Below are 57,671 nucleotides of genomic sequence, written 5' to 3' on the forward strand. Positions count from 1 at the left end.
TCTTGCAATACTTGTTCGTAGGCACGGCGCATTTGAGCTTCGTCAGTAATATCCATTGCCACTGAGATATGTCGATCTGGATTTAAAATACTGACGCGCACATTTTCGAGTTCTTCTAAACGTCGCGCACTGAGAATCACTTGTGCCCCTTGCAGAGCACATTCTGCCACTAATGCCTTGCCAATCCCAGAAGATGCACCAGTAATCCAAACGACTTTTCCCTCTAAGCTTTCCATGTCACTCTGCCCATTGTTATCGAAAATTATTGATCAAGATTAGTGCATAGAAATCAGCAACGCAATTGCGCTTTCAAGCAATTAAGCAACAATCAAAAACTTTTTAAAATGCTGTGCATAATGCTGCGCTTTTTCAACATTGGCAGGGTCATATTCTTCACCCGCTTTTTCTAAACGCTTATACCCTGTACTGGTGATCATATTGATCACACCATTCAAGGTTTTATCAACCACAAAATTGAATTTCAATAATGTTTTAGGATCACGAATAAACTCAGAAACACCTAAATCAATCACTTTCACGAGATCTTTCAACGCTGCTGGTAAAGCATGCACATCACCGTCAATAACTTTTTGAATATTGGCATTGGCTTGCTCACCTAAATTACGGTCAAGTTGATAATACATCACCACTTCATTGGCATTGGAATCTTCAAACTTTTTCAGAATATGGTTTGCAACTGGTTTTAAACGGTCATTACTAAAAAATGAAATCGACCACGGCATGTATTTCTTCAATGCACCTTCAATCTGGTCAAAAATTTGTTCCGCTTCTTTAAGCTTTTTCTTGCCGTTAGCATCCAAGTCACTGCGTGAGCGTTGCTCATTTAACAAAGAACCAAAGACTTGATCTAGAACTTGGCAAGACATTTCAGTAAATGCTGTACCCAATTGTTTGGCTAAATCTTTCTTTTCACCATTATTCAAACTTTGGGTAATGTTTTTTAATTCTTGATAAGTCTGCTGTTTGATCAATAAATCGATTTTATATTGCATCCTACTTTTCCCTATTGTTGTTTTAACGAGATTGAATTGATATTAGCAAAACTCGAAAATGGATGCATTGTCTTTTAATGACTCCAAATGATTATTTATAATTAATAAATACTTAATTTAAAACAAATGCTTAAAATCATTGATTCGCATTTCAAACTGAATAATATGACTTAAATCCAACATTTGTTTTATTTTTCTGAAATTCTCATTTCCCAAACAGAAAATGAAGCTGTTGAGCAAGATCAAATAAATTAAAACAACACCAATACTCCACTACAGGAATCAACATTCCTGATAAATATTTTGCTACAATAGATCTAATTTTTACTCACTTTTGATCTGTTTTTACTATGACTGATTCAGCGCAAAATATTGCTACGACCTACGATCCGACTGAGATCGAGAAAAAATGGTATAAGACTTGGGAAGAGAATGGCTACTTCAAACCATCTCGTGAGGGCGAATCATTCTGTATCATGATTCCGCCACCGAACGTCACAGGTAGCTTGCACATGGGTCATGGTTTTAACAATGCCATCATGGATGCCCTAACTCGCTACAACCGTATGTCAGGTAAAAATACCTTATGGCAACCGGGGACTGACCATGCGGGTATTGCAACGCAAATGGTGGTTGAACGCCAACTTGGTGCGCAAGGTGTAAGCCGTCATGACTTGGGTCGTGAAAAATTCATCGAAAAAATCTGGGAATGGAAAGAACAATCTGGTGGCAACATTACCAACCAAATCCGCCGTTTGGGTTCTTCTGTAGACTGGTCACGTGAACGCTTCACCATGGATGAAGGTTTATCAAATGCCGTTAAAGAAGTTTTCGTTAAATTACACGAAGACGGCTTGATCTACCGTGGTAAACGCCTTGTAAACTGGGATCCGAAATTACAGACTGCCCTTTCTGACTTAGAAGTTGAGTCAGATAAAGAAGAACAAGGTTCATTGTGGCACTTCAAATATTTCTTTGAAGATAAATCACTACGCACACACGATGGTAAAGATTACATCGTTGTTGCAACAACTCGTCCTGAAACTTTACTCGGTGATACTGCCGTTGCTGTTGCACCTGATGATGAACGCTATGCACCATTGGTGGGTAAAAACATTATCCTGCCAATCACAGGTCGTGCGGTTGCGATTGTAAAAGATGAATATGTAGACAAAGAATTCGGTACAGGCTGTGTAAAAATCACCCCTGCACATGACTTCAATGACTATGAAGTGGGTAAACGCTGTGAATTGCCAATTATCAACATTTTCAACAAAAATGCTGAAATTCTGGCTGAGTTTGAATACATCGCGAAAGCAGGCGAACAGATTTCTAAAACGATTGCTGCACCTGCAGAATATGTAGGCTTAGAGCGTTTTGCTGCACGTAAAAAACTGGTTGAACAAGCTGAAGCTGAAGGTTGGTTAGATCAAATCCAACCGTACACCTTGAAGCCACCTCGTGGTGACCGTTCAGGTGTGATCGTTGAGCCTTTATTGACAGACCAATGGTATGTGAAAATTGCACCACTTGCTGAACCTGCGATCAAAGCGGTGAAAGACGGCGAGATCAAATTTGTCCCTGAGCAATACAGCAACATGTACATGGCTTGGATGAACAACATTCAGGACTGGTGTATTTCACGTCAATTGTGGTGGGGTCACCGTATCCCTGCTTGGTATGATGCTGAAGGCAATATCTATGTCGGTCGTAACGAAGAAGAAGTTCGTGCGAAAAATAACATCGCTGCTGATGTTGAACTTAAACAAGACGAAGACGTTCTGGATACATGGTTCTCATCTGCACTGTGGACATTCTCAACTTTAGGATGGACTGGCGACAAAGCGAAAGATAAAGAAAACTATTTCTTAAATACTTTCCACCCGACTGACGTCCTTGTGACTGGTTTTGACATCATTTTCTTCTGGGTTGCCCGTATGATTATGATGACGCTTCATTTTATGAAAAATGAAGATGGTACTTCACAAGTTCCGTTCAAAACTGTGTATGTACATGGTTTAGTCCGTGATGGCGAAGGTCAGAAAATGTCTAAATCTAAAGGGAACGTCCTTGACCCATTAGATTTGATTGACGGTGTTGATCTTGAAACTTTGGTACAGAAGCGTACCACTGGTTTGATGAACCCGAAGACTGCACCAAAAATTGAAAAAGCGACGCGTAAAGAATTCCCTGAAGGTATTCAGGCTTATGGTACAGATGCGGTTCGTTTCACATTCTGTGCGCTTGCAAATACGGGGCGTGACATCAAATTCGACATGAAACGTGTTGAAGGTTATCGTAACTTTGCCAATAAAATCTGGAATGGTACACGTTTCGTTCTGATGAATGTTGAAGGTCAGACTGTTGGTCAGACTGCACGTCCTGATCTTTGGGAATTACCTGAACAATGGATCGTGAGCCGTTTACAAAAAGCGGAAGCTGCGGTTCAAACTGCATTTGCAACTTATCGTTTAGACCTGGCTGCACAAGCGATTTATGAATTCATCTGGAATGAATACTGTGACTGGTATGTAGAGCTGACTAAGCCTGTTCTGAATGATGAAAATGTCGCTGAAGAACGTAAAGCTGAAGTTCGTCGTGTGCTTCTATCTGTAATGGAAGCTGCGTTGCGTCTTGCGCATCCGTTGATGCCGTATTTAACTGAAGAAATCTGGCAGACACTTGCGCCAATGATCGGAATCAAAGGCGATACTATCATGTTGGCGCAATACCCTGTTGCCAATCCTGAACGTATTAATGAGCAAGCGGAAGCTGATATGCAATGGCTTCAAGGTTTAATTGGTGCGGTTCGTAACATCCGTGGTGAAATGGGCTTAGGTAATGCACGTTTGTTGCCTGTTCTACTTCAAAATACCACTGATGCTGAAAAAGCGCAGATTGCACGTATTGAGCCGTTGTTTAAAGCTTTGGCGAAAGTTGAAAGTATTACTTTCCTTGCAGATGCTGAGCAACCACCATTGTCATCGTCTTCTGTAGTCGGTCATGTATCTGTATTTGTTCCGATGAAAGGTTTGATTGATCCTAAAGCTGAATTGGGTCGTCTACAAAAAGACTTTGATAAGGTTCAAAAGCAACATGACCAGATTGCCACTAAACTGGGCAATGAAGGTTTTGTGGCGAAAGCTCCTGCTGCTGTGGTTGAAGGTGAGAAAGTGAAACTCGCTGAGTTTGCTGATCAGTTAGCGAAGATTAAGGCGAATATGGAACAGATTGCGGCGCTGTAAGGTGTTGAAATTTGTTAAATTAGATGTAAGATAAAAGGCTGATTAATCAGCCTTTTTTAATATTCTCTTGATATAATTTTGGTATTCAATAAACTCTTCATTTTCAGGCTCAACAGTAAGTACAAAATTCAATCTTCCCATTAGGCTATAAACATAATTAGGATCTCTAATATTAGTAGTAGCAATATGTGATAAAAGACCAAATTTTTTGATATAGAACATTTCCTGCCTTAACTTTCTTTTGTATTTTTTAGGAACAAAAATAGTATCCTTAACTAAAATTCCTGTGATGATATTTTGACCTGCATTAACTTTCAAACTAGTTTTCTTAGAGTTTATTTGAAAACCATATTTTCTTATTAAAAAAATTACGAAATTTCTAAATTTTAAAGATATATACTTGCCTGAAAATACAAGATCATCAGCATAACGAGTATAAGTTAAAGCATTTTTCTTAGAAAACTTATACAAAACTTTATCTAAATTATAAAAAATTATATTAGACAAAATTGGACTAGTAGGAGCACCTTGAGGTAGTGAATCTTTCAATGTACATAATGATGCTAAATAAAATGATATTTTAGGTGGATAACCCTGCTGCTTAAAATAATTGACAATCCAACCTATAGGAATCGACGGGAAAAAATCTTTTAAATCAATTTTTAAAAAAGCTTTATTACCTACATGCATTTTAGCATTAGTAATAATTGATCTATTAAAATTAAACCCATGGGCTGAATAATGTATTTTTTTATTAATTAAAATATAATTATAAATCCATTTTTGAACTAACATGAGCGAGGGAGATGGCACAGTAATAGTACGTTCTCCACCCTTTTTTTTGGGAATCTTAAATTGTCTATAAAATTTTTCTTTAGAAAAAATCATACTTAATAATACTGTTACTTCTACACCAACCAATTTAGAAAAATGTTCAATTTCAAAAATAATTGGATTTTTCTTTCTATATAACTCTTCAATAATTTGAAGATAAATTTCAATATATTCTTCTTTAAGACCTATATTATCAAAGTATGTTCTCCATTCTTGTGGAGATTTTACAGGTTCAATAGAATACAACATAAAATAATTACCTATTAGGGATTACTCAAAATACTTGCTATTTCTATCAACAAAACCAAGGGTTTTGTTGATAGGACGGAGCCAAGCAAAGCTTGATCGGTACCTATATTAATTTTGAAAAAATTAATATAGGTACAAGGTCAATGAACCCTAAACACGAGAAGCGACATCACTTCAATATACTAATCCCTAACAGGTAATATATTGATACCAAAAACTTTCTAAAAAATCAATTTTTTCTTAGGTGTATAGAAAGAATTAATTTTAACTCTATATGGATTCTTAAACTCTTCTGGTATCTCAGCTTTAATTTTTTTCATATATTGATGTTCCATCAAAGTTTCTATTCCTAATTCATTTATTTCTACATAGATTTCATGAAAATTAATCATATTTTTGGTTTGTAAACGACCAATAGTACTAAAAAATACATTCTCATCCAGCGCCAATCTAGTCATTAAAGTATAGGATTGGAGTCTTTTTTGAGATGATGAAAACAGCTCACCAAGTAAAAGTTGTTCAGTGTAATCCAAAGCTTTCATTAAGCATCCTCCATATCCCTAAGCAATAATACTTCTCTTTCCTTTGTATTATTAGAATACTGCCACCAGAAAATTGGGAATACATTATTAGGTGTATTCATTGTTTCAATTGACAATGCAACTTGAGCTTTACCGTAACCTAGAGATGGCAATAACTTTGTAATATTTTTCTTAGTTTTATACACAGTTAGTAATTTACTCTCTAGATACTGCATCATTTCAATATAATGATCTTTATTGGAAGAAAATAAATTCTCAATAAGTTTATCGTTAATAATTTTAGAAGCATAAACATCTACGCCTTCACTTTTTAGAAAGTCAAATCCACTTTTAGTACATAAAGCAACTTTTACACTAATATTGGGAGTTTTATAATTTTTTATTTTGAAAGTTTCCTTTACCCAATTAATTCGTGTCTGTACCGTTCGACCACTGCCAATAAAGTTATCAACCAGAATCAAATCAGTATCTTGTTGTCCATTATCTTTAAAAATCTTGTGAGATTCATTATATTTATTAACAGCTGTATAACCTGTCCATTTGTAATATCTCAAAAAATACTTAAGCTCATATAGAACATGTTGTCCACTATCAGCGGAACGATCTCCTGTCATAGATACAATTAAAGTTGTGGAAGACGTGAGATGTGTATTTTTAATATTTTCAGCTACACTTTTAATTAACTCTTTGTAAGAATACATATCCACATGGACTAGTTCAGAAATTATGGCTGTTATTAAGTGTCTATGCTCATCAGTTTCGCATTCACTAAATAAAAGATTTCTAATTTCTTTTGATTTATCACTTAGCCATGGATGTTGAGCAATTATCTTTGATAGTTCAATATGTTCTTTTCTACTCATAAACTACTGTAAAGTATTGTATAAAAAATTAAACTATCAAAATAATAATTTCAATACAAGTTTACAAGTACCCATTCCCCAACAACATCTCCAACCCTTTCACTTTTCCTATATATTTCAGCCGTTCTTTTTCCCACTTCACCTGTCGCTTCAACGCAGAAGTATCTTCATCAATCTGCCCATACAGATCAGAAATCTGTAGTTTTCCCTGTGCTTTTTGTACCTTTATTTTAGCCTTTTCAGACCAGACCAAAGTGTCAATCAGTTCAGCCAGTTGATCTGCTAGTTTCTGGCTTTGACTGTCCAATGCCATTTTATAAAACTTAAGCTGTTCATCACCTAAGCCCTTTTTATTTGAGCCATTACCCTGCTCAATCTGTATTTGTAATTTTAGTAAAGCAAACAAATCCTGCTGTTCATAGGCAGCGTTTACATGTTGAAAAATTTCAGTCTTTTCCAGCTTTTTAGTTTCATCAGGTTCACGGTCAGGGTGAATAGTTGAAGCTAATTTTAAATAGACTGTTTTTAAAGACTGCTCTGCCATTTTTTCAGCTTGCTGTCTTTTATCCTGCTGTCTTTGGAGTCTGGCTTGCTCACGAAGTTGCTGATATTGTTCCTGATCCCAGTTCTCAGTTTCAACAAATGCTTCAGGATCATTTTGAATGTTCAGATCAACAGCTTTAGTTTGATCTGCTGATGCTTTCTTTTTTTTAGATTTTTCATATTCAAATGATTGCTGATAGTACTGATATAATCCATTCACTTTATCTAGCTGTTCACTGGAAAGTGATTGTGAACTTTTTAAATACTGTGCAAGTGACTGAATTTTATTATCCAGTAACAGAGCATCTGCTTTGGAAAAATCACCATGACTGATATGTTCCCAAAGCTGTTGTAACTGACTAAATAAAATGTTGTGTAATTCCTGATAAACTGGAATTAAATGCTTACGGGTATATTGTAAAACTTCATCTTTTGCCTGTTGCCACTTTGCCAGTTCAAGCTTTTGCTGTTCAATTTTTTCAATCAGGCGATACAGTTTTTTCTGCTGTGGAGTGGACACTGTATCTGGCTGAAGAATGGGTTTTAACTCGAAAGACATAGCTCAATATTTTTAAAAGACAACGGTCCTATTCTACTCATATTCAGATAAAAAAACGCTTTACGATTCAATTCAAATACACTGAAATATTCATTTTCTTTGAGTCTCTAATATGGATACGATTCGATGAAGCACATGCTCTAACTCACAACGAAAATAAAGCATCATTTCAAATACGATAAAAACTTACATTCAACTCACAAATGGCCTTTCAGGAAAGACCATGCTTAAATGAACATTCAGTTATTGGCGAGTCACACCCAATTTATTCCAGATATCAGGCGTTAAAAAAGTCGTCACAAGTTTGCCCATATCCACATAGCGAATCACACCTTGTAACTGCTTTTTCACGTCTGGATTCTTTAAAATATCCTCACCTGTACTGCGCCCCAAAGCTTGAAAACTTTCACCTACAGCTTGAATCCCATCTGCTTGAATCACAGCCTTGGTCTGAGCTGAACATTGCTCAACAATCACACGCTGAACCACTTGTGCAAACTTCTGATCCAAAGCCGTTCTTTGCTCATCTGTGACATTACTCAGTGCTTTTAAATCAGGATGCGCAGACAAAGCTGCAAACGTCCATTGCAATACTGTGGTTTTATCCGTTGCAGTCGTAGCTTTGACCAAACAATCGCTGAGCTGGTCGCCTGCTTGACTGGCTTGGGCAAATTGAGTCGCCCCCAATAAACTTACAGCAATTAATGCAGAGCGGCTAAATCGTGAAAAATAACGTGGGATAGATAAAAAAACTTGGCGAGACATAACAATCGTACTCTTTCGAAATTAAATCCTTTTTAGCACAAATTAACCTCCATCACTTTTATGTCTCTGTAAAGCAAATACATCTTTAAATATGGCAATTTGAAATTTATGCTATGCTTCAGTCACCCATAATGAAAAATAAAAGTAATGACAACAACTGCAATACTATTCACATGTTTAGCGATTTTTTTAGTTATCGTTTTTTATAAATTATTCTTTTCACAAACAGATGAAATACCAACACATACAGAACTAAAATCCTTACCACCACTGAAAAAGACATTTCACTCACCCGAAATAAATCCGAATACCGCCTCTGCTGATGAAGTGAAATCGAATCAAAAGCATATTTTCGATATGCAATGGGATGAACTTACTCCAAAATCGATCTGGGGTTTTTCTATTGCAGAGCCATTGAGAATATTAATCAGTATAATCATTTACCCATTTGCGTTATTATTCCGATTAATTCGTCTGCTTTTACGCTATGCCGTTAAAATACTTAAATTTATTCTAGAAGTAATTGCAGAAATTTTCGTTGAACTTATTTTCAATATCATCATTCGTGGTATTTTCTTCTTGATTAAAGGCTTTTTTCTTTTAATTTTTCGTCTATTTGATGGCATCTAGCAAGATACCATCAACAGAATAAGATCAAGTTAAACTACTTCATTTGATTCAACATATGCTTTGCCACTGCATGATTCTGATTAGTCGCTAAGTTTTGTAAAATACGTTTAGCACGATCATTCGGATTGGAAAAACGACGGCTATAACTCGGAACTGAAGTCAAACACTTTGCTACCAAAATACCTGATTCCGCATAAGCATTAACACTGCTTGTACCGCGTAAACGTCCATAATTATATGCGCGCTCGGCAGTATTACAGGCGTTGATTTGATTCTGACCTCGTCCTAAATCTTTTCGTGCAGAGGTATACAACTGCATCTGTTGAGTTTGTGGTGTAGATACCACCGTATTGGTCGTTTGCTGAACTTTTGTGTCTTCGACCACAGGCTGAGTCACTTTTTTCTCTTCGATTGCCTTCGCTGTGGTGGTCTTAGACGTTACATTATTTAGAGTTTTACTATTCACAATATTTTGTTTCTTTTCAGCAAGCGTAGTCGTCGTATGCGCTTTACTATAAAACGCTTTAACCTCATCCAAGTTCATGATTTTGGTCTGTAAATTGACCACGCGACTTGCATTATCCATCCTACGCTCAGACAAAGGTTCAATCGAAACATACCATTGCTGACCATCACTTTGCTTACAATAATATGTGCCAATACCTTGTTTCACACTACTATAAGTGTTGAGTATTTTTTTTGAGCCTGTATCTTTCACCAAATGCATTGAACTTTTTTGGAACAATGAAAATCGTCCACCATGAGAAATACAGTAATTGCTCAGTGAACTTCGAGGGATTAAAGACTCAACCTGACGCTCAGGATAATTTTTGCCCCAATCATAAACATATTCTTTAGCAGAACTATTGTTTTCATTAATATTTTTCTTATCAATAACATCCTGTGGAGATGTAAAACTTTTCAAACTATCTGATGTCAGTGCATTCATACTGCTACAGCCATGCAATACAAAGCCCATCCCACCTAGCAATAAGAATATTTTTAAGTTCACGACACATTTCTCAATGATATTTTTCAAATGAAAATATATGAAATTACTTAAAATAACAAACTTATTGCATTGAATTTACTCACTATTTATCTAAATAAAATGATAAGAAAATCACATAAAAACATACGAGTGACAGCCAATCAATTGAAACTGCAAATAGCTGTATTTAGTCGTGATTATTTTTTCACTTATTTGTCTAGAAAATTAACTTTGAAGGCTTGATTAAAGAATACTGAACCAAGCTGTCGTACTCATTAAGAATACGACAGCTTATAAAATTAACTTACCAAATCGTCACACGTTTATTGGCAGGCAAATACATTTTATCGCCCTCTTTCAGCTTAAACGCATCATAGAACGGTTGTTGATTTTTCAATGTTGCATTGGCACGTACTGCACTTGGAGAGTGTGGATCAGATTTTAAATACTCAATTTGTTGTGCATCTTTCATCTTCTCACGCCAAGCCTGCGCCCAACCGATGTAAAAACGTTGCTCGCCAGTTAAATTATCCAATACAGGCGCAGCTTGACCATTTAAAGACAGTTGATAAGCTTTATACGCAATTGCCAGTCCTGAGTTATCTGCAATATTCTCACCCAATGTCAGTTCACCATCGACATGGTAGCCTTTCACAACTTCATAACTCTTGTATTGTTGAACCAATGCTTGGGTTTTTTCTTTAAACTTCTTATTGTCTTCCGCAGTCCACCAGTTTTTCATATTTCCAACATCATCAAACTGGCTTCCTTGATCATCAAAACCATGACTGATTTCATGTCCGATAATTGCACCAATCGCCCCATAATTCACTGCATCATCTGCGTCTATATCAAAGAATGGCGGTTGTAAAATTGCCGCAGGAAATACAATTTCATTGAGGGATGGATTGTAATATGCATTGACCGTTTGCGGGGTCATATGCCATTCATCACGATCTACGGGTTTACCCAATTTGTTCAATTCAAACTGATGGACAAACTCGCGTGACCGTAACACATTGCCTACCAAATCATTTTCTTGAATATCTAATGCTGAATAGTCACGCCATTTGTTCGGATAGCCAATTTTCACAGCAAAACTGGATAGCTTTTTCTGCGCTTGTACTTTGGTGGTTGGACTCATCCAATCCAATTGTTCAATACTTTGTGAATAGGCTTTCATCAAGTTTTGAACCAAATGTTCCATACGTTGCTTTTTCTCAGGAGAGAAATATTTTTCAACGTAGACTTGCCCCAAGCTTTCACCGAGTGTGCCATTCACCAATGCCACACCACGTTTCCAACGAACTTTAGGTTCTTTAATGTCTCGTAATTGATGACTATAAAACTCGAAACTATTATCCACAAAAGCTTTGCTGAGTAGTGGCGAAAAGTCGCTGATCAAATGGAATTTAAAATAAGCTTTCCATGCATCTAGTGATGTATTGTTAATAATCGGCGTTAAATTTTTAAAATAACTCGGTTGAGCTACTTGGATTTTGCTAATTTTACCGCTTAATTGCTGTCCATCGAGATAAGCTTTCCAATCGACTTTCGACGTAAGTTTGCTTAAGTCTTCAACTTTATAAATATTATAGAGTTTCGGCAGATCACGATTCTGAACATTACTCCATTGCGCTTTGGCAATTTGCGTTTCCAGTTTAAGAATCTCTTGCGCACGTTGTTTCGCGTGTTGATCGCCTGCAAGTGTTAAGGTTTTTTCGATATAGGCCAAGTATTGGCTACGCGTTTGCTTAAACTTCGCATCATCTTTTAAATAATAATCACGGTCTGGTAGACCTAAACCACTTTGTACAAGCATGGCAATCATTTCCGTCGATTGCTTCATATCTTGATCAATCCCCACATCGAATGGGCTAGTCACGCCAATACGGGAAAAATGTGCTGCCACTTGAGCAATATCTTGCTTCGATTTCATGTGTTCAACACGATCAATTTCAGCTTGGATAGGTTTGATGCCTAAGTCTTCAATGGCTTTTTCATTCATAAAATCTGCATACAAAGTTGCAACTTTCTGCTCTGTACTGCCTTTGGCATTATTTTGCTTTGAAAGCTCTTCGACAATACCATGCAGTCTTACAGTTGACTCTTCTGCCAATTGATAGAATATTCCCCAGCCCGCTTTATCTGCTGGAATCTCTGTATTTTTCAACCACAAGCCATTGGTATGTTTAAAAAAATCATCATTGGCACGCACTTCATGATCAAAGTATTGCTTATCTATTCCTGACTTGATTTGAGCTTTAGTGACAGTTTGAACAGATTGGCTGACTGGAGTCACAGTCTCTGCCCATAGCGAAGCCGATGCTGCCATGATTGCAACAGTTAAGACACTTTTTACCCATCTGTTTTTCAATGCTTTATCCTCAATTTTCTTTTAGTGATGAATGCTAAGTTGTTCATACTAAGCTTAGTTTTATCTTTTCATTGTAGAAAAGTGTAATAAAGCCCAATTCATATTCTAGAAATGTTCAACAACATCGACATAGATTTTTTCCCTATTCCAAATGCTTAAATTTTTGGATGAACTTTATGAATAAAAAACTATTTCATCAATAATTTTAAAATATGCTTTAAATGAACACGGTCTAAATTTTCTTTATAAATCGCATAAACTGGCGCAATACACGGCGTTTCAGCTTCCAGTGCTTTATAGACAATTTGCTTATTCCAAAAATCCTGAATCGCTTCTGGCACGATCGACAAGCCAATCCCCGCAGCAATTAAATTCAAACTTGAAGTCAACCGTGGCGCTTCTTGCACGATGTTAGGACTAAAACCCGATTGATAACAACTCGCCAAAATATTATCAAACAAATCTTGCCCTGCTAAGCGACGGTACAACACAAAATCATAGGGCTCTAAGTCTAATAAATGGATAGGGTCTGCTTGTTCAGCCAATGGATGATTATTCGGTAAAGCAACAATCAGCGGCTCATCTAGGACATGCAAACTCGTCAGCCCCAGACTCATTGGTGCAGGCTTGCGTAAAAAGACAATGTCATTCTTTTGATTGAGAATAGAGTCAATTAAAGCACTACTGCCATCTTCTTCCAAATGAATCGAAACATTTGGAAAGGTTTCACGAAAGTTCCGCAATAAACTCGGTAAAAAAGAATGCAATCCAACGGAGTTGGTAAAACCAATATTGATCTGTCCTTCTAAACCTTTGGAAATATTTTGTACTCGTTTCGGAATCGCTTGTGCATGCGCCAGAATGGTTAATGCTTCCTGATACAACGCCTTACCTGCTTCGGTGACTTCTACACCACGTGGTAAACGAATCAGCAATGCCGTGTCTAATTCATCTTCAAGACTTTTGATTAAACGTGTTAAAGGCGGTTGCTGCATATTCAAACGCACGGCTGCATGTGAAATATTACTTTCTTCAACCACTGCTACAAAAGCTTTCAATTTGTGAATATCAATCATCTGCCATCTCTTGATTAGCCATTATTGTTCAGCACACCAATCCATACTTTTAAAGTATGAATAAGAGCAAAAATAGCATTTTTCATCATAACTCAACAAGCAGATAATCATTCTCAAGATAGACAGAATGATGTGAGTGACTTAAGACCGAAATGAATACAGATGCTATTTCCATGCAACAAAACCTCGTAGCACCAAATTGCAAAGCATTATTTCTAGGTTTTATGAAACTTGGACTCATGGGCTTTGGTGGTGTTTTACCCCTTGCTCGCCACATGATTGTTGAGGAGCAAAAATGGCTCAGCTCGGACAAATTCACTGATCTACTCGGCGTTTGTCAAATCCTCCCAGGTGGCAATATTGTCAATATGGCAGTTGCTATTGGTTATGATTTTGCAGGTGCTAAAGGTGCATTCAGTGCTGTATTTGGGCTAATGCTCGCCCCAACTGTGATCGTGATTTCGCTCTACCAAATCTATGTCAATTTTCAAGAGATTCAACTGGTACAACACATGATTCAAGGTTTAGCCGCCGCTGCGGCAGGCTTGTTATTTGCCACAGGTTTTAAAATGCTAAAACCCTTGATGAAAAAGAAACTGACTTATTTCACTATCCTACTGACTATTATTTTCATGCTGTTGATCAAACTTCCTTTGGCGCTGACTTTACTGATTCTCGTGACCGTAAATATGTCCGTTCTGACATTTAAACGACGTTCCGAACAAGCCAACAACATTCAGGAGTAATCAAAATGTATGTACTCATTGCATTGACTTTAGTATTTACGCAATTGTCATTATTGGCATTTGGTGGCGGAAATGCGATCTTGCCTGAAATGCAACATCAAGTGGTTGTCGTACACCAATGGATGACTGCTGAACAATTCAGTTCAATGTTTGCGATGGCACAAGCTGCACCTGGCCCGAATATGATGATCGTCCCTCTTGTTGGTTGGCATGTTGCAGGACCAATGGGTTTATTGGTCACTTCATTGGCGAAGTTCGGACCTTCTTCAATCATTACCATCTATGCTTTGAAATTTTGGAATCGTTTCAAAGACAATCCCTTACGACTGCAATTTGAAAAAGCGCTGAAACCAATTACCGTCGGTTTAGTCTTGGTCAGTGCTTGGATTATTGCACAAGCATCGGTTCAAAATGTTCTACTCATCGCCATTGTGATTCTTACCATTGCACTCAGCTTATTTAAAAATGTCCACCCTGTTTGGCTAATGGTGATCGGTGCAGGTGCTGGAGTGGCTTTGCTTTAAAATAGGATAATTTTTATTACAGTTTAGTCTTCCTCATTAAGACTAAAGCCGTATACATTCAACTTAAAACTGAAATCTTGGCATGCTATTTTTAACTTAATTCTTAATTAATTTTCTGATCTGATTATCTCATTTAATCGTGAATAAATATTCTATAGAGGGTGTAAAAATGGCTAAACAAATTCTCATGTTAGTTGGTGATTACGTTGAAGATTATGAAACAATGGTTCCGTTTCAATTCCTCACTGGATTAGGCTATACGGTACATACTGTATGCCCAGATAAAAAAGCGGGTGACACTGTTGCAACAGCAATTCACGACTTTGAAGGCGAACAAACCTATAGTGAAAAGCGTGGTCATAACTTTGCGATTAATTATGATTTTGCTAATGTGAATACTGAGGACTATGTCGGTTTAGTCATTCCAGGTGGACGCGCGCCAGAGTATTTACGTATGAATGCACGGATTATTGAAATTGTTCGTGAATTTGATGCAGTTAAAAAACCCATTGCAGCAGTTTGTCATGGTGCGCAAATTCTCGCGGCTGCCGATGTTTTAAAAGGACGTTTATGTTCAGCTTATCCTGCTTGCGCAGCGGAAGTAAAACTTGCTGGCGGACAATATGCTGATATTGCAGTGACTGAAGCAGTTACCGATGGTCACTTGGTTACAGCACCGGCTTGGCCAGCTCACCCTGCTTGGTTAGCCCAATTTGTCAAAGCACTCGGTGCAACAATCACGCTATAAATTCATAAAAGACTTAAAAAGATAGGAATACAGCTTCCAAGCGATTTTTGATTTCAAATCAGTTGGATTTAAACTTCGCTTGGCTTTAATTCTTTGATTGAAAATACATAGAAGAACTGGAAGATTATTTGCAAATTTTAAGTTGCTATTCAGCATAGTCCTAATCTTCTATGTAATAATCAATTCATCAATTTTATGTTTTAACAACAGGTTAACCTTAGAAATGGAAATCATTGAATTATTAGAGCCAGTGACTTTGAAGAAAGCAGAATTACAACCGATCATTGTAGAATCAGGTCGATTATTGAAAGTTCTCATGGTCAACCAATCTTCTTATCTCGTCGGTGATGATACGGGGCTTTCATTTCTAGTCAATTTTGCAGATGAAAATGTAAAATGGAAAAAGCTATAAATTATAAACTGGTGTTACGCAGTAACATCAAATTCATATTTTAAAGTCTCGAAAAAAGTGGATACGCGAAAGCGTCATCCGCAATTGTTTGAGGCAGGACTCATTCTAATTATAAATGTTTCTGCGAAGTCTCCAATAACTTGACGGTAGTGGACGAGTTCTGCGGATGACAATGGTTTTGGGTACTTTTGCCAAAACAAAAGTACCTCGAGCCGAAGGCTGATCCTGAAATTAAAACTTTTGATGTAAGACTCCGCTAAGTAAGCTTCAAAACAGTTTAAAACATGCTGTTCTTTTGAAGTGCGTAACATCAATTACGAATATTCAGCGATCTAAAAGCCAAATCAGTGCGATTTAGCACGATGTAAAGCTTCATTCCATAAAACTAAATGATGTTGTCTTTGGTCATCACTCATATTTGGTTCAAAAGCCCGATCTAATTGCCAAGATTCAGAAATTTCTTCTAAAGTTGAAAATACTCCAATTTTCAATCCTGCCATCGCGGCTGCACCCCATGCCGTTGATTCTAAAAGCTTAGGACGTAATACAGGTACATTTAAAATATCGGCTTGGAATTGCATCAGCATGTCATTTTGACTTGCACCGCCATCGACACGTAACTCTTTTAAAGGTTGTGCAATATCCGACTGCATGGCGGTAAGAACGTCCGACACTTGGAATGCAATGGATTCTAAGGCTGCTCGAGCAATATGTGATTTATTGGTTCCACGTGACATACCACACAGTAAAGCTCTGGCATCGGTGTCCCAATGTGGTGCGCCTAACCCTGTAAATGCAGGTACTAAAACCACACCATCGGTATCATTGACTTGGCATGCTAACTTTTCAACTTCGGCACTATTTTTGATAATACCTAAGCCATCTCTGAGCCATTGGACAATTGCCCCTGCCATAAAAACGCTACCTTCAAGTGCATAATTGGTCTGGTTTTGGCAATTCCACGCAAGTGTTGTCAATAATTGATTTTGGCTATATTGAATTTTTGTGCCAGTATTAAATAGCATAAAACAACCTGTGCCATAGGTATTTTTTGCTGTACCCGCTTCAAAACAAGATTGTCCGAATAATGCAGATTGTTGATCGCCCAATACGCCAGAAATCGGAATTTCAGCGCCTAATAATCCTGTTGCTGTATTGGCAATATATTGATCTGAATGAATAATTTTCGGTAATACATTTTCAGGAATATTAAATAAATGAAGAAGTTCTTGATCCCATTGTTGAGTGCTTAAATTCATAAGCATGGTACGTGATGCATTACTAGCTTCAATCACATGCTCTGAACCTTGCGTCAAATTCCAGATCAACCAACTGTCAATGGTTCCAAAAGCAACATGCCCTTGTTCTGCAAGCGCTCTTAATCCATCGACATTTTCCAACAACCAAACTAATTTTCCTGCACTGAAATATGGATCAATACGCAAACCTGTAGTTTTATGGATTTTCTCTGCGTGATTATTTTCAATCAGATGATTACACCATTCTGCCGCGCGACGGTCTTGCCATACGATCGCAGGTGCAAGTGGTTTTCCTGTACGTTTATCCCAAACAACCGTGGTTTCTCGCTGATTGGTTAAACCTAATGCTTTAATATCTTTAGCGAGCAATCGTGCTGAAGCGATCGCCTGCTGTACCACGGCAATTTGTGTGGTCCAAATTTCCATTGCATCTTGTTCAACCCAACCTGAATGCGGGGTTTTAATTTGTGTTTCTCTTTGAGCTGTTGCATGAACTTTTCCGTGTTCATCGAAGATAATCGCTCGGCTAGAGGTTGTTCCTTGATCAAGTGCGAGTAAATAGCTCATCTTTTTTATATTTGTCCCTTGAAAAATAGTGATAGTAACGCAATTATAGAAACAAGCGCATCATTTGATATAAATGTAGTGAATTATCTGATTAATTTGCAACAGTTATGTTATGATAGCGTTGTTATCTGGGGATGTTATTGGCTTCGACGCCGATGATGAAGCTCATAGATGCATGCCGAGAGCGCATTTTCTCTCGTAAATCAAATTTGCATATTTTAGTCGCAAACGACGAATCTTACGCTCTAGCTGCCTAAGGGCAGCTTGTCCGCTTCACTGAATACTTGTGGTCAGTGAACCCGACCGAAGCGCACGCACACAAGTCCGTACTAAAGTCACGCCTCGGGGCTTTGTACTAAATCTAGAGGATCGCGTTTTGTACCCTGTTCGTCGGGTCACTTGGCGTTAAAATAATTGACGATATCTAAGCATGTAGTATTCTCGAGTGTAGTGTTGGCGGACGCGGGTTCAACTCCCGCCATCTCCACCAAATTCAAGAAAGGCTGAACCATTTGGTTCAGCTTTTTTTATGTCATAATTTTTTAAAAATTTGGTGTAAAAATGACCCAAGTCCAACTTCAACAATTACAAAAACAGTTATGGAATATTGCCAACACCCTACGTGGAAAAATGGGTGCAGATGAATTTCGTGACTATATTCTTGGGTTTATTTTCTTTAAATATTTGTCTGAAAAGTCGATCAATTTCGCCAATCAATTACTGCTCGATGAAGGTGTAGATTTTACTTATACCGAACTTGATAAAAATAATGATGAACATGCGCCGTATATTTCCGAAATTAAAAAGTTAGCTATTGCGGAAGTGGGTTATGCTCTCCTCCCTGATCAATTATTTCATACGCTTGCACAACGTGGTCGTCAGGGTGAGTTTATCCTTGATGACTTATCTGCGACTTTGAAAGCCATTGAGCAAAGTACTTTAGGTTCTGATTCTGCGGATGACTTTGCCAATCTATTTGAAGACTTGGATTTGAATTCGACCAAGTTGGGGAATTCTGCCAGTGATCGTAATGAGCTAGTGGCTAAAGTTCTCAGTCATTTAGATGATATTGATTTTGATATTTCCAATACTGAGTCCGATGTATTGGGCGATGCTTATGAATATTTGATTGGTGAGTTTGCCTCTGGTGCAGGGAAAAAAGCAGGCGAATTTTATACACCGCAAACGGTGTCTACCCTCCTCGCCAAAATTGTCACGCAAGGCAAAGAGCGTTTGCGTTCGGTGTATGACCCGACATGTGGTTCAGGTTCGTTGTTGCTTCGTGTAAAGCGTGAAGTGAAAGATGTGGATATGATCTTCGGGCAGGAGATGAACCGTACCACATATAACTTGGCACGTATGAACATGATTCTGCATGATGTGCATTTTGCCAAGTTCGACATTAAGCAAGAAGATACTTTAATCCGTCCTCAACATATTGATAAGCGTTTTGACGCCGTTGTAGCGAATCCTCCATTTTCTGCAAAATGGTCAGCCGATCCTTTATTTTTACAAGATGCTCGTTTTAGTAGCTTTGGTAAGCTTGCACCAAGTTCTAAGGCAGATATGGCATTTGTTCAGCACATGCTGTACCAGTTGGATGATCACGGCACGATGGCGGTAGTATTGCCTCACGGCGTTTTGTTCCGTGGTTCGAGTGAGGGCGTGATTCGTCAGTACTTGATTGAACAGTTGAATGTGATTGATACCATCATTGGTCTGCCTGCCAATATCTTTTATGGTACGACTATTCCGACCTGTATTTTGGTATTGAAGAAGAATCGTGAGCATACGGGCAATATTTTGTTTATTGATGCGAGCAATGATTTTGAAAAGCAGAAGAATCAAAATAAGTTATTGCCTGAACATTTGGACAATATTATTGGTGCATTTGAAAATCGTCAGGATATTGAAAAGTATGCCAAAGTCGCAACTTTGCAAGAAGTCAAAGATAATGATTACAACCTCAATATCCCTCGTTATGTCGATACGTTTGAAGCTGAGGCAGAGATTGATTTAAATGACATTGCCAAGCAATTACAGGCATTGGAAAAAGACAGTCAAGCAACGGATCAAGTGATTGCTGATTTTTGCCAAGAGTTAGGTATTGATTCGCCTTTTAAGGAGGTGAAGTAATGTCTGCACCAAAGTTAAGATTTAAAGAGTTTGATGGGGATTGGTCTGCTTCAGAGTTAGGGAAATTAATTGGGATTTCTTCAGCTTCTCGTGTTTTTAAAGAACAATGGCAAGATTCAGGTGTGCCATTTTTTAGAACAAGTGATGTAAGTGCATTTTTTAAAAATAAGGAAAATGAAAAAGCTTATATATCTTTTGATTTATTTGAAGAGCTTGCAAAAAAATCAGGAAAAATTAAAAAAGACGATTTATTGGTTACAGGTGGCGGATCAATTGGGATTCCATATCTAGTACCAAATAATGAACCTTTATATTTTAAAGATGCTGATTTACTTTGGTTTAAATCATCAGGAATTATCGAAGGTTCTTTTCTTTATAATTTTCTCATTAGCTCAAAATTTAGAGAATATTTAAATAGTATTTCTCATACTGGTACAATTTCACACTTTACGATTGAGCAAGCAAAGACAACACCTTTTAAACTTCCATCAAAAGAAGAACAAACCAAAATCGCTTCTTTTTTATCGGCAGTTGATCAAAAGATTAGCCAACTTACTCAAAAACATGCGCTACTTGCCCAATATAAACAAGGCATGATGCAAAAGCTGTTTAGTCAGCAGATTCGTTTTAAAGCGGATGATGGTAGTGAGTTTGGGGAGTGGGAGGTAAAAACTTTAATAGATTCTATTGATACTAATATTAAGTGGAGTTTTACAGGTGGTCCATTTGGCTCTAATCTGAAATCTGATGATTACACTGAATCAGGTATCAGAATTATTCAACTTCAAAATATTGGAGATGGATCATTCTTAAATGACTATAAAATTTATACATCATTAAAGAAAGCTGATGAGCTATTGAGTTGTAATATTTATCCTAACGAAATTTTAATTTCTAAAATGGGTGACCCAGTTGCACGCTGTTGTATCGTGCCAAATCATCATGAACGCTATGTAATGTGTTCAGATGGTATTCGTTTAGTAGTGGATAAAAAAAGATATTCACATCTTTTCATGTTCTATCAAATAAATTATCAAGATTTTAGACAAAGCGCTTCCGATGTTAGTACAGGTTCGACAAGAAAACGGATTGGCTTAAGTGATTTAAAACAACTTCCAATCAAAGCCCCCTGCCTAGAAGAACAAACCAAAATCGCTAATTTTTTATCTGCCATTGACCAAAAAATTGGAGTGGTGGCACAGCAAATTGAACAGGCTAAAATGTGGAAAAAAGGCTTGTTTGATCCTAGACAAAATAATGGACAGCACGTCCCTCTAAAGATAACGTAACTTTAATCTTTGGAGATTCAAGAAATGGCTAAACGTTTTAGTCCCGAATTTAAACAGCAAGCGATTGATTATGCACTTTCAAACTCACACGAGTCTGTAGCTGCAATCGCCCAGAAATTAGGTGTGGGTTATTCAACATTAGATAAATGGATTCGTGAAACCAATCCGGCAGGTTCAAGCAAACGTCAACTTTCACCAGAACAACAGCGGATCGTGGAATTAGAGAAAGAAGTCAAACAGCTCAAGGAAGCCAATGACATCTTAAAAAAAGCGCATGTGTACTTTCTAACAGATCATGCCAAGAAAAGTACACGGTAATTCAAGATCTAGATATGAATGAAGTCACCGTATCTTCTGCCTGTAAATACCTAGGTGTCAGCACTTCAGGCTATTATGCCTGGCGAAAACGTCAAGCCAATACGGCACAGAAATATAATGACTTAAAAGCCGTATATTGGCAGCATCATGCACGATTGGGTGCACCTTCATTAGTACATGACATGCATGATTTAGGTTACAACATGAGCGAACGTACTATTGGAAGGATGCTAAAAAAGCTTGGTTTACGTAGCAGGATTGCGCGTAAATACAAGCATACGACTGATTCAACCCATCGTTTGCCTACAGCACCCAACTTGTTGGATCGCCAATTTACAGTTACTCAGCCTAATAAAGTCTGGACAACAGACATTACCTATATCCGCACTAAAGAAGGTTGGTTGTATTTATGTGTGATGCTAGATTTATTTAGCCGTCGTATCGTGGGGTGGCAAACCAGCCATCGAATAGACCGCCAGTTGGTGTGTGATACGTTTAACTATGCAATGGCTCGTCAGGGTTATCCAACTGGTGTTATGGTTCATTCGGACCAAGGCTCACAGTACTGTAGTCGTGATTTTAGAGCGCTGTTACTGAAAAATGATTGTACTCAGAGTATGTCTAGACGTGGAAACTGTTGGGATAATGCAGTGACTGAAAGCTTCTTTCATACATTAAAAGGTCATGTGGTACATGGCAGTGTGTTTTCGACTCGAAAAGAGGCGAATGCGGTCTTGTTTGATTATATTGAGATTTATTACAATCGGGTCAGAAGGCATTCTGCAAACGGCTGGTTAAGTCCAGAAGCCTTTGAACAGAAATATTTCAAGAATTTAGAGGGATCGATTGTCCACGATACTGTCTAGGATCAGTCGATACCCACGACACCAAAACCAAAGATCGTGAATTCATGGCGATGTTTTGTGTAAGTTCAGTCGACACCTTGACTCAATATTATGAGTTGTTTGAAAAAGTTCAGGCTGAAAAGAAAATAGTAGATGAAGAAGCAGGACGTATTTTTAAACCACTGGCTATCGCAACGATTTTCTCCTACTCTGCCAACGAAGCCGTTGAACCTGACAATCTGAATGGTTTGATTGATGAAGAGCCTGCTGATATTCCTGCACAGATTAATCAGTCTAGCCGAGATAAATTAGATCGTTATATTGCCAACTATAATGCACAGTTTGGTACGAACTTTAACTCAGGTGATCGTTTCTATGCCTATTACCGTGACATTGCCGACAAAGTAAAGAAAAAACAGATTGATATCTTACTGGTCGTCAATATGTTCCTGACAGGCTTTGACTCAAAACCGTTGAATACGCTCTATGTCGATAAAAACCTGAAATATCATGGTTTGATTCAGGCATTTTCTCGAACCAACCGTGTTTTCAATGACAAGAAACCTTTTGGCAATATCATCTGTTTCCGTAATTTGAAACGTGCAACCGATGAAGCCCTTGCCCTCTTCTCAAACAAAGAAGCCAAGAAAGTCGTACTTGTTCCTGCGTATGAAGAAATTAAACAGGATTATGAGAACGCCGTAGAGAAACTATTGGCACTGACACCTGATTATCAGTCAGTCGATGATTTGCAAACTGAAGAAGAGCAACTTGAATTTATCAAAGCATTCCGTGAAGTAATGCGTTTCAATGCACAACTACAAAGCTTTGTAGAATATGATCAAGATCAAACTCAATTGAAAAAACAAGAGTTTGCCAATTTTGCATCCAAATATTCAGACCTATGTCGTGAAGTCCGTAAAACGACTAAAAAAGAAAAAACTTCGGTTTTAGATGATGTCGATTTCCAATTGGATTTGCTCCACAGTGATCGGATCAATGTTGGTTATATCCTGACTTTATTACAAATGGCAGTAGATGCAGACTCTGACGAAAAACGTAAGAAGTATGAAGCGCAGATTCATGACTTAATCGGTGGTGATATTTCCCTACACAACAAACAAGACTTGATTCAAAAGTTCATTGAAGAAAACATGCCGAAGATGATCAATGGACAAAGCGTACAAGATGCTTTTTCTGCATTCTGGGACGTTGAACGAGAAAATGCTTATCAACGTCTATGTGAAGAAGAAAATCTAAAACCAGAGGCAATGAAAGCGGTTTTAGACAATTATGAGTTCACGAAGCGTTTGCCCCGTCAAGAAGAATTAACAAACTTGCCTAATTTCAAGGTAGGTATCTTTAAACGTGAAAGCGTATTTAGTGATTTGCTCAATAAAACAAAACAGTTTATTGAGAGGTTTTATGTGGGCTTTTAACACAATGATTGAATATTTTTAAATCAAAAAGTGTAGACCTCCATGGGGTTATTTTCTACCTATGATTAAAAGCTACAATTTAGCAAATATAATGTTTAAATTTTAATCAAATTTAAATACTTATAAATCACACAGACTTTATATATTTCTCAGGTTTAATTGCTTTAGGCTTAGATGAATGTCTAATAACTTTAGAAGTCATGAGTAACGAATTTAGCTTAAAATAATCACTCCATAACTTTCTAATTAACAACGATGAAATCCATCATTTGCATAACTTTATTTTTGACCTGTTCAAGTGCTTTTGCTTCCCCGAATAATAGTCCAAATTGTTTCGGTTCTGATACATATTACACATGTCGTGATCTTTCAACAGGCAATACATATAATGTATCAAAATACGGGAATAATACTCACGTTCAAGCAAACAACTACAATACTGGTTCATCTTGGTCTCAAGATACGCAAACTTATGGCAATCAATCATATACCACTGGTAGAGATGCTAATGGCAATTCTTGGCACCATAATACTCATCAAATAGGCAATACCCAGTATTACAATGGTAATGATAGTAGTGGAAAGTCATATAACGGTTATTGCAATCCTTATTCAGGTTGTCGAACAAATAGATAATCACCCACAGACCACTTCAGTCGTTTTTATACGAATAGAGCTTCTATTGGGGCTCTTAATTTTCAAATCATGTTTAATTGTTTATTTTTTAACACATATTTTATAATTAATGTTTAATAAAAGAGCCTAACAACTCATAATTTGTATCCCAATGTGTATCCCATCAACCACAGCAATAAAATTATTTATTATAAAACAATAAAATAGCTATCAAGTTCAGTTGTCGCCATCAATTCAGAGATGTTCGACTGAATATAAAAAAGCCTTTAAACTCAATGTTTAAAGGCTTTTTTATTGGCTCTACTGTCCGACCGTATCCGAAGCTATTTGACCCAAACTTTGCCCTCATCGGGTAATTATTGGGAAAATTTACCCACAAATTACCACTACAACAATTGGGTAAAACTTATGGCTCTTACTGATAACGAATGCAAAAAAGCTCAACCTAAAGATAAGCAATATCGTCTTTCGGATTTGAATGGCTTATCTTTGATCGTGACACCTAAAGGGAATAAATATTGGAATGTACGAATCACTGTACATGGTCAACGTAAATCTGAATCCTTAGGACACTATCCAGAATTAAGTTTAAAAAAAGCGCGTGAACTTGCGAATGAACTTAAGTATAAATTTTCTCGTTTTTCTATTCATGAGGAGTTAAAACCTCTCTTTCGTGAAGTTGCTGAAGAGTGGTTTAACAATCAAAAGGAAACTTGGTCTACTAAGCATATTAGTAATGTACGTGCTTCTTTAGATGAACTTTATACAACGCTTGGTGACAAGCGAATCAATCTGATTCAAGCACCTGAAATTTTGCAGAATATTAAAGTTATCGAAAAGCGTGGCTCTTTAGAGGTTGCTAAACGTACTTTATCTCGGTGTGGTATGGTGATGAAATATGCAATAGCGCATGGTTATCGCCTTGATAATCCAGCGAGTGATTTAGTCTATGCTTTAAAATCTAAACGTATGACGAATTTAGTTTCTTTGCCTGCTAGCGAAATTCCCCTATTTTTATCTAAAGTAAGAGCTTATCCAAGTGATGCTCAAACCCATCATGCAATTATATTGGTTATGCTTACTGGTGTTCGTATTGGTGAGTTGCTTCAAGCTCGTTGGGATGAGTTTGATTTAGTTGAGCGTAAATGGGATATCCCTGCTGATCGGATGAAGAATGGTTTAGCTCATCGTGTACCTTTAACAGATTTGATGATCAGTGAACTGCAAGCTCTTCGTCTAACGCATAATCGAGAACTTTTATTTCCTCACAGACTGAATAATAAAGAACCTATGCGAAGTGAATCTATTCTTCAGGTAATTAAGCGTGCTGGATACGCTGGACGTATGACCACGCATGGCTTCCGCTCTTTATTCAGTACTGTAGTCAATGAATCAAATTTATTTAATTTCGATGCTATTGAACGCCAACTTGCCCATGTTCCTCAAAATCGAATTCGATCTGCTTACAACAGAGCGCAGTATTGGGATGAGCGTGTAAAGATGATGGACTGGTATAGTGACAAGGTTAAATCTTGGATGAATGAAATTTCATAACAACCTTTTCAAATTACAAAGAAATATTATACTTTGACTGAGCAATGCTCAGTCTTTTCTCTTAATGGTAAATTTATCCAAAACACTTGTATTCATTCAATTAAATACCAAATCGTTAAACCCCAAGGATTATTTTTAATCTCAGGCATAACTTCACCTTGATTGAAATGGCGTTTTTCCATGTTATTTGCAGGACTATACCATTCACCTGTTTTTGGACAAATTTGTCCAGCTTCGCATCGCAAATGTTCTTGTTTAGATACACTTATATCATTAGTTTCAGGTACAAATTCTTTAGCAAATTTAACTAAATCTTTTGGATAATATAGATATTCATAAAGACTGCTATCATCTTCAATACCTAATAAATAAACTGCTGCACCAGCTTCAAATGCCCAATATCCAAAATATCCATCATCACTTAAATGACTATCATGCCAAGGAGCTGCTGCTAAATCTTTATACCAACTTTTTAAAAACTCATTAATTTTGCTTAGCGATTCATTTTTATCTTGTGTACAAAATGCTCTAAATAACGGTCTATAAGGTTTAACACCTAAAATCACATCTGTTTCATAACGTTCCAAACTATCATCATAAGCAAGCATCTCTTCAATTAAGACATCTTCACCTGCATTTTCCTCATCCTCACCATCTACCAATCGAGCAACTCTTGGTAATAAATCCTTTCTATGTAATAAAAAACATAGACTTATCAATCCAATATAAGGGCAATACCCATCAAACGATCTTATTGGAAATGCCATTTCATTTGGATCACTGCTTTGCTCTACTAAAGCTTGTAAATAATTTTCATAAGAAACAATTACATTTTCTAGGGTATAACGTAATTGTTCAATTGATTCACCTGCGGTATAAGATAAAATAAAATTATTAAAAGTTCCTTCAGCTATCCCAAACCACATAGATAAATGCCACCCTTCATCAGCACCTTCTGGTTTACTTAAATTATTCTTTTGTCTTTGCAGTACACGTAAGGTTAAGTCTCTAGTCGCATGAAAATTTGTTTCCGTTAAAAATTGCTGTCTTTTCTTATTATCAAAATCCATATTCATTCCAAAAATAATGCCCATAAAGGCATCAAGTTATTCTTCACCATCAAACTGCCAATACACATCACCCCAATCACTTTTCACATCGGGGAATATATCTTCTTGTTTAAAATATTGACGAGAGTTTTCTTTAGCTACAGTGAACCAATAACCAGTGTGTGGACATTTTTGACCAGCTTTCATTGAAGATAAAAAGTCTTCCTCTAGTGTATTATCAGGATTTAAAATAACATCCCATTTTTTACCATTGAATCGGTAAATTACTTTGTCCGTTAATACCCAAAGAACATTGTTTGTAGACTCGACTGTACTAACTTCTGTGCCATATGGGATTATTTCTAATATTTCATACTTACTATTTGAATATTTATATAAACCAGTTGATGCTGCGATATAAAGGTCTTCTTTAAAATAACAAGACTGATAAAAAGAATCATTGATTGAAATATCTTTTAAATTTATAAATCCTGACTCATTATTACCATAAAATACAGTACCATAGTCTCCAACTACTATTATATTTACACCATCAGGACACAAACAAATATGGTGCAAACCAGATGGAGTTCTCTTATCATTAATTTCCCATTTTCCTTCTGTTTTACAGGCAACAAATCCTCCTTCTTGATCTTCACCACATGCATATAAACAATTTAAATTATGACCATTGATATCGTATATTTCACGCGAGGGTTCTTCATAGTCTAAATTTAATATTTCTTCTGGTTTAATCTTTTGATATTCCACTTTAGGAAGTAATAAGCCTAAATCGTCATGTAACCATTCTTTTTCTGCCTTTTTGTATATTTGACCTGCACTTCCACACGTATAAAAGCTTGATTGTATATTTCTAATTTTATTTAATGTTCCGTAAAAAAAATCAGGGTTACTAAATCCTACATCTTCAATTTTCTCGTATGTGATTTTTTGAGATGAGTAAAACTCAATTTGTCCATCTAAGCTTACAGAGAGCATTGTACGCCTAGTACTTTCAGTTTTAGGAACCAAGGCGACTGATATTGATTTAAATTCAAAATTATCGTGGTCGTGCCATTGACCATCTAAATGATCATAAAAGCTCATTCTCGAACATTCTATTTCAGAATCAAGGCTATCAAAAGTTGACGCCACATAAAACATATCATCATCGATTAAGCATCCAGCTATATACGATACATTCAAATTTTTTAACTTCATTCTCTTACCCCACCATTACCTTTTGTTTTAGGATTACCGAATATTCCAGGATTTGCTTTTTTCGCATCAGTAGCAAAGACTCCTATTCGGACTCTGTAATTAACATTAATTCCTTTTGATTGGTGATAGACTCTTAATTCAGTAGTCATTTTAACCGCAGTACATTTTTTTAATACAAATGAGACAGCTTTAGCTCCAATTACTTCAACTTCAGCAATAGGTGCTGTTCCTTTAGGTTGTAGCACATTTTTCAAGGTACTTTCTAATGATGAAAATTTCTTATGTATCTTGCCATGTTCGTTTAATGGTTTTGGTGTGGCACCTTTGACGCAAATAGCTAAACCGTCATTTGTTGAAAGTCCACCTGTCAATTGGCTTCTGTCTTGACCACTTCTAGGACCAAGCCTAAAGCATCTATCAGGAACAACATGATGCCCTGTTTTATTTAATGGTTTACATACATTCCACCCATATGGGGTAAGTTTACAAGGATCATCATCTACATCACTTTTCTTGTCTTTCTTTTTATCATCATCTTTGCGTGTATGCTTATTTGTTGATCCTGAACCACCTGTACCTTCACCACGTTTATCTGCATTGTAAACATTTGGAGGAGGTGCGCCATTTGCAGTCGCATATTTAGGATTAAGCTCCTGCAGCAACTGATCAAATCCTCGTTTAACATCTGCAAAAAAATCATCAATTTTATTCTTAAAACTTTTAAAAATTCCATTGATTGTATTCACCAAGTCTCCAGCAACTTTGACTCCTTTTTGATAGATTTTTTGTAATCCATCGCGCATTTTTGTCATTAACTTAACTGTTGAATCATAAGCACTTTTCGCAGCAGCTTTCCAATCGAATTTCTTTAGCCATGTTTGAGGGGATGCGCCCCAAGGAATTTTTGATTTAATTTTATTAATAAGTGGGTTTTTAAACAATTTTTCCATATGTTTTAAAAGGGTGAGTAAATTAAGTTTACTTGCACCTTTTTTTAATAATTTAACTATGGTCTTAATTGCAGAACCAAATTCAGGTATGAATCCGACAGCAGTTATGCATAAATTAAACCAATCTCCAGCATTCTGATAATTATGATCATGAATCGAAATGATATTAGCGATCAAATCCCGAACATCGCAAACTTGATCGACAACAGGAATTAGACTAATTACTCCCCCAACAATAATTTGCCCTGTTGTTGGATTTTGATTGAAATCACCTTTTAATACGCCTGCTATGAATGATTTATCTCTATTTTTGATCAAATCTACATTCATAGTTACAGCTAAGGCGATTGGGTGAAATAAAAAAACTTTGGATGCAATTCCAATAACATCATCAAAGAAACCTTTGTCTCGCTTAATAAAGGTTTCTAACTTATTACCAGCATCCCAAAAGCCTTTTTGTGCATCTTCATATTTTAAGGAAACAATATAGTTCCAAAAGTTTTCATTTTTTGTTGTCATTTTTATTACTCAAAATCTAAACCATTTAGGGCAGGATTATCTTCACTTTCACCAACTGGATGTTCTCGCGCATCATCACCATAGGTAATTTTTGCTTTACCACTTGGAGGTACATTTTTGAGTAAAGCTTTCCCTTTTGCATCTAAGTAACCCTCAAAAACAGTCCCATCCTCAAATTCAGCCTTGTATTTCGCTCCTTGTACTGGTTCATCATTTGAATGTAAATATTCTAAAACCATGTCATTTTGATTTGCATTAAAAGGAAGATGAGGAACAATAGGGTTTACCTGAGCACCACCCATGAACTTCTGCTGACCAGACTTCACCTCAAACAAACCACCAGTCGTTGGAAATATACCTGAACCATTAATCTTAAGTTCTGAACCACCGCCGATTAAGCGAATTTCTTTGGGGCTGGTAATATAGACAGTATCTTCAGTCGAAATGATTTGAATGCCTTTACGTGCAATCAAATCAGCTCCATCACCTTGTGCTTGGATTTCAACTTTGCCTTTGCCCGCGAATAGTCGCACACCTTCTTGTGCTGCAAATAGACTGATTTTACTTTGAGCGTGTGCAAGTAAATTCTTTTGCGTACTCAGGTTAATGCTATCTCCAGCACTATGGCTGATTTGTCCATCTGCGGATAAATGAATATCTTCATTCGTTGTAAGAGCAATTGAGTTTGGTGAAGTCAGTATCATTAAAGCTTGTTTAAAGGCTTTCGCTTTGGTTTCACTTTCTTGTTCGATCTGTTCAATGAACTGTTTCAGATTATCCAATACTTCCAAAGGATCAGTTTGTTGATTCTTAGCAACTTCACTTAAAGCTTTTGAGTTATTTAAATTTGATTCAAGTTGTGATTTAGCTTCTGGTGCATCTAAGTGATGACCACTGGCTGAATCTTGTTTATAGGTTGAAAGCAATAAGCCTTGTTTGGCTCTGACTGCACCCCATTGATCAGTCCTTAACTCAAATCCTTCTCCACGACTTTCACTGGTTTCTTTGTCTTTAGGATGACTCAGATGTCCTAGATTGATTTGTGTTGCACCATGACTGCTTTGTAGTTGGCTACTGATTTGTCCTGTCGTGTCATCAAAGCGGAGTTGTCCAAAGCCTTCGCCTTTAACTTCTTTTGAGCGAATACCTGAAAGTTTTTTGGTATCAGGAAGTTGTCCTTTGGCATCGAACTTGGTTGGACTTCGTTGCGCTTCATGAATGCGTCCAACCACATAAGGACGATCAATATTGCCATCAAAGAAGTTAATGACAACAATTTCGCCTATACGCGGTAAGAATCTTGCACCATAGCCTTCACCCGCCCAAGGGGTGAGTACATCTACCCAAGCAGAATCCGTATCATTGTTATTTGAGCCTGCACCACCATCATGTTCATGGTCTTCATTTCGTGTGAAGAGGAATCGAACTTTGATACGCCCCCATTCATCAACATGAATTTCTTCACCTTCAATGCCAACCACTTTGGCACGTTGTGGATGTGTAGTTGGTCGATCTTCAAGTGGGTTATACGCAGGAGCGATATCAATTTGACGTCGTTGTAGAATGAGGTTATTGGCTTGGCGTTCATCTTTGTTATTGGTACTGATGTTGTCTAGTTGCCAATGGCTTTGTTGCAGTAATGCCGTGACTTGATCTGTTAGGTCTTTAGGCAAATTATTCTGATTATAAAAGGTTTTCGAAGTGATCAAGAACTCTTTATCTGAACCAGAGTGTTGATCTATTTCGGGATGCTCACTGAACTCAAACCAATACCCGACATGTGCATCGCGTACTGTGGATGTTGCTGTAAATTGTTTGGCTTGTGAATCGTAGTATTTACTGAGATTTTCATTCAACTTTTCAATTTGGTTATTGCCTGATTTTGTTGCGCCATCTTCGCCTTTGAGGTCTTGTATCCATGCAGGGCTAACATGAAAGGCTTGTTCTAAACCTAAACTTGCAACATCTTGATTGTCTGAATGTTTATGGCTGGTGAGAACTGAGCTTGCTCCTTCTTCTTGTTCTAAAGCATCGGCTTGCCATCTTTGTACATGAACTGCGGTCGGTTGTATGGAGCGTTGTCCTGTAAAGGCAGTGATACTGTCTTGTTTCTCTGTTGCGCTACTACGATGAAAGCGAATATTACGACGGTCTAAGGCTTGGTATTGAGCATTGTTATCAATCAAGCGAAGCTTTTGTGGTTGAATCTGCTCTGATGAGCTAGATACTTTGTGCTGTGCTTCATCTATCAGCGTGCTTACCCCTTCGGATGCTAAAAGCCGTTTGATAAAGTCAAAGTCTAGTTCATTACTCTGCATGATGAATGGGCGTATATCGTAGCTTTTACTGAGTCCACTTTTATCTAGAGTGAGGCTTGAAGCCAGTAAAGGGCTTTTAGACTGCCACTCCTTAAAAAGTATTTCTACAACTTCAATTGCTGTCTTATTCATGAAGACACGAGAATTTCTTCGGTATTTAAAAAGTGCGGTTGGGTCTTCAACGGTGAGACGATAAAGCGTCAATGAACCATCACTTGCACCAACATCCGCTTGGGTAATAATGCCTGTGGTACGAGTCAGTTGCGATTTGTCTGTGACAACATCAATTGCCACTTGGCTACCAATAAAGTTTTTTAAAGCAATGGTCGCCTCTGTAGCAAGGCAAATCAGTTGCAAATGAACACCATCATTGAGTTGGTGTGTGCCATCAATACGTTGTAAAAAAACTTTATTATTCAAATCTGAGTTTGAAAACTGGACATGAATAGCACGTTTTTGCGCAGTAAGTCCAAGTTGCTCTAAGGCAGAGTAAATATTGATTGCCATTTTTAGGTCTTTGTAATAATTCTTAATACTGTGATTAATTATACAAAAGAAATATTTCAAGCTCTATGTAGATTTGTATATGAGCGATATGTTATGCCTTTTTATTGTAGCTAAATTTTTATCGCTCCCAAATTTAAGGTTGCTTATTATTCTGAACTTAAAGTCACTTTAATTGATTGATCACAGTTTAATTTGTTGCTTGGTTGTGTTGAAATTTTCTACAATTTGCTTAAATTTGATTTTCAAATTGAAAATGAAGTCCTTATCTATGAAAAGTCGAAGCCAGCTTACTGTTCGACGTAAAGGTGGTGTTTTGTATTTCCACTCTAAGAACGCATACATAACTCACTACTATTCTTCACTCGTATGATATCAATGATTAGAATCTAATATTGAGTAATACATGGCAATATCTAGATCTGACTACAAATAAATCACAAGATTACGAATTGAATACCAACTACACCCTTTCCACAAACAACACGCCATCCAAATGATCAACTTCATGTTGCACAATCCGCGCAGGAAAACCCTGAAATGTTTGAGTGATCTCATCGCTATTTAAAGTTTGATATTTCACAGTAATCTGTTCAGCGCGCGCAACTTCACCTCTTTCATTGGGCACACTTAAACAACCTTCTTCACCAAGCACGGTTTGAACTGATTTTTGAATAATTTCAGGATTCACCATGACAATGGCATCCATTTCAGGTGCATCGGGATAACGTGGATTAGGACGAGAAGCAACGATAATCACACGTTTAGACACATAAACTTGCGGTGCTGCAATTCCTACACCATTGCGTTCTCGCATCGTGCTATGCATTGCCTTAGAAAGCTCCAATAACCACGTGCTTGAAAACTCAGTCTCAGCTACAGGTGAAGCAATTAATTTTAAAATAGCTTCACCACGTTGGGCGACTGGTAAAATCGTACTCATAATGATCTCTTAAATATTTCAATTTAATCGCTAAAGTTTAACACTCAGACACAACATTCCAATTCACTTAAACAGCAAATATAAGTCGTAATATTGAGAAATTTTCCAATGATACAGAGCACCATCTAGAGAGTATTTATTCAGTTTACTTTAATCTGTATCTGGTAAAAAAGCGCATCACATCGAGAAATAAGTTTATGAATACAACAGCATTGTTTCTAGGATTGATCTTTAGCTCAATTGGCTTAGGCTATTTTATTTATGGTGAAAAGCAAAAAATGCCTGTCCCTTTCATTGCAGGAATCATACTGATGATCTTTCCTTATTTTATGGAAAATATGCTGATTCTGAGTTCTATCGGTATTGTTCTCACTATTATTCCTTGGTTGCTTCGAGCTTAAGTAAGCTCTTTATATAAATCAAACTGAGGTAAAATATTTCAAAAATGATAATAAATTGTTTTATACATCACAATAAAGTTTAATTATTCAACTAAAAATTTAAGCTATAGAATTAAATCATTTTATTCATTGAAGTTTTGGAAAGCTGTCTATGACCGAACAAACGCGTCTATCCTCGGAAGACAAACGTACACTAGGTTTATCGTCATTAGGTGGCGCACTCGAATTTTATGACTTTGTCATTTATGTTTTTTACGCAAAAATCATTGCAGAACTATTCTTTCCTACGACATTAAGTCCTTTTTGGGCAATGCTGAATACCTATGGCATTTTCGCTGCGGGCTATTTCTTCCGACCCTTAGGCGGAATCGTCATGGCACATTTTGGCGATCTCGTCGGACGTAAGCGATTATTTAGTTTATCTATTTTACTCATGGCATTACCTACTTTAATGATTGGAGTCATGCCCACTTATGCAGAAATCGGTTTAGCCGCCCCACTGCTTCTATTATTGATGCGCGTAGTTCAAGGCATTGCAATTGGTGGAGAAATTCCCGCAGCGTGGACCTTTGTTTCTGAACATGTCCCTGACAAGAAAATTGGTTTTGCCAATGGTTTACTGACCGCAGGTTTATCTTTGGGTATTTTACTCGGAGCACTCATGTCGCTCTTCATTTCACTCAAATTTAATGAAGCTGAAATACATGCATGGGCATGGCGTATTCCATTTATTGCAGGCGGTATTTTTGGATTAATTGCTTTATATCTGAGAACTTATCTTAAAGAAACGCCTGTTTTCAAAGCGATGCAAGCAAAAAAACAACTTTCAAAAGAGTTACCTGTTAGACAAGTTTTAGCTTCACATAAATCAGCTGTCATGATCGGCATGCTATTTACATGGTTTTTGACTGGATGCGTGGTCGTAATTATTTTAGCCATGCCAAACTTACTGACAGGTTCATTCGGCTTTCAACGAGCAGATGCATTTCAAATGCAAAGTGCAGCGATTCTTATGCAAATGATAGGCTGTATTCTCGCTGGATTATTGGCTGATCGCTTTGGTGCAGGACGTATTCTTGGATTGGGTTCATTGGGCGTTGCCTTGATTGCCGCTATTTTTTATCTCAGCTTAGGGCATGTTCATTCATCTACAATATTTGGCTTATATATGCTCTTGGGATTATTTTCAGGTACTGTCGGCGTGGTGTCATATAGTATGGTGAAAATGTTCCCTGCTCAAATCCGATTTTCGGGAATTTCTTTTTCTTATAACGTCGCTTATGCGATTGCAGGTGGCTTAACACTTCCACTGGTTCAATGGCTGAGTTTGTATAGTGATATTGGTGCGATGTACTATATTTTTGCCTTGTGTATGATCACGATCATCACCAGTTTATTTTACCGTAAGAAATTTGAAGTAAATCCAAACAAAAACTAAATCGTTTGGCGACGTTCCTTAGGTACTATCGCTTTAATTTCAAAAAAGTGGCGTACTTGATTACGCCCATTTCTTTTAGCTAAATATAAAGCTTGGTCAGCTTGACGTACAACTTCTTCTTTAGAGTGAATTGGATAGCGCGCAACAGTAATCCCAAAACTAGCGGAAACTTGTAGTTTTTGTTGATGATCTAAATAAATGATTTCAGATGCAATTGCTTCGCGACATTGTTCCGCAACCAATATTGCATCCGCTAAACGATCGCTTTTTAAAAATATAATAAATTCTTCACCACCAAAACGCCCAACAGTATCTTCTGCATCAATGTTTTCAGTAAGCAGCCGAGCAACACGTTTTAAAACAATATCGCCAATATCATGCCCATAGGTGTCATTAATCACTTTGAAATGATCTAAATCGAGTAAAATAATTGCAAAAGCACCTTGCTGTTCTTTTAACGACTCAAAAAGCTCCCCCATTTTGCGTCGATTAAATATCCCTGTAAGCGAGTCGATAATACTTGCTTGCTGAATCGCTTTTTCTCGCTCACGCCACTGTATTAAAAGCGTTTCAAATAAAACAATACTAATAAAGAAAATCGGTGCATAAAAATACACCATTGAATAAACCCAAAAACTATTTTTATACAACGGCATTGATTGTAATTGCTGACTAAAAATCGGGCTATATTCAAGCGTTCCAGCTAGGCTCATCGAAATACAGATTAAAATAAAACTTGTAATTGGCAGTACCGTTGCATACACCACTTTCCGTTCAAACAATACTAGAGCGACTGTCACTAAACTCACATAACCTGCAATCGTGGCCGGGCTTAAAATCCCAACACAAAATCCACCAAATATGAATGATGAGCCAAAATAAGCAATGGTGATATACGGAACGAGTTTATTATAAATAGGATTTCGGTATAGAAGCTTGGTTAGCAAAATAAGGATCAAAAATCCAAATGCAAGCAAGCTATACGCAGTCATTAAGGTCGGATAAAAATCTAAATTAATCCAAATATGTAAGTCTGAATTGGAACCGCTGATCCACCACCAGATAATCCAAGATAAAATATCCAATCCCCCTAGTAATAATACTAGGAAGCATTTGTCTATATCACGCCAATTCACGATTAATCCTATTTTCATAATAGGGGCAATCAATTGATGCATTCTTTCTCTTAGATTCAGTCCCATGTCACCCTAAACCGCCAAATACAATCAAACACAGTATTTCTTACTTTATTTATTGTTTTTGATTAAAAATTAAAATATGAATATACAACATTAACAGAAACTTATCGTTTTTATAATCTTTTTTTTAAACGATCAATTCATTTTAAATTCTTTTTTAGCTCGTCTTCCACGATACCTATTTCAATATCACTAAACTTACGAATTTCCCCTTCTGCATGTTTTTCTAACATTCCACCAACCAACGGAACCTTAACTTTCACTTGCCAATCTAATTGAATATTAAGCTGCTGCGCATTTCCTGTAATTGAGCGTTGGCAACTCGCTTCTAAGGGCAAGTTTGCACCTAATTCAACAGTTGAAATCAACGTTTCTAAATTTGTCACATCAGTTCTTTTTAGTCTAAATGCATCTTTTAAAAGCTTCTTTGCAATTTCAGGGATATTCACATCCAGATTATAAACACGCTTTAAAGTGTAAATATCACCCTGAATAACCGATTCGAGAATTTGTAAATTTTCACCAGGGATGCGTTTACACACTGCTTCATGAAGTGTTGTATCTTTTGCTAAGCGCTTAAAATCAATAATGGATACCCCATTAATTGTTGCATGGATAGTAAAACGATGAGCCATATAGAATTCCTTGTGATTTTCTTTAATTTTGATTTATCTAATTCATCTCGATTTTTTAATATACAGGGCTAAAACTATTTTTTATTGACATTTTGCGACACTATTTATGACATTTTAAATTGGAACGATTTAGAGTGCTGTATGACGCAAAATTATTTTGTGCGATTTAAAACTTTATATTGCATCAAAACTCTTATTAGAACCATTTATGAATTAAAAAAGGTCAGAATATTTTTAGAAAATGATCAATTAAAATATGCAAAATGTCCTTTTATAAAATTTTGTAATGAAATTGACCTGATTGATCTTTTATTTCTAATCTAATCTCATGACGTACTTCTATTTTAAAATACATGCCTGAATAGTAAATTTTAGCCTCCCATTGCCCCCAATCAAAACCAAAAATATCAAATTCAGCACGGTTAGGCAATTGATCTAAGATCGCCATCTTACAAAAATAATGTGGCTCATAAGATGGACAAAACTCATGAAAATGATCAAATAATCCATAAATAATTTGCTCAAACTTACTTTGATTGAAGCCAAGAATATCTAAAATAAATACTTCGTTATTCAAATCTTTATCTCTCTAAAATTTTACTTTTTGAGTTGAATGATTTTATTTTCAAACTTTAAAACAATTTTATCTAAAAAACTTTCAATATTAAACAACATGTCTTTATATTGAATTTGAATATAAAATTCATCAGCACCATCATCTAGTCCAGAAACAGCCCATGTTGACCCATGAGGAAGTTCTTTTAACCATTCAGCTTTATAAAAATCAGATACAGAATCAAAATAAATATACTGTTCAGGGTTCACCATGATTTTATTTACAACAACTTGAAACTTTTGTTTTTGTATTTGAACAAAATCAATAATCATGGCTCACCTATTACATATTAAAAATTTTAAATCCCTGTCAGAGCATGATTCGATTGTTTCTTTTTCACGTCTGTCCAGTGAATCCATCCATACATCGCCAAGCCAACGAATGCCGCATATAAACCCGCTGTAGGATATAAATTCTGTGAAATAAACATACCGACATAAATAATATTGACGAAAATCCACAGGATCCATGTCGCAATATGCTTTCGACTAGTCCAATAAGTTGCCAATAAACTAAATGCTGCCAACTGAGAATCAAGCATTGGTAAATTGGCATCTGGAATATTTTCTAAAGCTAAACCAAAAATTACTCCACCAATCGCAGCAAGAATCATTTGAAATATGACTTTAGGTATAGGAAGTGGTTCTATTCGAATCTCATGGTCTTGCTGCTTACCTTTCAACCAATGGTAAAAGCCATAAAAATTTACGACCATAAAGAAAATTTGTAAAATCGACTGGCCGTAGATTTTAAAATCCCAGAAGATATAAACATATAAAATATAAGCTAAAAAATTAAAACCCCAGCACCACATATTACGCTTAATGGTCAATGTTACCCCAATGAGGCTAATAATCACGGCGAATATTTCTAATGGTGACATGCAGGAAACTTCTTAAAATAGAAGTGGCTATTATGAAAAAAAATGGAATGATTGCAAGTGAAAAACTACGATAAACAGACCGTTTTAAACCAATAAAAAAAGAGTGTATGACTACACTCTTTTTCTACATGTGTTATGTCCCGCCCTGAAATAAGTTTACACATTAGAAATTTATTTTATAGAACAAGATCAAAACCAAAGAGTTAAATGCACTCAAAGAGATTATTCGTTTGCCTTTAAAATGATAGTTATTCATGACGTTGAAAGTGCTGAAGGCGTATATTATTTATCATTGGAAGAATTACAAATTGATCTGGGTGAGTGGTTAAAGTTTTATAATACTGATCAACCCCATCAGGGCAAGGTGTGCAATGGTCGAACACCATTTGCAACATTACTGGATAGAAAATGAATTTGGGCTGAAAAGAATTTAGCTCAAATTTAACCTGACACTTTCAATTAAATATCGGTAACTGTCAGATGAGATTTGAGCTAGTACAATTAAATTTCGGCAACTGTTGGTTTGAGCTAATACGTATAAAGTTCTATTCTTCTTTTCCAACTCTAGTTAGTTATAAATAATATTAAGCGTAATTTTGAATCATCAACACGGTATAAAATATTTTACTGCAATCAATTGATTATTCTTAAAATAAAATAGATAAGCATCATCCATATCTTTAGTATTTATACTTAGCATTATATCATATTTCAATTTAGCAGCATCCTCACTTGCAGCACCTATCGTATCAGTTGAGTTCTTACTTTCATCAAGGCTATAACCTGTTTTAAAAAGTTGCTTTACTTGGCTCAAAGTCGTAGCTGATGTGACTGTTTTCCCCATCACTTGTACTTGATCTTTTGCTGTTAAACCAAATACCCCCATCACCACCATTTGATCATTTGCAATGCGTAAATCATAATGGTCTATCGTCGTACTTTTCTCAGCTTGATCATCAGGAAAAAAGCCACCGCATTCAACTTCATCCGCCACATAGCCCATACGATCAAGCTCGCCGAAAAAAGGACTACTATTAGAATACATCTGCTTCCCGAGTTGAATAATCGTTTTCTTATTTGGATCTTCTATTTCTTCTAAAGATGTATTTTTATAAATGTACTGTACTTTTTCTTCTGAATATGGGATAACGCCTTTAATAATATTATTTTCAATGCGATTAAACTCAACTCGATCTAAGTGGTCTTGCATGCCTGCTGCAAAAATTGAAGCTAATCGATAACTGCCATCTTTATTCTGTAAAAATATAGCATATTCATAGGCAGGAACTTGTGCATCGCACTCCCAAACTTTTGCATAACCGTATAAAAAGTCAGCTTTTCCATCACGGTTAAGATCGCCAATAATTAAACTATCGTCATCGACATCAGATACGATCTTACATGTCCCACCCAGTAATTCTTTATTCGATTTTTTGATTGCCTCTAACATCAATGCTTTATTGTCTTTCTTCTGTGCTACGTTGTGTTGCGTTACATCTTGTTTCTGTCCACTTTCATTCGCACTCACCTTTTGATCATTTTTTTGACATGCCACAAGCAACAAACTGCCACATAACGAAAGACTCAAAAACATTTTTTTATATTTCATGATTATTCAATTTAAAAATTTTTCACAAGAATAGCCATCTCATTTTCAAAACTCAATACAGTTTGCCAATTAGCCATACGCTTTTCTGTGCTATACAACTTAAACGATACAGTCACATATTAAAGATTGACTGTTTTCTAACGATCGTTTAAAAACTTAAATAACACCGAATCATTTAAACCCAAAATGAATGTGAGAACCAAAAATGTCAGATACACAAGGAAAAGTCAGTCGTGAAATTCGTGGTCATATTTTCCTCATTGGCTTAGACCGTGCGAATAAACGCAATGCCTTTGATAGTCACATGATTCACGATCTATCAATGGCATTAACAGAATACGAAAACAATCCTGAACTACGCTGCGCTGTTGTATTTGCCCATGGCGATCATTTTACCGCTGGCTTAGACTTGGTTGAGTTACAACCTAAACTGGCGGACGGCGTTTTCAATTTCTCAGATGATATTGTCAATCCTTGGGGAACGGTTGGACGCCAAAGAACCAAACCGCTTGTCACCGCAGTACAAGGTTATTGCTACACCGCAGGGATTGAGTTGATGTTGAATTCCGACATCGTAGTTGCCAATGAAAATACCCAATTTACTCAAATCGAAGTACAACGTGGCATTTTACCTTTCGGCGGTGCAACCGTTCGTTTTGTGCAAGCAGCAGGCTGGGCAAAAGCCATGAAATATGTACTGACTGGCGACTTATTCTATGCGCAAACTGCCTATGAAATGAATCTGGTAACAGAAGTTGTTGAAGGTAACAATCAATTAATTCGAGCACTTGAATTGGCTGAACGTATCGCTCAGGCAGCACCGCTTGCTGTTCAAGCTGCGCTGAAATCTGCACATCAAGCCTTTTTACAAAGTCCAGAAACTGCATTTGCCAATTTACAAGATTTGCTCACGCCATTACTTGCCTCACAAGATGCACAAGAAGGTGTAATGGCAATGCTTGAACGCAGAGCACCACAGTTCAAAGGCAAATAATTGATTATTTTAAATTCATAAATAGTCAGCGATGTAGATCTATAGAGAAACGATGATGCAAAATGTAAAACACCAAACCGGAACAGACGCTTCAAGTAAAACAGACTTTGCTAATGAAAATAGCTTCAATGCACAGTCTGTTACTTTTAAAGCTTTAGATGGATATGAACTGAATGGAACACTCTATTCTCCAACACATCCAAGTACAGCTAAAATCGTCCTTGCAAGTGCAACAGGTGTGCCACAAGCGTTTTATCGTCGTTTCTCTGAATATGCGACACAACTGGGTTATGAAGTCTTAACATTTGATTATCGTGGAATCGGAAAATCTGCTCCGCGACATTTAAAAGGCTTTCAAATGTCTTATCTGGATTGGGGAAAGCTTGATTTAGCTGGTGCGATTGATTACCTCTATGATGAACATGCACCACTATTTTTAGTTGGACATTCCTACGGTGGGCAGGCTTTGGGTTTAACCCCAAACCATCAAAAAATCACAGCGATGTATTGTTTTGGTACTGGTGCAGGTTGGCACGGTTATATGCCTTTTAAAGAAAAAATCAAAGTCCAAGCCATTTGGAATATCGTCTTTCCACCAATGGTTGCTGTCACAGGCTATTTACCATGGAGCAAACTCAATATGGGGGCTGATCTCCCTAAAGGGGTTTATCAGCAGTGGCGAAAATGGTGTAAAAACCCAACCTATTTCTTTGCAGATCCTGAACAACATGAATTACATGAGCAATATGCACAAGTCAAAACACCGATTTATGCAGTTGCAGCCTTAGATGATGATTGGGCGCTACCAAGTTCTCGTTATGCATTTATGCAACATTATAAAAATGCCCCAATGCACTTTATCAACATCTCAGCAGATGAGTTTGGCTTAAAACAAATTGGTCATATGGGCTATTTCCGTAAAGATTCTGAACAAATTTGGGATAAAATGCTCAATACATTCACCACCTTAATCGCTGATTAACATTTTGAATGTTTAATCAATTCGGCTTGCCATAAGGATATCTATGCGCCCACAAAAACTCTCCTCAGAACAAATGCTCAACATCTGCGCATTGCAATTTAAAGCGCACGGATATGCAGGAACGAGCATGGAGATGTTGGCAAAAGCTTGTGGGTTGAGTAAAGCATCTTTCTATTATTATGCACCAAACAAAGAAGCCTTATTACTCAAAGCCTTAGAACATACACATCAATATTTAAATCAACAGTTGTTCACACTAGATGACTTCAATGAAGTTGATCCAATCACACAATTTGAAAATATGCATCGCAAAGCAATACAGTTTTTTAGCTATGAAATTAAAGGCTGTTTGGTAGGCATCATCTCACTCGAAGCCAGCTCAATTTCGGAACAGATTCTTCAAAAAATTCGAGATATTTTCCAAGATTGGCAAACCGCTTTTTATCAACTTTTTAAGCAAAAACTTAATGAAAATACGGCGCAAAATCTAGCAAAAATCAGTGTTGCGGATTATGAAGGTGCTATTTTAATGTATCGTTTAAACAATGACTTATTTTATTTAGATCAAATTAAATCTAGAATTTTACAAACTCTTGATCAATAAAAGTGCTCATCATTATAATCCACTTTGGAAATAATCAATGAAATTCAATCTTTTAATATTTAGCCTTAGCTTCATACCTACTATTAGTTTTGCCCAATGCAATCAACAAGATCAAATGTCGCTTTATAAATGCATGGAACAACAACTTAAAACTGATAAAGCTAAAATGAACAAACTTTACCAACAAGTCTATAATCAATATGATGAGAAAAATAAAGCATTATTAGAAAAATCACAAAAAGCTTGGCTCAATTATCGTATTGCCCAGTGTGATGAACTTATGAGTAGTTTGACTTATGGTACATTAGGATTAGCCTCTGGCTTTGCCCATCTAGACTGTCAAATCAATTCAACTGAGTTTCGATTAAAAGAATTGAAATCACTTATCGAAAATTAAGTCATTTAAAATCAGACCATTTCTTTTAAGTCACACCTTTTAAGCCTTATCTTTTAAATCACGTCTTTAAACTCAGCTTTATGCTCTATCCCCTCACAATCGACATGGGCATAGAAAATACCGTAACGTCCCACATAATATTCAAGTGATTGATCATGATAATGCCAAAACACTGACCATTCGCCAAAATCAAAAGCACCCACTTGGCTTTCTGTATTCATTGGCATTTTACTTAACAGCTCTTGTTGAATTTTTTCCGCTTGTAGGAAGTCTCGCACTCGTAAAGCTTGTGAAAAAAACATTTCGGCTGCCGAGTCAAATAAGCGCTGATCTTCATCGCTAACTTCAACTTCAGTAATCTGATGTTCAATCGTTGACCCTGCGGAATCCTGTGACGAATCAACGGACTCTACCACTGCTTTTTGACGTTCCTCATCAATCATCTGTTTAATGATTTTAGTTTTCTCTGGTAATTCATCATCATGTTGAACAATTTGAGATAAATCTTGTCGTTGTTGATCAAATGCTGCATTGATTTTATGTTTTGCGACCATACGCCATAGGACATACAATACGCCTATCACGAGAATAAAAATAATAATTTTCAACATAATATGATCTCAAACTTTTCAATTGCAATGCAATCTATATACAGCTTTACGGTTTTGTAATTTGAATATTTTTAATAATTTACACTCTAAATTGTATAACTATCTAAATTCGAGTATTTGGCTTAAACGTAACATTTTTTTTCATTGTCAATTTATTAACTTTACAATCGAAATATAGTTGGATGTACTATACCTTGCATATAGAACACCCATTGGATGGTGATTGAATTATTGCAAAGACTTTAACTGAGCTAATTGCTGTTGATCTTGCAACTGTTTTTCAAAGTCAGCTTTGCCTTTTTCCACATAACTTTGTAAGCCTGTAGGGTCAATAAAAGCCCGTTTATCGCCTGCTTGCAACTTTTCCAATTTCTGTTTCATATTAAAACGATCAGCCTTATTGGCAAGGAAAATATCTGCATGAATCGCTTCTAAAGTTTTAAAAGTTTGCTGCATATCTGACACAATATCTGGATAATTTTTATTATTTAACAGGTAATAGCCACCTGTAAATAAGCTATCTGCATAAATCACTTTATAATTTTTAAAATGATATTTTACATCAGTGGTCCAAGACGTCGCCCCAGGCAAATGCCCAGGTGTTGCATGCGCAGTAAAAGTTTGGCGACCAAGTTTAAGCTGTTCACCATCTTTAATAATAATGTCCGCTTTTACCACTGGAAATAATAATTGATTTCCCAAAGCAAAATCCGAAGTCGCGCCATTGGCAAGCATTTCAGCATTGGCAGCACTCGCGATTAATTTTGCCCCACTCCATTGTTTTAATTGCGCAAAACCACCCGCTTGGTCTAAACGTGCATGACTATTCAGCAAATACTTAACATCTGTAATTTTAAAACCTAACTTTTCTATATTGGCTTTAATTTGTGGTGCAGATTGAGCAATGCCACTGTCAATTAGAACCAAACCATCACCTGTGTCAAACAACACGGAAGATAAATTTTCAGTACCGACATAGTAGATATGATTGAAAATCTTGAATGGCTCAATAGGTGTATTCCACGACTCGAACAAACTCAAAGGTGGTGCTTCAGTTAATGCTTGTTGCGCATTTAATGGAGTTGCATGCGCGAGTTGAAAGCTCATCGCCATGAGTGAAAATGCTATTGATTTGATCAGATGCATTGAAGCGGTCCATGCCAATAAAACCGCTATACTTTATCAAATTACGACACTTTTCAATTTTTTATTGCTTAAAAAACAACAAACTCAATGCAAAATTGTAAAAGTTATTTTCAAAATATGAAATTTCAAATAAAAGCTTAGTTCAACACTTTATTGGCAAGTGCATTACTGGCTTTAATTGCAAATTCATCGACATAACGGCTATAAAAATTTGCCACAATCAACGTTGCACCAATCGCACTCAACCCTGAAAAAATCGCTGAAGCAGAATAACTCCATCCCATATTAAAGAATAAATTAAATAGAGGGATACACACCAAATACAGCATTAATAAATGCAGTAAATAAATGGAAAATGATAATTTCCCGAGCCAAACCAGTATCGGATGATCTAAGCATTTGGATAATAATGGGCTCATCAGCACACTATAAACGATCAGGGTTCCTGCCAAGAAGTTGCAATAATCATAGGTGTGCTCTCCCCAAAAGGCATACAACCACTGATAAGATGCACTGGTATTATGCGCACCTGCAAAATATAAACCGAGCAATAACACAGGGATAGCAACATAACTCGTTAAGGTTTTGGCATAAAGATAAATATAGATCCCGATAATAAAGCTCGAAATCCCGAAGCTAAATCCCTGACCTCTCCAATAATAAGCAAGACAAGGAATAATCACCGAGCCTAGCCAAAACGCGATTTTTTTATAGTGGAGTAGATACAATAGAAAAAATAATGCAAATGATCCCATTAACTCAATCGTCATAGTCCATAGCACCCAATTGACATCACTTTCTGAAAATAGAAAAGCACCTATTGTTCCCTCATAGAGGACTTGCTTTAAACTAAAACCTTGCACAGTAAATGCTTGAAGCCACATTCCAACATGATGACTATTAATATGGACAAATTTAAAGACCAGCCAAATGATTAAACAGGATGTCAATGCAGGAATCATAAGACGAGGATAACGCTTTACCATCATCATTTTGATTTTTTTATGGAATTGCTCAGGCTTATTTAATGTCGCATAACTAAGTACATAACCACTCAATACAAAAAATACAAAAACGGCTGCATCACCTGAATAAATAAATGCAAATGGTGAATGATGCGTTGCATTTACCCACGCCAAATCAGTCACTTCATTTGGATCAAAATGATGTAAGTATGGAAAAAAACTCATCGCGAGATGAGAAAAAACGACAGCTAAGCAAGCCAAACCTCGAATGCTCTCTGCCGAATTTATTTTTGCGGACATGAAGGATTCCCTTTGTACATCGAAGTCCCAACAGGTGGGGCTTTGATCGACCAATACTTAGTCGATATAAGTGATACGACCATCCGCATCATGGTGGACAGTTGAAATTTTCTGCTGACGTGAATGAACTAAAGCCTCAACATTTAAGTTGAAATGGTCGGCATAATCCTGTGTAGATTTAGGTTCCATTTCCTTTTTAGTTTTCGCAGGAACAAAGTTACTCCATAACCATAAAGAAACCGCACAAGCAATTAATGCAATTAAACCATTTTCTAAAGCTTTGGCAAAAGCTTCGAAAAAATAATGGATCAACTGTGGTTTTTCCAAAGAAAGATAACCCACCAAAATCACGATTGGACGCCAAAGCAATAACCAAAATGCCCACAACATTGCTGTCATTGTCGTAGAGAAATAACGACGATGCCACGGCAACTGCTTACGCAAATCAATAATCAAAGATTCTGCTTTCATATTTTTGCCTTTGGTCTGATTTTGCTCAGACATATTCAAATCATCAGCCATCTTGGCGCATACCACGGTCAGGACTCACCCAACGCGCTCGTTTACTGCTTCCCAATTTAAGTACTTTGGGAAATGCCACAATACTTGCTGTGACGGTAATCAACCAAAATACAAAAGGATACCAAATCATCCAATAGTAGTTTTTCACTAAAGTCGATTCATAGCGACTGTCCATCCATTTACTGATTGCAAATTGCAATAGACAAGTCGTACCCAATAATATTCCTGTTCCCATTGGTAACAACGGTGAACTGATTGCAGGCGTTCCAAGCAAAGGCAAAACTAAATGTAAAATCCAGAAAATCACCATGATTAACATTAAATATGACCAAACCAAGGTCAGGATCAATTCAATGATAAGGGGCCAAAGAAAATTCAGTTTTGGCTTTAGCAATACATCTATATTTTTTAATAGAACCTGTGCCCCACCCATTGCCCAACGTAGACGCTGCTTCCACAAACCATTAAAAGTTTCAGGCATTAAAATCCACACCAAGGCATTCGGTTCAAAGCGTACTTCCCACCCTGCTCGGTGTAATTTCCATGTCACATCAATGTCTTCGGTCAACATATTCGGTGACCAATAGCCCACCTCATGCACCGCGCTTTTACGGAATGCAGTAATCACACCAGATACAGTAAATAAACGCCCAAAGGTACTTTGCGCACGTTTAATCATGCCCACAATCGAAGAAAACTCACCGACTTGAATTCGACCAAGTAGTGTTGATCGGGTACGAATACGTGGATTACCTGTGACTGCCGCAACTGTAGGGTGGTCGATAAAATGTCGAATCATCCATTGTGCTGCATGCGGATCAAGTAAAGCATCTCCATCAATCCCAATTAAATATTCAGCATCTGTCAACAAACTGCCTGCTTGCAAAGCCATTGCTTTACCTTGGTTCTCCGCCAAATGAACGACACGAAGTTTGTCATATTTCAACGCCAATTCATTCAAAATTTCTTTGGTATTGTCAGAGCTGCCGTCATTAATCGCAATGACCTCAAAGTTTGGATAATCTAATTTTAATGCATGACTAATGGTTTCATGCGCATTGTCCTGTTCATTAAAACAAGGCACAAGTACTGCAACCAAAGGATATTCTTTCAATGGCGCAGGCTGTTTATAAGGCGGATCTTGACGCTCTTTCCAATGAAAAATAACTGCACCGATCATCCACAAAAACGACATGAACAATGGATAATAAAAAATAAAATTTAATATCGACTGCCACAGATGCTGAATTGCATTCATAACAATACCCTAAGGAACCATACGTTGTGGTTTAGAATCGAATACTTTACGCATTTCAGCCGTGTTAGGATGCTCCTCAATTGGATCATCTGGATAATAGCCCACATGCATTACGCCTTGCTGATACAACGAAGCTATCGTTTGCGTCATTTCAGAAGTCGGAATTTTTTGGTTATTGCGCCAATTCACCGCTTGTAATTCAAAAATGGTCTTTTTAATCCCATTCGGCTGTTGTTTCACACGTTTAACTAAATCTTTATAAAACTTGTCTGCATCAGGCGCTTGTTCCATATATGGCATTGCCATGATTGCAGTAAAGTCATATTTTTGAATAGATTGTTCTAAAGACTGTGCATACCAATTTTCAGAATACGCGGACAAGGCAACTTGAGCATATAAATTACGTGCAGTGAGTAAGAATGGTTGGTAATAACGTGCTTTTTGTGCCAAATCCATAGCAAAGTTATCAATGGTTTTGGTTTTAAAATCTGTCCATTTTTGAAGTTTCGCATCATCATTACGAATTTCGTCTAAATCTGCAGGTAAACCAATTTTTTCATAAGCTTTGATCGCATCCGGACTTGCATCTTCATAATCTGACAATGTTGCGTCGTCATGGAATAAGATTCCATCAAATGTTGTCGACTTTGCCAAATCTTCGTATAGGCCTTCAATCACTTTACGCGCTTCAGGTGAGTAAGGGCTTAGACGGTGATAACCCATATTTAAATGGTCACTATTTTTTGCTTGTTGCGTCACTACTAAATCTTTAGATGCAGGATTTGACGCAGGTAATTCCCATGCCAATAATGGCATCCATGCATATAAACGCCCAACTTGTGTCCGAGATTGGATTTGCCATGCCACACGGTTAAACAAGTCAGCACGCATTGGCAAATAACGGTTTGGGAAATACACCATATCCGCTGAACCATTGGCATCTGGATCAGCAAAAGCTTGTAAAAATACTGTTGTGACATGCATATCACGGATACGGTCTAACAAACGCCCTAAGTTTTTCTCTTGCTGTGCTTCATCAGGATCATAGATATAGTCCAAATCGACATGCATAATTTTTTGCGGACGATTATTGTCAGTAAAACCCATTTGACGGCTCTGAATTTCTTGCGCCAATGAGTCTGTTGTCATTCCACCTTCAACCAAGATCCGGTTCATATGACCTAAAGATTTTTCAATATGGTCTGGACCGTCATCTAGGCTAATGGTCATCGGCATGCCTGCTTTTTTAGCCAAAGCAACCGCTTCCATATTGTAGCGTCCATAAGGCCACACCATCACGCGTGGTGCTTTTAGACCATGTGCAGACAAGACCTTATTGTTCTTTTTCAAATCGTTAAAAATACGATCTGCGTAATCCTTGTCATCTTCATAAGTCTTAGTTTTAGGATTATATTCACGTGTCACTGCGGCAGGTTCAGAGTTCCCTTGCGGATTGCCTGTTACACCACGATGTAAATTATAACTATGGCTACCAATCTCAACGATGCCACTCTTCTGCATGGTTTTTAGCTCATCCCACGACAGCAGTTTTTTCCGATCCAGTTTGTCATCACCAAACTGCACCATGGCATTGGCTTTTGGTTCAAGCCACGAACCAACTACAGCGAGCACCACTGGAATTTTACGTTGTTTTAAAATTGGATAAGCGTATTTATAAAAAGACTGATAACCATCATCTACAGTCAATAAAACTGGTTTAGTCGGTAACTTAGATTTACCTTCATTGGCTTTGATAATTTGATCAACATTAACAAAGTTATAGCCATTCTTTTGCAACCAATCTAAATGCAATTCGAATTGCTTCGGTGTCACTGCATACGCTGGCATCACTGCATCTTTCTTTTCAGTAATTTCATGATAGCCAATGATCGTCAGCGTATTTAAATCAATCTTTGGAAGTTCTTGTACCACTGTACTATCAGTAGTAACTGGATCTACTTCTGCCATCGCACTATTATAAAAAGGAGAAAATAATAGTGTTATGCACATCATCGCTGAAGGAGAAAAGTAACGGCTTAACATATATTTAAATACTCAATCATCATTGTTCTAAATCTGAATACGCCCGTAGCACCTCAATGATTGAGGTACTAAAATCCTTTTTTGGACGAAAATAATCAGAGCTTTTACAACGATGATTTAAAAGAATAAAACTGAAACGAATCTTAAAAAACAATTCTGAGTAGAATTATTTATTTGTACTATTTAAACACTTTTAAAACAAAAATATTGTAGATGATTGTTACATGCTGATTATTTAATGGTCTTAGAATCATTACAGTGTGCTTTTTATCACATTATTATCAAAAATAGTAGACGTTAAACAGTAGTGCAATTTTATACTTATAACACTGCTTTATGAACAAACAATGGAGTCAATTCTGATCAGCTTTTACGATCATACGAGACTTAAATTTTGAATCTGCGTGAATAAAAAAGATTATAAAAATAGAGATCAAACTGACCTCTATCTTTTCATTACTATATCTTGCAATACACTTTGGAATAGATATCAATCACGTGTTTTAACGTCAAATAATTCAATCTCAAAAATCAGATTTGAATGCGCAGGAATAATTTTACCCATTTTACGCTCACCATAAGCAAGGTGTGATGGCACGATTAATTTACGTTTTCCACCAACTTTCATCCCCATAATGCCTTGATCCCAACCCTTAATCACACGACCAGTACCAATCACGGTTTCAAAATAGTTTCCACGGTCTATAGAAGAATCAAACTTAGTTCCATCTTCCAACCAACCTGTATAATGCGTGGTAATCAAAGCACCTTTTACCGCCTCTTTACCTTCGCCTACTTTTAAATCAATAATTTCTAATTCAGCTGTCATGTCTTTGCTCCGCGTGATATGTTAGTTCAACACCTTGATATAAGACTTCTTACATAAGTCATAAAATATTCAGATTTAGATTCAAAACCTATTCAAAAATATATCGAGAGTTTCCTTCTCTTGCACCATATATGGCTCAGGGATGAGGAGATAACCTCCGTAAGAGGATGAGGGGCTTCTAATATAAAACCACCTACCTCTTATGAAACGCTGTTTCTCAGCCTAAAAAGATAAGGGAACATTCAATATTAATCTGAATGATTCTGAAAATTATTTTTGCAAGATGCTTATTTGCTTAATTTTACGAAAATTACTGTAACTGCGTCCACTCAATCACGGCTTGAGCATTGTCACCAATCAATGTCCACTCACCATCCATCACATTGAGCTGTAATTGCATCGTACGTTCACACAAATCCTGAATTGCCAATGTTGTTGCTTCAGACAGTTGCCATACCTGAACGTTTTTCAATGTTTTGAGTTTAGAACTACGCTTATACCATTCTGCAACTGCTGATCCATAAGCAATCACTGCCACTTCGCTACAACGTGCTGCGGCTTTTTTAACTTTATCTTCATCAGGCAAACCGACTTCAATCCATTTCACCAATTGCCCAGTTAAGTCTTTTTCCCACAATGCAGGTTCATCAGTTTCAAACAAATCTTTGGTAAATTCCAAACGCTCATCAGCAAAACGTGCAAAAGCTAGAACACGAACCATTAAACGCTCAATGGTTTCAGATGGATGCAATGCCATGGTCAATTGAAAATCGCCATACTGATGCACATCCATATTGGCAATATTCAAATCTGCCTTATAAATCGTTGCTTTAAGTGCCATGAAAATTCCAAAAAATAAGTTCTCAAATATGGCGCACAGTCTATAAGATTTTAAACAGGATTACTGATTTATTTCAGCTTGGTCAATCCGACAATTCAGCAAAGCATTTTCGAAATTCTCCCAATCTCTATGATCTGAGTCCGCTGTATTTTGGATAATGATTTCAATGCGATTATCTAAACTTTCTTCACCTGACTTATAGTTCAAGTCTTCTGGATTGAAATTGAATGTCATCCAACCTTGATTGGTATTAAAAATTCCTTTTATGCGTAACCAATCTTTTTGCTCACATAACACATCCAGTAAATCGTAAAAATCAAACTTCCACCGTTTGGAAAATTTCCAACCTGCAACCGTATAACCATTTGAAGATTCAACATAGTGATATGGCAACTGCTTAATCACTGGAAGTTCTGCATCCAAAGGAAGCTGTTTTTGCACTTGAATCAAAGGTACAACTTTTCTTTGAATACCTTGATGTGGCACGTCGATTTGTGAAATTTCAATATCACCCTGTTCTGCCAATAACCATGTTTGAATAGACGTTAGATAATCTGTTTTAAAATGATGCAGCTTCTGTTGATCTGCATCATTCATTGAATCAGCATGGGAAACCACCACAATTTGCGCAGCTTTGAGTTGGTCTTGAAATAAATCTTGCTGAATAAATGCCTCATCATGTAAACGACTACCATCCACAACTGTCACTAGTGCGCGCATATCAATTTGCGACTGCCAATGCGGTTCAGTTAACTGTTCTAAAAGCTGTGCGGGATGTCCCAAACCCGTCGGTTCAATAAATAAGCGATCAGGTTGTTTCTCTTGAATTAAACGAGATAACGCAATTTGCATTGGCAACTGACCTGCACAACACAAACAACCGCCCAATAGCTCTTTGACTTCATAGCCCGAATCTTGCGGTAATAATTGTTGATCAACCCCAATTTGCCCAAATTCATTCATCAAAATTGCCCAAATTTCCCCTTCAGGCTTCTGTTGTAGTAGATGTTGCAATAAGGTGGTCTTTCCTGCACCTAAAAAGCCAGAAATGATATGGGTCTTTACTGTTTTTTGCGCAAGAATCTTCAAAGTATCAACTCAACGTTATGAAATATGACGGGTTATGAGAAATTAGAACACGGTCTATTATGATTCAAAATCTGTGTGAAAGTTACGATTTAAAATCTATTTTTTAGATAAAAATATCTAAAAAAATTCAAAACTCCAATACTACATTCATAAACCATCCACATTCAATGTTGAGTCTAAGTAAAAAATGAGATTATTTTTTAACCAAATTTTCATATTTTCATACACTTTAAGCGCTTCATAAAAGCGATTTATTCACAAAATTATTACATAAGATAAGGCTTTGTTTTAAACACGTAACTCGTACTGTTTCGCTTTGTTGTAAAGGTTGCTCAATTTTTATTCTGCACTTAGCATGGATTTACTCCTTGTGAACTGCAACGCATTTAACACTCGACGCTCTCACAAGACTTTTACGCTTAAGACGATTAAATCGTCATTTAATGAACAAAGGATGCCACAATGAATTTAGTTAAAACACTTTTAGCAACTACCCTTGCTTTAACAGCTTTCTCAACTTTTGCTGCAAAAGAAAAAGCAGCACCGGCAGCTGAAGAACAAGTTGTTGTTTCTACTCAAGAACAACCAACTGCTTCTGAAGAAACTCAAGCTGCGGGTCAACCATCTGCTCAACCTGCAACTGAAAGTGCTGCTGAAGCACCGGCTACTTCAGCACCGCAAGCTAGTCAATAATTAATAATTATTATTGATAAACAAATCTCTCCAGAGATCACATCAGATTATTTGAAAAGATAATCTGGATAAAAAGACTAAATCATGCTGCGATTTAGTCTTTTTATTTTGCATATACTATCTAAAATCAACTTTTCAATTTTTATCCAAGCTGTCTATATTCCAAAGCCATTTAGATACAAAAGCAATCACAGTGAAATGTTTTAAATATAAGTATAATTTTCAATGAAGGACGATAAGATAAATTCCTTTTCATTGATAGTTTAAAAGAATCATTGAATTAAAAATGAATATGCTTAATTTTAAAATAAACCAAATAAAAACAGAACATTATTCAATACTCCATTTTTTAAGCACTCAAATTCACAACGAGTTATCCACTATGGCATAGCTAGGCTTAGACCCTCATTTCAGTCATTAATATGAATATGTTGTGATTTGAATGGAATAATCGCTGTGAGTTCAAAGATTGATTACACCACGCAAGTGGCTATTTTAGGTGCGGGTCCTGTAGGTCTGACAATTGCCAATTACTTAAGCAAACAAGGCGTATACGTGACTGTGGTCGAGCAACTGGACAGTTTAATTGATTACCCGCGTGCGATTGGGATTGATGATGAATCTCTGCGTACCATTCAGTCACTGGGTCTGGTGGACAAAGTCCTGCCACATACCACGCCAAATCATGCAATGCGTTTCCTAACGCCTAAAGGTCGTTGCTTTGCAGATATTCAACCTTTAACCCGTGAATTTGGCTTCTCACGCCGTAATGCCTTTATTCAACCGCAAGTGGATAATGTGTTATTACAAGGTTTGGAGCAATATGAAAATACGCAGGTTTTATTCTCACGTCATTTAGATGAGTTCACTCAGGACGCCAATGGCGTCACGCTGAACATCCAGAATAAAGATGGTAATAAAGAAGTCATCCATGCACAGTACTTAATTGCCTGTGATGGAGGTAACTCAATCGTCCGTCGTACTTTAAATATAGGTTTCGATGGTAAAACAGCACCGAATCAGTGGATTGTGATTGATATTGAAAATGACCCATTGGCGACACCACACATTTACTTGTGCTGTGACCCTGTGCGTCCGTATGTGTCAGCTGCCCTGCCTCATGGTATCCGTCGTTTTGAATTTATGGTGATGCCTGGTGAAACACAGGAAGAACTCAGCAAACCTGAAAATATTGCCAAACTTTTATCTAAAGTTTTACCAACCACTGATGGCATCGAAGTCATCCGTCAACGTGTCTACACACATAATGCCCGTATCGCAGATAAGTTCCGTGTAGATCGTATTTTACTTGCAGGTGATGCAGCGCACATCATGCCCGTATGGCAAGGTCAGGGTTATAACAGCGGTATGCGTGATGCTTTTAACTTGGCATGGAAAGTGGCTTTAGTGGTTCAGGGTAAAGCGAGTCCTGAGCTATTGGACAGTTATCAAGTTGAACGTAAAGACCATGCCAAAGCCATGATTGATCTTTCGGTAATGGCAGGTCATGTCCTTGCACCACCGAAAAAATGGCAAGGTTTCGTTCGTGATGGGATTGCTTATGCATTGAACTACATCAAACCGATCAAGCAGTATTTACTGGAAATGCGCTTTAAACCGATGCCGAAATATAACGACGGGGCTTTGGTTAAAGACAACAATAAAGAATCACCCGTCGGTAAGATGTTCATCCAACCACAGGTTCAGCTTGAAAATGGTCAGACTGTTTTACTCGATGAGGTAATCGGTAATGACTTTGCTGTAATTGCCTGGGGTGTAGACCCGAAATGGGGCATCAATGACGCCAATATGAAAGTATGGCAATCTTTGGGTGTGAAGTTTATTCAGGTGCTTCCTGCTGTGCAGCTGGGCAATGAAAAACGTAAAATCCATGATGGTGTAATCACGATTGGTGATACAGGTACAGAGATTCGCTCATGGTTCGGTAAAACAGATCAAGCGATGGTGATTTTACGTCCTGACCGTTTCGTAGCAGCATTGGCGATTCCACAAACCATGAATACGGTTAGTCAGCAACTTTTTAGTAAATTACATGCGAAGTAATGGATTGATTTAAAAAATCTTAATTCATTAAATTTAAGAATCCTTAAACACTTAAGGATTCTTTCTTAGTTCAAAATTCAACCAATCAAATGCCTCTTCTTTCTCTATTTCAAATCGACCCAAACCACACCACATCTTTAACCGAATCACGTTGCTGAATTAGTTTTAAGAATGGTTTAAATTCGTCTAAATACGGCACAATTTTAAACGTGATCGCAAAGACCAACCAATACGCCAAAAACAAATCCGCAGCAGAAATTTTTTCACCTAACAAATAGGGATTGGCTTTACTCAGCCCTGCCTTTATAAAGTCATAGACCAACGCTTCAGTACCAAAACTTAGACTGCCCTTTTTCTCAGCAGCCAATTCAGGTGAAACATTTAAACCTTTAAAATCCATCATCTCAGTCATCGGTCCATGACAGAAGAATAACCATTTCAAATATTCACCACGTTTCGGATCATTCAATGTAGGTGCAAAACCTTTCTCGATAAATTTATCTGCTAAATAAGCAAAAATTGCAGGTGTTTCTGAAATGACTGAATCGCCATCCACCAAAAAAGGGACTTTACCCATCGGATTTAAAGCCAAATATTCAGGCTGACGCAGATCTTTATATTCCACCTGAATGATTTCGACTTGATTTTCAATGTCGAGTTCTTTCAGCAAAGGGAGCAGTGTATTTCCGCGAGAGTGCGCATTGGTATAGAGTTTCATTATTATAATCCGATTGAAATTGTACGATGTGATTTGAATAGTGTTATTTGGATAGAATCAGCATAGCGTAAATCAAATATTTTTATGTATAAGAATGATGAAACAAAATAACAAGGATTGGAAAACGAAGATCATCAGAATACGGAATCTATCCTGATGATGCATGAATCAATAAATGATAACGACAAATTTAATGAGATAAATTTAGTGAATCGTAATCTCATAATTAAAGTTTTCAGCAAAGCCCAAAGACTCACGATATTCAATCGGATGCCCTTGAATGTCCTTCGCAACACGGCAGACTTGAACTAAAGCTTCTGACAATTGATTGGCTAAGTACGGATCTTGAAGATTCTTTTTAAAAGAAAGTTGTTCGACCGCAGAAGACACAAATTGCCCACATTTTTCATAGTAAAATGGATAAAGTAAATTCGCGAAATCTTTGAACGCAATATCTTTGAGCGCTGAAAACAACTGCGCTGACAGCCAAATTTTCTCACTTAAAACCACCACATTTTCATTCAAACGCACACGCTCGATATAAATCAATGGATCGTTTTCACTCAGTTGCAATTTTTGATTGATTGCAGGAACTGCCTCAATAATTTCTAATTTTTTAATTTCACCGATCGGTTGTACATCTTCACCGAATTGATTACGCATACGAAAAAAACGCATCAGAGATGTCGCAAAGTTAGGCTGTCTTAAAAATGTTCCTCGCCCTTGCGATTTTACCAACAAACCATCTTCAACTAATCCTTCAACGGCTTTACGTACTGTTCCGACAGACACGCTATACATGCTGGCTAATTCTTGTTCAGATGGAATAGGTTCATCAATCGTCCATTTAGACTGAACTAAAAGCTTTTGAATTTGCCAACGTACTTGCTCGTAGCGAGGCAATTTAAAATTTTTAAATGCATTTTCATCAAGCATTTGCATAACTATTTCAAAATGAGGATTTGACAATCATAACACAACATACTTTAATACAAACATCTAAACATATATATGTTTGTATGTTTATGAGTCATATACTGTCAAGGAGAGATGACAAATGACGATGCTTATTCTTGCTGCTTTAGCCATATCTATTGGCTTAGGTTACGTGACGAAAATCAATATCGGATTTTTTACGATCATTTTTGCCTATTTGATTGGTTGTTTTGG

The 57,671-nt window shown here is 36.9% G+C and carries 52 protein-coding genes, 1 other RNA gene and 2 pseudogenes (2 of these 55 running past the window's edge); 22 read left to right on the forward strand and 33 right to left on the reverse strand.

The window, feature by feature from the left end; genetic code table 11:
- Positions 1-236, reverse strand: the start of a protein-coding gene (locus BEN71_RS14100; protein WP_068974437.1) for an SDR family NAD(P)-dependent oxidoreductase. The gene continues 562 nt to the left of window position 1, outside the view; the window shows 236 of its 798 coding nt (coding positions 1-236); the start codon lies at positions 234-236; its stop codon lies off the left edge, out of view.
- A gap of 81 nt (positions 237-317) precedes the next feature.
- On the reverse strand, positions 318-1,013 hold the full coding sequence (locus tag BEN71_RS14105; protein ID WP_068974436.1) for a hypothetical protein: 696 nt from the start codon (positions 1,011-1,013) through the stop codon (positions 318-320).
- Positions 1,014-1,363: 350 nt separating this feature from the next.
- Between BEN71_RS14105 and BEN71_RS14110 the strand changes: the two genes are divergently transcribed.
- A complete protein-coding gene (locus tag BEN71_RS14110) occupies positions 1,364-4,258 on the forward strand; it encodes a valine--tRNA ligase (RefSeq protein ID WP_068974435.1) in 2,895 nt (964 codons plus the stop codon).
- Positions 4,259-4,300: 42 nt separating this feature from the next.
- On the opposite strand, the gene BEN71_RS14115 is transcribed toward BEN71_RS14110, so the two are convergent.
- From BEN71_RS14115 to BEN71_RS14135, 5 genes are all read right to left on the reverse strand, one after another.
- Positions 4,301-5,341, reverse strand: coding sequence for a reverse transcriptase family protein (locus BEN71_RS14115; protein WP_068974434.1), 1,041 nt, complete (start codon positions 5,339-5,341; stop codon positions 4,301-4,303).
- A gap of 221 nt (positions 5,342-5,562) precedes the next feature.
- Complete coding sequence (locus BEN71_RS14120; RefSeq protein WP_068974433.1) at positions 5,563-5,883, reverse strand: hypothetical protein; 321 nt, start codon at positions 5,881-5,883, stop codon at positions 5,563-5,565.
- Entirely contained in the window at positions 5,883-6,746 is an 864-nt protein-coding gene (locus tag BEN71_RS14125; RefSeq protein WP_068974432.1) for a phosphoribosyltransferase-like protein, read from the reverse strand. The genes BEN71_RS14120 and BEN71_RS14125 overlap by 1 nt, the downstream gene beginning before the upstream one ends.
- A 61-nt stretch (positions 6,747-6,807) precedes the next feature.
- Positions 6,808-7,848: a molecular chaperone DnaJ gene (locus tag BEN71_RS14130; protein WP_068974431.1), complete on the reverse strand. Its 1,041-nt coding sequence runs from the start codon at positions 7,846-7,848 to the stop codon at positions 6,808-6,810.
- A gap of 243 nt (positions 7,849-8,091) precedes the next feature.
- On the reverse strand, positions 8,092-8,613 hold the full coding sequence (locus BEN71_RS14135; protein WP_068974430.1) for a hypothetical protein: 522 nt from the start codon (positions 8,611-8,613) through the stop codon (positions 8,092-8,094).
- Positions 8,614-8,760: 147 nt separating this feature from the next.
- On the opposite strand from BEN71_RS14135, the gene BEN71_RS14140 reads away from it, so the two are divergent.
- Positions 8,761-9,243, forward strand: coding sequence for a hypothetical protein (locus tag BEN71_RS14140; protein WP_068974429.1), 483 nt, complete (start codon positions 8,761-8,763; stop codon positions 9,241-9,243).
- A 34-nt stretch (positions 9,244-9,277) separates the two neighbouring features.
- Here BEN71_RS14140 and BEN71_RS14145 read toward each other — a convergent pair whose 3' ends face one another.
- The 3 genes from BEN71_RS14145 to BEN71_RS14155 form a co-directional block, all read right to left on the reverse strand.
- Complete coding sequence (locus BEN71_RS14145) at positions 9,278-10,255, reverse strand: hypothetical protein (protein WP_068974428.1); 978 nt, start codon at positions 10,253-10,255, stop codon at positions 9,278-9,280.
- Positions 10,256-10,538: 283 nt separating this feature from the next.
- A complete protein-coding gene (locus BEN71_RS14150; RefSeq protein WP_068974427.1) occupies positions 10,539-12,611 on the reverse strand; it encodes a M13 family metallopeptidase in 2,073 nt (690 codons plus the stop codon).
- Positions 12,612-12,799: 188 nt separating this feature from the next.
- Positions 12,800-13,687 carry a LysR family transcriptional regulator gene (locus tag BEN71_RS14155; protein WP_068974426.1) on the reverse strand — a complete coding sequence of 296 codons (888 nt, stop codon included), beginning with the start codon at positions 13,685-13,687 and terminating at the stop codon, positions 12,800-12,802.
- A gap of 152 nt (positions 13,688-13,839) precedes the next feature.
- Here BEN71_RS14155 and BEN71_RS14160 point away from each other — a divergent pair, with 152 nt between their 5' ends.
- The 4 genes from BEN71_RS14160 (at position 13,840) to BEN71_RS14175 (ending at position 16,117) form a co-directional block, all read left to right on the forward strand.
- Positions 13,840-14,433 (forward strand): chromate transporter, encoded by a 594-nt coding sequence (locus tag BEN71_RS14160; RefSeq protein WP_068974425.1) that lies wholly within the window; start codon positions 13,840-13,842, stop codon positions 14,431-14,433.
- A 5-nt stretch (positions 14,434-14,438) separates the two neighbouring features.
- On the forward strand, positions 14,439-14,957 hold the full coding sequence (locus BEN71_RS14165; RefSeq protein ID WP_068974424.1) for a chromate transporter: 519 nt from the start codon (positions 14,439-14,441) through the stop codon (positions 14,955-14,957).
- Positions 14,958-15,126: 169 nt separating this feature from the next.
- Positions 15,127-15,705 carry a DJ-1/PfpI family protein gene (locus BEN71_RS14170; protein WP_068974423.1) on the forward strand — a complete coding sequence of 193 codons (579 nt, stop codon included), beginning with the start codon at positions 15,127-15,129 and terminating at the stop codon, positions 15,703-15,705.
- A gap of 223 nt (positions 15,706-15,928) precedes the next feature.
- Positions 15,929-16,117 (forward strand): hypothetical protein, encoded by a 189-nt coding sequence (locus tag BEN71_RS14175; protein WP_068974422.1) that lies wholly within the window; start codon positions 15,929-15,931, stop codon positions 16,115-16,117.
- Positions 16,118-16,461: 344 nt separating this feature from the next.
- On the opposite strand, the gene glpK is transcribed toward BEN71_RS14175, so the two are convergent.
- Positions 16,462-17,943: a glycerol kinase GlpK gene (glpK, locus tag BEN71_RS14180; RefSeq protein ID WP_068974421.1), complete on the reverse strand. Its 1,482-nt coding sequence runs from the start codon at positions 17,941-17,943 to the stop codon at positions 16,462-16,464.
- 130 nt (positions 17,944-18,073) lie between these two features.
- Between glpK and ssrA the strand changes: the two genes are divergently transcribed.
- From ssrA to BEN71_RS14215, 6 genes and pseudogenes are all read left to right on the forward strand, one after another.
- Positions 18,074-18,433: a transfer-messenger RNA gene (ssrA, locus tag BEN71_RS14185) on the forward strand.
- A gap of 71 nt (positions 18,434-18,504) precedes the next feature.
- Complete coding sequence (locus BEN71_RS14190) at positions 18,505-20,079, forward strand: type I restriction-modification system subunit M (RefSeq protein WP_068974420.1); 1,575 nt, start codon at positions 18,505-18,507, stop codon at positions 20,077-20,079.
- Positions 20,079-21,368 (forward strand): restriction endonuclease subunit S, encoded by a 1,290-nt coding sequence (locus tag BEN71_RS14195; protein WP_068974419.1) that lies wholly within the window; start codon positions 20,079-20,081, stop codon positions 21,366-21,368. Before BEN71_RS14190 ends, BEN71_RS14195 begins: the two co-directional genes overlap by 1 nt.
- Positions 21,369-21,392: 24 nt before the next feature.
- Positions 21,393-22,552 (forward strand): IS3 family transposase gene (locus tag BEN71_RS14200; RefSeq protein WP_117276768.1). Its coding sequence is split into 2 segments (ribosomal slippage): positions 21,393-21,627 and positions 21,627-22,552, totalling 1,161 coding nucleotides; the frame shifts between segments, so codons are not numbered across the junction.
- 5 nt (positions 22,553-22,557) lie between these two features.
- Positions 22,558-23,970: pseudogene (locus BEN71_RS14205) on the forward strand (type I restriction endonuclease subunit R, EcoR124 family); the annotation flags it as partial.
- 1,044 nt (positions 23,971-25,014) lie between these two features.
- Positions 25,015-26,160 (forward strand): tyrosine-type recombinase/integrase, encoded by a 1,146-nt coding sequence (locus tag BEN71_RS14215; protein WP_068975744.1) that lies wholly within the window; start codon positions 25,015-25,017, stop codon positions 26,158-26,160.
- 92 nt (positions 26,161-26,252) lie between these two features.
- On the opposite strand, the gene BEN71_RS14220 is transcribed toward BEN71_RS14215, so the two are convergent.
- The 5 genes from BEN71_RS14220 to def form a co-directional block, all read right to left on the reverse strand.
- Complete coding sequence (locus tag BEN71_RS14220; protein WP_227542614.1) at positions 26,253-27,254, reverse strand: PoNe immunity protein domain-containing protein; 1,002 nt, start codon at positions 27,252-27,254, stop codon at positions 26,253-26,255.
- A gap of 12 nt (positions 27,255-27,266) precedes the next feature.
- A complete protein-coding gene (locus tag BEN71_RS14225; RefSeq protein ID WP_068975746.1) occupies positions 27,267-28,430 on the reverse strand; it encodes a hypothetical protein in 1,164 nt (387 codons plus the stop codon).
- Positions 28,427-29,899, reverse strand: coding sequence for a hypothetical protein (locus BEN71_RS14230; protein ID WP_068975747.1), 1,473 nt, complete (start codon positions 29,897-29,899; stop codon positions 28,427-28,429). Before BEN71_RS14230 ends, BEN71_RS14225 begins: the two co-directional genes overlap by 4 nt.
- Before the next feature lie 5 nt (positions 29,900-29,904).
- A complete protein-coding gene (locus BEN71_RS14235) occupies positions 29,905-32,724 on the reverse strand; it encodes a type VI secretion system Vgr family protein (RefSeq protein WP_068975748.1) in 2,820 nt (939 codons plus the stop codon).
- A gap of 460 nt (positions 32,725-33,184) precedes the next feature.
- Positions 33,185-33,664, reverse strand: coding sequence for a peptide deformylase (gene def / locus BEN71_RS14240; protein ID WP_068975749.1), 480 nt, complete (start codon positions 33,662-33,664; stop codon positions 33,185-33,187).
- A 197-nt stretch (positions 33,665-33,861) separates the two neighbouring features.
- Here def and BEN71_RS14245 point away from each other — a divergent pair, with 197 nt between their 5' ends.
- Both BEN71_RS14245 and BEN71_RS14250 read left to right on the forward strand, forming a co-directional pair.
- Entirely contained in the window at positions 33,862-34,065 is a 204-nt protein-coding gene (locus BEN71_RS14245; protein WP_068975750.1) for an amino acid transport protein, read from the forward strand.
- A 151-nt stretch (positions 34,066-34,216) separates the two neighbouring features.
- A complete protein-coding gene (locus BEN71_RS14250) occupies positions 34,217-35,503 on the forward strand; it encodes an MFS transporter (protein WP_068975751.1) in 1,287 nt (428 codons plus the stop codon).
- On the opposite strand, the gene BEN71_RS14255 is transcribed toward BEN71_RS14250, so the two are convergent.
- The 5 genes from BEN71_RS14255 to pnuC form a co-directional block, all read right to left on the reverse strand.
- Complete coding sequence (locus BEN71_RS14255; RefSeq protein WP_068975853.1) at positions 35,500-36,639, reverse strand: GGDEF domain-containing protein; 1,140 nt, start codon at positions 36,637-36,639, stop codon at positions 35,500-35,502. The genes BEN71_RS14250 and BEN71_RS14255 overlap by 4 nt on opposite strands.
- A gap of 203 nt (positions 36,640-36,842) precedes the next feature.
- Entirely contained in the window at positions 36,843-37,337 is a 495-nt protein-coding gene (locus BEN71_RS14260; protein ID WP_068975752.1) for a DUF2505 family protein, read from the reverse strand.
- Between the two features lie 271 nt (positions 37,338-37,608).
- On the reverse strand, positions 37,609-37,914 hold the full coding sequence (locus BEN71_RS14265) for a hypothetical protein (protein ID WP_068975753.1): 306 nt from the start codon (positions 37,912-37,914) through the stop codon (positions 37,609-37,611).
- A 20-nt stretch (positions 37,915-37,934) separates the two neighbouring features.
- Positions 37,935-38,225 carry a hypothetical protein gene (locus BEN71_RS14270; RefSeq protein ID WP_068975754.1) on the reverse strand — a complete coding sequence of 97 codons (291 nt, stop codon included), beginning with the start codon at positions 38,223-38,225 and terminating at the stop codon, positions 37,935-37,937.
- Positions 38,226-38,251: 26 nt separating this feature from the next.
- On the reverse strand, positions 38,252-38,836 hold the full coding sequence (pnuC, locus tag BEN71_RS14275) for a nicotinamide riboside transporter PnuC (protein ID WP_068975755.1): 585 nt from the start codon (positions 38,834-38,836) through the stop codon (positions 38,252-38,254).
- 283 nt (positions 38,837-39,119) lie between these two features.
- Between pnuC and BEN71_RS14280 the strand changes: the two are divergent.
- Positions 39,120-39,248: pseudogene (locus tag BEN71_RS14280) on the forward strand (IS481 family transposase); the annotation flags it as partial.
- Between the two features lie 192 nt (positions 39,249-39,440).
- Here BEN71_RS14280 and BEN71_RS14285 read toward each other — a convergent pair.
- Complete coding sequence (locus BEN71_RS14285) at positions 39,441-40,445, reverse strand: hypothetical protein (RefSeq protein WP_068975756.1); 1,005 nt, start codon at positions 40,443-40,445, stop codon at positions 39,441-39,443.
- A gap of 205 nt (positions 40,446-40,650) precedes the next feature.
- On the opposite strand from BEN71_RS14285, the gene BEN71_RS14290 reads away from it, so the two are divergent.
- The 4 genes from BEN71_RS14290 to BEN71_RS14305 are packed head-to-tail and all read left to right on the forward strand — an operon-like array spanning position 40,651 to position 43,422.
- The gene (locus tag BEN71_RS14290; protein WP_068975757.1) at positions 40,651-41,439 is read left to right on the forward strand and encodes a crotonase/enoyl-CoA hydratase family protein; all 789 of its coding nucleotides are present in this window, start codon (positions 40,651-40,653) and stop codon (positions 41,437-41,439) included.
- Between the two features lie 55 nt (positions 41,440-41,494).
- Positions 41,495-42,421, forward strand: coding sequence for an alpha/beta hydrolase family protein (locus tag BEN71_RS14295; protein WP_068975854.1), 927 nt, complete (start codon positions 41,495-41,497; stop codon positions 42,419-42,421).
- 43 nt (positions 42,422-42,464) lie between these two features.
- Positions 42,465-43,025 carry a TetR/AcrR family transcriptional regulator gene (locus BEN71_RS14300; RefSeq protein ID WP_068975758.1) on the forward strand — a complete coding sequence of 187 codons (561 nt, stop codon included), beginning with the start codon at positions 42,465-42,467 and terminating at the stop codon, positions 43,023-43,025.
- Positions 43,026-43,062: 37 nt separating this feature from the next.
- Positions 43,063-43,422 carry a lysozyme inhibitor LprI family protein gene (locus BEN71_RS14305; protein WP_068975759.1) on the forward strand — a complete coding sequence of 120 codons (360 nt, stop codon included), beginning with the start codon at positions 43,063-43,065 and terminating at the stop codon, positions 43,420-43,422.
- A gap of 53 nt (positions 43,423-43,475) precedes the next feature.
- Here the strand turns inward: BEN71_RS14305 and BEN71_RS14310 are convergent, their stop codons facing one another.
- From BEN71_RS14310 to BEN71_RS14350, 9 genes are all read right to left on the reverse strand, one after another.
- On the reverse strand, positions 43,476-44,033 hold the full coding sequence (locus BEN71_RS14310) for a hypothetical protein (protein WP_068975760.1): 558 nt from the start codon (positions 44,031-44,033) through the stop codon (positions 43,476-43,478).
- A gap of 228 nt (positions 44,034-44,261) precedes the next feature.
- A complete protein-coding gene (locus BEN71_RS14315; RefSeq protein WP_068975761.1) occupies positions 44,262-45,179 on the reverse strand; it encodes an HARLDQ motif MBL-fold protein in 918 nt (305 codons plus the stop codon).
- A gap of 137 nt (positions 45,180-45,316) precedes the next feature.
- Positions 45,317-46,444 carry an acyltransferase family protein gene (locus BEN71_RS14320; RefSeq protein ID WP_068975762.1) on the reverse strand — a complete coding sequence of 376 codons (1,128 nt, stop codon included), beginning with the start codon at positions 46,442-46,444 and terminating at the stop codon, positions 45,317-45,319.
- A 57-nt stretch (positions 46,445-46,501) separates the two neighbouring features.
- Positions 46,502-46,915, reverse strand: a complete 414-nt coding sequence (gene pgaD, locus BEN71_RS14325; RefSeq protein ID WP_068975855.1) for a poly-beta-1,6-N-acetyl-D-glucosamine biosynthesis protein PgaD — start codon at positions 46,913-46,915, stop codon at positions 46,502-46,504.
- A gap of 43 nt (positions 46,916-46,958) precedes the next feature.
- Positions 46,959-48,224, reverse strand: a complete 1,266-nt coding sequence (pgaC, locus tag BEN71_RS14330) for a poly-beta-1,6-N-acetyl-D-glucosamine synthase (RefSeq protein WP_068975763.1) — start codon at positions 48,222-48,224, stop codon at positions 46,959-46,961.
- 9 nt (positions 48,225-48,233) lie between these two features.
- The gene (pgaB, locus tag BEN71_RS14335; protein WP_068975764.1) at positions 48,234-50,267 is read right to left on the reverse strand and encodes a poly-beta-1,6-N-acetyl-D-glucosamine N-deacetylase PgaB; all 2,034 of its coding nucleotides are present in this window, start codon (positions 50,265-50,267) and stop codon (positions 48,234-48,236) included.
- Between the two features lie 490 nt (positions 50,268-50,757).
- Positions 50,758-51,096: an FKBP-type peptidyl-prolyl cis-trans isomerase gene (locus tag BEN71_RS14340; RefSeq protein WP_068975765.1), complete on the reverse strand. Its 339-nt coding sequence runs from the start codon at positions 51,094-51,096 to the stop codon at positions 50,758-50,760.
- 310 nt (positions 51,097-51,406) lie between these two features.
- On the reverse strand, positions 51,407-51,937 hold the full coding sequence (locus BEN71_RS14345; RefSeq protein WP_068975766.1) for a YaeQ family protein: 531 nt from the start codon (positions 51,935-51,937) through the stop codon (positions 51,407-51,409).
- A gap of 60 nt (positions 51,938-51,997) precedes the next feature.
- Positions 51,998-53,026 (reverse strand): CobW family GTP-binding protein, encoded by a 1,029-nt coding sequence (locus BEN71_RS14350; RefSeq protein WP_068975767.1) that lies wholly within the window; start codon positions 53,024-53,026, stop codon positions 51,998-52,000.
- A 462-nt stretch (positions 53,027-53,488) separates the two neighbouring features.
- On the opposite strand from BEN71_RS14350, the gene BEN71_RS14355 reads away from it, so the two are divergent.
- Together BEN71_RS14355 and BEN71_RS14360 are read left to right on the forward strand one after the other, a co-directional pair.
- Positions 53,489-53,719, forward strand: a complete 231-nt coding sequence (locus BEN71_RS14355) for a hypothetical protein (protein ID WP_068975768.1) — start codon at positions 53,489-53,491, stop codon at positions 53,717-53,719.
- Positions 53,720-54,175: 456 nt separating this feature from the next.
- Entirely contained in the window at positions 54,176-55,783 is a 1,608-nt protein-coding gene (locus tag BEN71_RS14360; protein ID WP_068975769.1) for a bifunctional 3-(3-hydroxy-phenyl)propionate/3-hydroxycinnamic acid hydroxylase, read from the forward strand.
- Between the two features lie 109 nt (positions 55,784-55,892).
- Here the strand turns inward: BEN71_RS14360 and BEN71_RS14365 are convergent, their stop codons facing one another.
- A complete protein-coding gene (locus BEN71_RS14365) occupies positions 55,893-56,501 on the reverse strand; it encodes a glutathione S-transferase family protein (RefSeq protein WP_068975770.1) in 609 nt (202 codons plus the stop codon).
- Between the two features lie 204 nt (positions 56,502-56,705).
- Entirely contained in the window at positions 56,706-57,437 is a 732-nt protein-coding gene (locus BEN71_RS14370) for a GntR family transcriptional regulator (protein WP_068975856.1), read from the reverse strand.
- A 121-nt stretch (positions 57,438-57,558) separates the two neighbouring features.
- On the opposite strand from BEN71_RS14370, the gene BEN71_RS14375 reads away from it, so the two are divergent.
- A protein-coding gene (locus BEN71_RS14375; RefSeq protein WP_068975771.1) for an SLC13 family permease crosses the window boundary here: on the forward strand, positions 57,559-57,671 show its beginning. 1,177 nt of this gene lie beyond the right edge of the window; 113 of the gene's 1,290 nt are visible here — the first part of the coding sequence; its start codon is at positions 57,559-57,561; the stop codon falls past the right edge of the window.

It is taken from the genome of Acinetobacter wuhouensis (genome assembly GCF_001696605.3).
In the GTDB taxonomy this organism is placed as follows: domain Bacteria; phylum Pseudomonadota; class Gammaproteobacteria; order Pseudomonadales; family Moraxellaceae; genus Acinetobacter; species Acinetobacter wuhouensis.

Excerpts from the sequence above, each read along its gene's own strand:
- BEN71_RS14105 (WP_068974436.1), bottom strand. The coding sequence starts at position 1,013 with ATGCAATATAAAATCGATTTATTGATCAAACAGCAGACTTATCAAGAA.
- BEN71_RS14110 (WP_068974435.1), top strand. The coding sequence starts at position 1,364 with ATGACTGATTCAGCGCAAAATATTGCTACGACCTACGATCCGACTGAG.
- BEN71_RS14115 (WP_068974434.1), bottom strand. The coding sequence starts at position 5,341 with ATGTTGTATTCTATTGAACCTGTAAAATCTCCACAAGAATGGAGAACA.
- BEN71_RS14120 (WP_068974433.1), bottom strand. The coding sequence starts at position 5,883 with ATGAAAGCTTTGGATTACACTGAACAACTTTTACTTGGTGAGCTGTTT.
- BEN71_RS14125 (WP_068974432.1), bottom strand. The coding sequence starts at position 6,746 with ATGAGTAGAAAAGAACATATTGAACTATCAAAGATAATTGCTCAACAT.
- BEN71_RS14130 (WP_068974431.1), bottom strand. The coding sequence starts at position 7,848 with ATGTCTTTCGAGTTAAAACCCATTCTTCAGCCAGATACAGTGTCCACT.
- BEN71_RS14135 (WP_068974430.1), bottom strand. The coding sequence starts at position 8,613 with ATGTCTCGCCAAGTTTTTTTATCTATCCCACGTTATTTTTCACGATTT.
- BEN71_RS14140 (WP_068974429.1), top strand. The coding sequence starts at position 8,761 with ATGACAACAACTGCAATACTATTCACATGTTTAGCGATTTTTTTAGTT.
- BEN71_RS14155 (WP_068974426.1), bottom strand. The coding sequence starts at position 13,687 with ATGATTGATATTCACAAATTGAAAGCTTTTGTAGCAGTGGTTGAAGAA.
- BEN71_RS14160 (WP_068974425.1), top strand. The coding sequence starts at position 13,840 with ATGAATACAGATGCTATTTCCATGCAACAAAACCTCGTAGCACCAAAT.
- BEN71_RS14165 (WP_068974424.1), top strand. The coding sequence starts at position 14,439 with ATGTATGTACTCATTGCATTGACTTTAGTATTTACGCAATTGTCATTA.
- BEN71_RS14170 (WP_068974423.1), top strand. The coding sequence starts at position 15,127 with ATGGCTAAACAAATTCTCATGTTAGTTGGTGATTACGTTGAAGATTAT.
- BEN71_RS14175 (WP_068974422.1), top strand. The coding sequence starts at position 15,929 with ATGGAAATCATTGAATTATTAGAGCCAGTGACTTTGAAGAAAGCAGAA.
- glpK (WP_068974421.1), bottom strand. The coding sequence starts at position 17,943 with ATGAGCTATTTACTCGCACTTGATCAAGGAACAACCTCTAGCCGAGCG.
- BEN71_RS14190 (WP_068974420.1), top strand. The coding sequence starts at position 18,505 with ATGACCCAAGTCCAACTTCAACAATTACAAAAACAGTTATGGAATATT.
- BEN71_RS14195 (WP_068974419.1), top strand. The coding sequence starts at position 20,079 with ATGTCTGCACCAAAGTTAAGATTTAAAGAGTTTGATGGGGATTGGTCT.
- BEN71_RS14215 (WP_068975744.1), top strand. The coding sequence starts at position 25,015 with ATGGCTCTTACTGATAACGAATGCAAAAAAGCTCAACCTAAAGATAAG.
- BEN71_RS14220 (WP_227542614.1), bottom strand. The coding sequence starts at position 27,254 with ATGGGCATTATTTTTGGAATGAATATGGATTTTGATAATAAGAAAAGA.
- BEN71_RS14225 (WP_068975746.1), bottom strand. The coding sequence starts at position 28,430 with ATGAAGTTAAAAAATTTGAATGTATCGTATATAGCTGGATGCTTAATC.
- BEN71_RS14230 (WP_068975747.1), bottom strand. The coding sequence starts at position 29,899 with ATGACAACAAAAAATGAAAACTTTTGGAACTATATTGTTTCCTTAAAA.
- BEN71_RS14235 (WP_068975748.1), bottom strand. The coding sequence starts at position 32,724 with ATGGCAATCAATATTTACTCTGCCTTAGAGCAACTTGGACTTACTGCG.
- def (WP_068975749.1), bottom strand. The coding sequence starts at position 33,664 with ATGAGTACGATTTTACCAGTCGCCCAACGTGGTGAAGCTATTTTAAAA.
- BEN71_RS14245 (WP_068975750.1), top strand. The coding sequence starts at position 33,862 with ATGAATACAACAGCATTGTTTCTAGGATTGATCTTTAGCTCAATTGGC.
- BEN71_RS14250 (WP_068975751.1), top strand. The coding sequence starts at position 34,217 with ATGACCGAACAAACGCGTCTATCCTCGGAAGACAAACGTACACTAGGT.
- BEN71_RS14260 (WP_068975752.1), bottom strand. The coding sequence starts at position 37,337 with ATGGCTCATCGTTTTACTATCCATGCAACAATTAATGGGGTATCCATT.
- BEN71_RS14270 (WP_068975754.1), bottom strand. The coding sequence starts at position 38,225 with ATGATTATTGATTTTGTTCAAATACAAAAACAAAAGTTTCAAGTTGTT.
- pnuC (WP_068975755.1), bottom strand. The coding sequence starts at position 38,836 with ATGTCACCATTAGAAATATTCGCCGTGATTATTAGCCTCATTGGGGTA.
- BEN71_RS14285 (WP_068975756.1), bottom strand. The coding sequence starts at position 40,445 with ATGAAATATAAAAAAATGTTTTTGAGTCTTTCGTTATGTGGCAGTTTG.
- BEN71_RS14290 (WP_068975757.1), top strand. The coding sequence starts at position 40,651 with ATGTCAGATACACAAGGAAAAGTCAGTCGTGAAATTCGTGGTCATATT.
- BEN71_RS14295 (WP_068975854.1), top strand. The coding sequence starts at position 41,495 with ATGCAAAATGTAAAACACCAAACCGGAACAGACGCTTCAAGTAAAACA.
- BEN71_RS14300 (WP_068975758.1), top strand. The coding sequence starts at position 42,465 with ATGCGCCCACAAAAACTCTCCTCAGAACAAATGCTCAACATCTGCGCA.
- BEN71_RS14305 (WP_068975759.1), top strand. The coding sequence starts at position 43,063 with ATGAAATTCAATCTTTTAATATTTAGCCTTAGCTTCATACCTACTATT.
- BEN71_RS14310 (WP_068975760.1), bottom strand. The coding sequence starts at position 44,033 with ATGTTGAAAATTATTATTTTTATTCTCGTGATAGGCGTATTGTATGTC.
- BEN71_RS14315 (WP_068975761.1), bottom strand. The coding sequence starts at position 45,179 with ATGCATCTGATCAAATCAATAGCATTTTCACTCATGGCGATGAGCTTT.
- BEN71_RS14320 (WP_068975762.1), bottom strand. The coding sequence starts at position 46,444 with ATGTCCGCAAAAATAAATTCGGCAGAGAGCATTCGAGGTTTGGCTTGC.
- pgaD (WP_068975855.1), bottom strand. The coding sequence starts at position 46,915 with ATGAAAGCAGAATCTTTGATTATTGATTTGCGTAAGCAGTTGCCGTGG.
- pgaC (WP_068975763.1), bottom strand. The coding sequence starts at position 48,224 with ATGAATGCAATTCAGCATCTGTGGCAGTCGATATTAAATTTTATTTTT.
- pgaB (WP_068975764.1), bottom strand. The coding sequence starts at position 50,267 with ATGTTAAGCCGTTACTTTTCTCCTTCAGCGATGATGTGCATAACACTA.
- BEN71_RS14340 (WP_068975765.1), bottom strand. The coding sequence starts at position 51,096 with ATGACAGCTGAATTAGAAATTATTGATTTAAAAGTAGGCGAAGGTAAA.
- BEN71_RS14345 (WP_068975766.1), bottom strand. The coding sequence starts at position 51,937 with ATGGCACTTAAAGCAACGATTTATAAGGCAGATTTGAATATTGCCAAT.
- BEN71_RS14355 (WP_068975768.1), top strand. The coding sequence starts at position 53,489 with ATGAATTTAGTTAAAACACTTTTAGCAACTACCCTTGCTTTAACAGCT.
- BEN71_RS14365 (WP_068975770.1), bottom strand. The coding sequence starts at position 56,501 with ATGAAACTCTATACCAATGCGCACTCTCGCGGAAATACACTGCTCCCT.
- BEN71_RS14370 (WP_068975856.1), bottom strand. The coding sequence starts at position 57,437 with ATGCTTGATGAAAATGCATTTAAAAATTTTAAATTGCCTCGCTACGAG.